Below are 55,055 nucleotides of genomic sequence, written 5' to 3'. Positions count from 1 at the left end.
TTGAGGGGCAGGCCCTTGCCCGCGGGCACCGACCCGGCGGCGATCGCCGCGAGGTAGCCGCCGGGGATCAGGAAACCCCAGGGGGTCAGGGCCGCCCCCACCACGATCCCCGCCGCGATCGCGCACACCGCCGCCGGCGGGGCGAGGTAGCGCAGGTTGATGGAGCCCTCGTGGTAGCGGGCGACGACGTGCCGCCAACGGCCGTAGTCCTTGTACTGCTTGGCCAGCGCCCGCACGCTCGGCCGCGGCCGGTACGACACCTTCAGCTCCGGCGAGAACCAGATCAGCCCGCCCGCCTCACGGATACGGAAGTTCAGCTCCCAGTCCTGGGCCCGGATGAACTCCTCGTTGTAGCCGCCCTGCCGCTCCAGCGCCTCCCGCCGGAAGACGCCGAGGTAGACGGTCTCGGCCGGGGCCGCCTCGCCGCCGGTGTGGAAGGCCGCGTTGCCGACGCCGATCTTCGAGGTCATCGCGGCGGCGACCGCGTGCTCCCAGTCGTTCTCACCCTCGGCGTGCATGATGCCGCCGACGTTCTGCGCGCCGGTCTGAGCCAGCAGCCGTACGGCCGTGTCGATGTAGTTCGGCGAGAGCATGCCGTGTCCGTCGACGCGGACCACGATCGGATGGCGGGAGGCCTTGATCGCGGCGTTGAGCGCGGCGGGGGTGCGGCCGGTCGGGTTCGGCACGGTGTGCACGCGGGGGTCTTCGGCGACCAGCTCGGCGGCGATCTCGTCCGTACGGTCCGCGGACGGGCCGAGGGCGATCACCACCTCCATCTCGCCTGCGTACTCCTGCGCGAGGATCGCTGTGACGGCCCCGCGCAGATGCCGCTCCTCGTTGAGGACGGGCATGATCACAGAAACGGCGGGGAGCGGCACGTCGGGGTTGGCGTTCATAGGGGCCTCACGTTACCGCGAACGGGGGAACACCCGTGCGCGCCGCCGGGTCGCTGCCGCGGGCTGGAGATCGTATGGGCCTACGGTGCTCACGTTCCCCCGTACGGCCCCGGGTCGCGGCGGTCTGTCCTGGCAGGCCCTGGGACCCGGGGGGCCCGAAGCCCCAGCGGAGGTGTCCCCATGCCCGTCACGCCGCCGAGCTCTCCGGCACGGCCCCAGCAGCGCCCGCGACCGCCCCGGCAGCCGCAGCGGGTGCCGCGGGCCCCCGCCGGACGGAAACGGCCGCGCTGGGCCATGCGGGCGGTGACCACCCTGTCGGTGGTGGTGCTCGCCTCCGCCGGGATCGGGCACGCGGTGGTCAGCAGCCTGGACGCGGGCATCGCCCGGGTCGACGCCTTCAAGGACATGAAGAACCGCCCGCGGGCCGGCCACGGCATGAACATCCTGCTGGTCGGCACCGACGGCCGGGACAAGATCGGCGAGCAGGAGCGGCGGAAGTACCGGCTGGGCGGTGCGCCCTGCCACTGCACCGACACGATCATGATCGTGCACATCTCGGACGACCGGGAGCGGGCGAGCGTGGTGAGCCTGCCGCGCGACTCCTACGCCGAGGCGCCCGCGCACGTCGACGTGGCCACCGGGCAGCGGCACGGCCCGCATCCCCTCAAGCTCAACGCGGCCTACGCGGAGGGCGGGCCGCAGCTGACCGTCCGCACGGTCGAGAACATGACCCACGTCAAGATCGACCACTACCTCGAGGTCGACTTCACCAGCTTCATGAAGACCGTGGACGTGCTGGGCGGAGTCCAGGTCTGCACCCCGCTGCCCCTGAAGGACGGCTACACCGGCCTCGACCTCCCGGCCGGCACGCACACCCTGGCCGGCGGGCAGGCCCTGCAGTACGTCCGCGCCCGGCACGTCGACGGGGCCAGCGACCTGGGCCGGATGCGGCGCCAGCAGCGCTTCCTGGCGTCGCTGGTCGAGCGGGCGACCTCGTCGGGGGTACTGCTGAACCCGATGCGCTTCCGGGACGTGACCCGGGCGGTACTGGGCTCGGTACGGGCGGACGAGGGCTTCGGCACGGACGAGCTGCTGGAGCTGGGCCGGGCGATGCGGAACTTCTCCCCCTCCTCGTCCGAGTTCACGACGGTCCCCATCGGTCAGCTGTCCTACCCGGTGAAGGGCATCGGCTCGACGCTGAAGTGGGACGGGCCCAGGGCGGAGCAGCTGTTCCAGGCCCTGCGCGACGACAAGCCGCTGGCCCCCGTGCGCCGGCCGCAGCAGGGCGAGACGGTGGCCCCGGTGGAGGTGGCCCCGCAGCAGATCCGCGTCCAGGTGCTGAACGGCACCGGCACGGTGGGCCTCGGCCGGCGGGTGGACACGGCCCTGGCCGCGACCGGCTTCGCCACCACCCACCTCCCCCTCGACGCGCCCGACCACCACGTGACCCGCACGCTGATCCTCTACGACCCCCGCTGGGACCGCTCCGCCAAGTCCCTGGCCACCGCCCTCCCCGGCAGCGAACTACGCCCGGCGAACGGCCAGGGCCCGATGCTGAAGGTGATCGCCGGAACCGACTTCAAGGCCGTACGCAAGGTGAGAGGCGAGGCAGCGAACGGCCAGGCGGAGGCAACGGTGGTACGCGGCGACGAGGCCCGGTGCTGACACCGGCACGCGCCTGACCATTCAGTCCTCGTAGCCCTCCGCCGCGCGCCTCTCGCGGAGTTCCCGGATTTCGCGGCGGCGGGCGAGGCGGTGGGTGCGGCGGATCTCGGCTTCCTGGTAGCGGCGCTTGTCGCGTTCGGTCTCGGGGAGGACCGGCGGGACGCGGCGGGGCTTGCCGTCGGCGTCGACCGCGGCGAAGACGAGGTAGGCGGAGCCGACCTGGGTGGCGGGGGCGGACTCGTTCCAGCGCTCGGCGAGGACCCGGACGCCTATCTCCATCGAGGACCGGCCGGTCCAGTTGACCTGGGCCTTCACATGAACCAGGTCACCCACGCGGACCGGCTCCAGGAAGACCATCTCGTCCATGGACGCGGTGACGGCGGGACCCCCGCTGTGCCGGCCGGCCACCGCACCCGCGGCGTCGTCGACAAGCTTCATGATCACACCGCCGTGCACCGTGCCCAGCAGGTTCGTGTCGTTGTGGGTCATGATGTGGCTGAGCGTGGTCCGGGACGCGGACGTGGGCTTGCCGGGGATGTCCGGCGTGCCCGACTCCGCTGCGGTGGCCTGGTCTGTCATGGCCCCCACCTTATGCCGGGGTGACATTCGCGGAATTTGTGTCGGGTTCGCAACAGCGGCGCCCTGATTTTCCGACAGGCCTTGTAAGACACCTGGTCGAGCCCGGCACACTGGGGCCCATGAATGATTGGCCCGAGGGATGGTCCGACGAGAACCGCGGCCCGCGCTACGGACGCGGGAGTGCCGGCGCGCAGCCTGAGGGCGCCCGTGTGATGCGACAGGTCCGGCGCGGCCCGGCGGGCCCCCCCGGCCAGGGCGGGTACGGCGCGCCCGGCCAGGCGGCCCCGCCGTACAGCTCCGGGGTCCCGCAGCAGCCGTCGTACGTCGACGGCCAGGGACACGGCGACGGTTACGGCGAGTACGACAGCGGCTACAACACGGGCCAGGTCTACGGCTCGCCCGGCGGCGGCCCCGGCGGCCCTTTGGGCACGCCCGACCGCGGCCCGCGTCCCGCGCCGAACTGGCGGCGCCGCATCAAGTGGACCGCGATCACACTGGCCACCGTGCTGATCGTCACCTCGGTGGCGACCTACTTCTGGGCCGACTCCAAGCTCCACCGCGACGTCGACCTGTCGAAGGTCATCGACCGGCCGGAGGCGGGCAAGGGGACCAACTACCTGATCGTCGGCTCCGACAGCCGCAAGGGCATGACGTCCGAGGACAAGAAGAAGCTGCACACCGGCTCCGCCCAGGGCCAGCGCACCGACTCGATGATGATCCTGCACGTCGGCGACAACGGCGACACGCTGGTATCGCTGCCGCGTGACTCGGACGTGGAGATCCCGACGTACGTCGGCTCCGGCTCCGGCAAGACGTACAAGGGCACCGGCCGCCACACGAAGCTGAACGCGGCCTACGCCGAGGACGGCCCGACGCTGCTCGTCCGCACCGTCGAGTACAACACCGGTCTGCACATCGACCACTACGTGGAGATCGGCTTCGCCGGCTTCGCGAAGATCGTGGACGCGGTCGGCGGTGTCGAGATCGACATCGACAAGGGCTTCAAGGACAAGTACTCGGGCGCCGACTTCAAGTCCGGCAAGCAGACGCTGAACGGCGAGCAGGCCCTGGCCTTCGTCCGTACCCGGCACGCCTTCGCCGCCTCCGACCTGCAGCGCACCAAGAACCAGCAGAAGTTCCTGTCGGCGCTCGCCCACCAGGTGGCCACCCCGTCGACGGTGCTGAACCCGTTCAAGTTCTACCCGACCATGGGTGCCGGCCTGGACTCGCTCACCGTCGACAAGGACATGAGCCTGTGGGACCTGGCCTCGATGTTCTGGGCCATGAAGGGCGTCAGCGGCGGTGACGGCACCTCGATGAACATGCCGGTCTCCGGCTCCACCGGCGGCAACCTCGTCTGGGACAAGGCGAAGGTCAAGACGCTGGTGAGCGAGCTGAAGGACGACCAGAAGGTCACGGTCGCCGGCAACTAGCGCCGCGCACCGCCGAGGGCACCCACACTCAGTGGGTGCCCTCGGTCGTCGGCTCAGGACCTGTGCTCAGGACCTGTGCTCAGGACCGGTTCACATCCTGACGCCCGCCATCGTCCGGCACATCTCCGCGCAGCGGCGACACGCCTCCGCGCAGCGCATCATCTGCTGGTCGTCCGGCATGGACATACACGCCTCGGCGCACATGTCGCAGGCCTTGGCGCACATCGCGCACATCTCCTGGGACATGGGCGAGCGCCGCATCATCATGTCGGCGCACATGCGGGTCATCTCGGAGCAGTCCATGAGCGCGCGCATGATCTGCATCTGGGCCTGGCCGCCCATGTGCATGCAGGAGCTCATGGCCTGCTCGCACATGGTGTGCGCGGCCATGCAGGCCTCGACGCAGTCCTGCATCTCCTTGCTCATCGCTCCCATGGCGGGCTGGGTTCCGGGTGCGGTCATGGCTCCTCCTCAGAGGCAGGGGTGCCCAGGGAGTGGGCTCCGTGTGCTTCCGTCCTACGCCCGACCCGCGGGTACTGCCATTCCTGCTACGGCTTTCTGCCGACTCCGCCGAAGTGGGTGACCGCGGCGGGCTCCGGTCCTTCCTCGGGGCGCCAGCGGGAGCAGGAGACGATGCCCGGTTCGAGGACCTCCACCCGGTCGAAGAGGCGGACCAGGTCGGCGCGGCCGCGCAGGGTCATGAGGGCCGAGCCCTGGCTGTTCCAGTACTCCACCGCCTGGGTCATCGCCTCGCCGTCCACCTCCGTGGTGGGGTGGGAGATCACCAGGTGGCTGCCGGAGGGTACGGCGTCCAGGAGCCGATGGACGATGGAGACCGCCTCGTCCGTGTCCATGACGAAGTTCAGGATGCCCAGCATGGTGATCGCGACCGGCCGGTCGAAGTCCAGCGTCCGCGCCGCCTCCCGAAGGATCTTCTCCGGGTCGTGCACGTCCGCCTCGATGTAGTCGGTGGCCCCCTGGGGCGTGCTGGTCAGCAGCGCGTGGGCGTGGGTCAGGACGAGGGGGTCGTTGTCGACGTACACGATCCGGGCGGCCGGGTCGACCCGCTGGGCGACCTCGTGGGTGTTGTCGGCGGTGGGCAGGCCCGTGCCGATGTCCAGGAACTGCCGTATCCCCGCCTGACCGGCCAGGTGCCGCACCGCCCGCGCGAGGAAGGCCCGGTCGGCCACGGCCGAACGGGGCAGCGCCGGCACGAAGCCGAGGATCTGCTTGCCGACCTCCTCGTCCACCGGGTAGTGGTCCTTGCCGCCCAGCCAGTAGTTCCAGATGCGGGCCGAGTGCGACACGTCGGTCCGCAGGCGGCTCATGCGTGCGACGCCTTCGTCACCGGCGGCTTGGATTTCGGGCATTTCGGGCATGACGGTCTGGTCTCCTTCGGGCGATCACCGACACGATGCGCACCAAAATAGACAGAAGGCGCCCGGCAGGGCGCCTTCTTGGGAAACCCGACAGCTCAATTGGGGCAGCTCCTCACTATGCGGACGCCACCGCAACAATCCTTGACATGCCGCTTGCGGCGGCCTCCTGCCGGTTGCACCCCAGGGCACCGTCGATGGCAAGCCGCGCTCGATCGGGAGCGTCAGGCAGCAGGTCCGCGTAGTACCGCTCCGTGAAGCTCACCGACGTATGCCCCAGCCATGCCGAGACCTCTGAGACCGGAACCCCCTGACTCAGAAGTGATGCGGCGTAGAAGTGCCGCAGGCTGTGGGACTTGAAGTGGTCGACGTCGGCCGCGACAAGTGCGGGACGCCAGATCCTCCCGTACCAGTAATACGGATAGAGCAGGCCGGTACCTGTCGCGTTGGGGAACAGCAGCCCCTCCTTGCCCCAAGTGACATGCTCCTTGAGGTGGCGGCGCAGTGCCAGAGCCACCAAGTCCGGGAGCGGCACTCGGCGCCCCTCCCCGTCCTCACGCCACTTGACGTGGCGCAGCTGCATGCTGCCGTATCGTCCCGATCCTGTATCCCGGTCACAGGTGACCTGCCGGTCGACCGTGATCAAACGGTCTGCGAAGGAGATACGGTCCCGGCCGAGCCCCATCGCCTCTCCGAGCCGCAATCCGCATCCGGCCATAAGCCACAGCATGCCCCGATACCGCGCCGGAGCAGCCGAGATGACGGAGAGCACTGTGTCGGTGCTGGGGATGTGGATCTCCGCCCGTTGGTCCCGGTGCGTCCGGGACCGGCTTACGGGCAACTTCACCGGCCTGCACGGGTTGGCATCAGCCAGCCCTTGTTCCATCGCCCAACTGAACACGGACATGAGAAGGCTGAACCGGAATCGGACGGTGGAGGGCTTGTAACAGCGGTGGTGGATCATCCACTCCACCCACTTCTCGATCTGCGCCGAGGTGATGCCCTTGATACTGGCGGTGCCGAAGAACGGCTCGACAGTCCTGGCCAACATCGTCCGGTACTGCTTGATGCTGCTGTTTTCCACCCCTCTCGTGGTGGCCCATCGTTCGAAGACCACCACAAGCGGCTCACCGCCCGGAGATCCGGCCCCGTTTCGCGACACGCGTGTCGCCCTCCTCGAGATGCCGCCTGGCTTTGTCGGTCAGGCGGTCCGCTGGTCTGCCCGGCGGTCCGTCGAGGAAGCCCATGGCACGCGCTCGCCGGATACGGCCGCTGATGGTGTTCCGGCTGAGCCCCCACGCGGTCGCCAGCCGTGTGACGGGGCTTCGGTAGCCCTGGTGCACCAAACGCACGTACTCACGGGCCATCAAGGCGTAGTCACGCTCCGTCTCGACCCGAATGAGCGCTGCCGCAGCGGTGGCTTCGTCAGCCGACCGGCCAAGGCGCGTCCTCACTGCCTTCGCCGTCCGGCGGATCTCCGCCAGGGAGATCGATCGCATGAGCTCCGCCGTGATGCCATCCGTCGCGACCGTGGCGCTCGGGTTGTCGGGTGGATCAATACGGAGACTCGTCGGGCCGTCACATGGGCCGCTGAGCATGGTCACGACGGTCAGCTTCCAGCCATGGAACTCGGCTTCGTGAACGAGCTGATCGCCGTCCAGGCGCCAGCCGTCGGGCAGGTCCTCATTTGAAGATGCTGCGATCACGGGTCGAAAGTAGCGCGGCCATGACGGTCGCCGTGCGCCGGGAAGTCCCCGGCCACACGAGAAAGATAGAACGCGGTACACGGCATCTGCCATGTACCGTGTGCTCATTAGCTGAAAAGAGTGAAGGGTGCCCGGTCGCCGGGCACCCTTCGGCCGTTAGCCCACCACCGTTACGGCAGGTTGCGCGCCATCACGACCCGCTGGATCTGGTTGGTTCCCTCGTACAGCTGCGTGATCTTGGCGTCGCGCATCATCCGCTCCACCGGGTAGTCACGGGTGTAGCCGTAACCGCCCAGCAGCTGGACCGCGTCCGTGGTGACCTCCATCGCGACGTCGGAGGCGTAGCACTTCGCCGCCGCGCCCTGGAAGGTGAGGTCGCTGTCGCCGCGCTCGGAGGCGGCCGCGGCCTGGTAGGTCAGGGCGCGGGCGGCGGCGATCTTCATGGCCATGTCGGCGAGCATGAACTGGATGCCCTGGAACTCGGCGATCGCCTTGCCGAACTGCTTGCGCTCCTGGACGTAGCCCTTGGCGTAGTCGAGGGCGCCCTGGGCGACACCGAGGGCCTGGGCGGCGATGGTGACGCGGGTGTGGTCCAGGGTCTTCATGGCGGTGGCGAAGCCGGTGCCCTCCTCGCCGATCATGCGGTCGGCGGGGATGCGTACGTTGTCGAAGTAGACCTCGCGGGTCGGGGAGCCCTTGATGCCGAGCTTCTTCTCCGGGGCGCCGAAGGAGACGCCCTCGTCGGACTTCTCGACGACGAAGGCCGAGATGCCCTTCGAGCGCTTCGAGGGGTCGGTCACGGCCATCACCGTGTAGTACTCCGACACGCCCGCGTTGGTGATCCAGCGCTTCACGCCGTTGAGGATCCAGTGGTCGCCGTCGCGGACCGCCTTGGTCTTCATGCCGGCCGCGTCGGAGCCGGCCTCCGGCTCGGAGAGGCAGTACGAGAACATCCCGTCGCCCTTGGCCAGCGGCGAGAGGTACCTCTTCTTCAGGTCCTCGGAGCCCGAGAGGATCACGGGGAGGGAGCCCAGCTTGTTCACGGCCGGTATCAGGGAGGAGGACACGCAGGCCCGCGCCACCTCCTCGATCACGATCACCGTGGCGAGCGCGTCGGCACCCGAGCCGCCGTACTCCTCGGGGACGTGCACGGCGTGCAGGTCGTTCGCCACGAGGGCGTCGAGCGCCTCCTGCGGGAAGCGGGCCTCCTCGTCCACCGCCGCGGCGTACGGCGCGATCTTCGCCTCGACCAGCGAGCGGACGGCGTCACGGAGCATGTCGTGCTCCTCGGACGGGCGGTACAGGTCGAAGTCAGCCGATCCGGCCAAGGTCTCTCACGCTCCAACGCTAATTACCGTTAAGTAACACAAAGTTTAGGGGTCCACCAGCTGCCCGCATACGTGAGCTTGGCGACAGCAGGGAAGTTGCCCACTCAAACGCCCGCCGAAGCCCCGGGGCAAGCCTTGGCTATGCTCGGGCCCGCACCCCCCGCGTACCCCTGGAGCACCCATGAGCCTCAAGATCACCGTGATCGGCACCGGCTATCTCGGCGCCACGCACGCCGCGGCCATGGCCGAGCTCGGTTTCGAGGTGCTGGGCCTGGACGTCGTACCGGAGAAGATCGCCAAGCTGGAGCGCGGCGAGACCCCGATGTTCGAGCCGGGGCTCGAGGAGTTGCTGAGGAAGCATGTCGCGGGAATCGAGGGTTCCTCGGGCCGGCTGCGGTTCACCCGGGACTGGGCGGAGGTCGGCGCGTTCGGCGACGTCCACTTCCTGTGCGTGAACACTCCGCAGCGGCACGGGGACTACGCGGCCGACATGTCGTACGTGAACGCGGCTCTCGCCTCCCTCGCCCCGCACCTGACCGGTCCCGCGCTCGTCGTCGGCAAGTCCACCGTGCCCGTCGGCTCCGCCGACCGCCTCGCCGCCTATCTGGCCGAGCACGCGCCGGCCGGCGCGGACGCGGAGCTGGCCTGGAACCCGGAGTTCCTGCGGGAGGGCTTCGCCGTCGAGGACACGCTGCGCCCCGACCGGATCGTGGTCGGGGTGCGCGGCGAGCGGGCGGAGAAGCTGCTGCGCGAGGTGTACGCCGCTCCCGTCGCCGCGGGCACGCCGTTCGTGGTCACCGACTTCCCGACGGCGGAGCTGGTGAAGACCGCCGCGAACTCCTTCCTGGCGACCAAGATCTCCTTCATCAACGCCATGGCGGAGGTGTGCGAGGCCGCCGGCGGTGACGTCGCCAGGCTGGCGGAGGCCATCGGGTACGACGACCGGATCGGGAAGAAGTTCCTGCGCGCCGGCATCGGCTTCGGCGGGGGCTGCCTCCCGAAGGACATCCGGGCCTTCATGGCGCGCGCCGGTGAGCTGGGCGTCGACCAGGCGCTGACCTTCCTGCGCGAGATCGACTCCATCAACATGCGCCGCCGCGGCCAGATGGTCGAGCTGACCCGCGAGGTCCTCGGCGGCGGCTCCTTCCTGGGCCGGCGGGTCGCGGTGCTCGGCGCCACCTTCAAGCCCGACTCGGACGACGTCCGGGACTCCCCCGCGCTGAACGTGGCGGGCCAGATCCACCTCCAGGGCGGCCAGGTCACCGTGTACGACCCGAAGGGCATGGACAACGCCCGCCGGGTCTTCCCGACGCTCGGCTACGCCGACTCCGCGCTGGAGGCGGTCCGGGGTGCCGACGTCGTCCTGCACCTCACCGAGTGGCGAGAGTTCAGGGAGCTGGACCCGGCCGCGCTGGGCGAGGTCGCCACGGCCCGGGTGATCCTCGACGGCCGCAACACCCTCGACCCGGAGCTGTGGCGGCGGGCCGGCTGGACCTACCGCGCGATGGGGCGCCCGACCGCCTGACCGAACACAGGTGACGCCGGTTCGGCCGAGGCTCAGTCGGCCGAACCGGCGTCTTCACGCATTCTGCACCACCGGGCCCCCGGTCGGCCGATGAACTACCTGTGGATCACCGCGGTTTACGCCTCCTTGGCGTCCTTGGCCCGGTAGCGGCGCATCTTCGCGCGCGCCCCGCACACCTGCATCGAGCACCAGCGGCCACGTCCGGCCGGGCTGCGGTCGTAGTACGCCCAGAGGCAGGTGTCGGCCTCGCAGGCCTTGAGCCTGGTCCAGGTTCCGGCCACCAGCGCCTCGGCGACGGCGGCGGCGACGCGGGAGAGGAGCGGGGCCGCGTCGGCCGGGGCGAGGGCCGCGGAACCGTCCCGCTCGTCGACCGCCACCAGCAGCGGCGCCCGGGCCAGCAGCTCGCCGAGGGGGGTCACCGCGCGGTGCGGCGGGTGGCCGGCGTGGGCGAGCAGTGCGGCGCGCAAGGACTCGCGCAGCTCGCGGGCCGCCGGCAGTTCGTCCTGGCCGATCCCGAAACGCGCCCGGCCCTCCCCGCTGTCGAGCGCGTCGCCGCCCGACTCGATGTCCAGGGTGTTCACCAGGGACTCGACCAGCGCCAGGCCTCCAGGGGCGGCCGATCTCTCGCTCATGCTTGCGACGTTACCGCCAATGCGGGAGCATGCAGTAACCGTTACCGGGTACCCGCCTCTACAGGTAACTCCGCTTCGAGGAGGAAGTCATGGCTCTCGCCGAACTGGGCGCCGTCGTCCTGGACTGTCCCGACCCCCGTGCGCTGGCCGGTTTCTACGCCGAGGTGCTGGGCGGCACCGTTGAAGGAGAGGGGAGGTGGGTGGACCTGAAGGTGCCCGGCGGGCAGTCGCTGGCCTTCCAGGCCGCACCCGGGTTCGTACCGCCCGCGTGGCCCGCGCCCGACAACTCGCAGCAGTTCCACCTGGACCTGACCGTCGACGACCTGGACGCGGCCGAGGACGCCGTGCTGGCGCTCGGCGCGAAGCCGCTGGACGCCGGTGACCGCTCACGCACCTTCCGGGTTTACGCGGACCCGGCCGGGCACCCGTTCTGCCTCTGCGCCTGCTGACACAGGGAGGGCTCATGCCTGGCGTCGCACGTTTCCGTTCCGTCGTGATCGACTGTCCCGATCCGCAGGCACTCGCCGCCTTCTACGCGAAGCTCGTGGGCGGCACCGTGCACACCGACGAGGGAGACGACGAGGCCGACTGGCTCGTCCTCGACGTCCCGGGCGGGCTCCGGCTCGCCTTCCAGCGGGCGGACGACCACACGCCGCCGGAGTGGCCGCGGGGCGACCGCAACGCGCAGCAGTTCCACATCGACCTCGACGCCGGATCCACCTGGGCGGAGATCGACGCGGCCCACGAGAAGGTGCTGGCGCTGGGCGCGCGTCCGCTGGACCTGGAGGACCGGGAGAAGAAGGACTTCCAGGTCTATGCCGATCCGGCCGGGCATCCGTTCTGCCTGTGCCGGATCGAGCACACCTGACGCCTGCCTACCCGTCGAGCTCCGCGATGGTCGCGTTGGACGGTCCCCGCGTCGCCTGGACGCCGCGGGCCACGTCCTCCGCCGCGTCCAGCACCCGTACCGCGTTCTTCCAGGTCAGCTTGGCCAGGTCGGACTTCGACCAGCCGCGGTCCAGGAGTTCGGCGATGAGGTTCGGGTAGCCGGAGACGTCGTTCAGGCCGTCCGGGGTGAAGGCGGTGCCGTCGTAGTCGCCGCCGATGCCGAGGTGGTCGACGCCGGCGACCTCGCGCATGTGGTCGAGGTGGTCGGCCACCGTGGCAGCCGTGGCGACCGGGCGCGGGTTGCGCTCCTCGAAGGCGCGGTGCACCTTCATCGCCTCGGCGGTGGTGTCGAGGTGGTGGAAGCCGTGGGCGCGCATGTTGTCGTCGGCCGCGGCCGTCCAGTCCACGGCCGCCTGGAGCACGAACTTCGGCACGAACGTCACCATCGCCATGCCGCCGTTCGCGGGCAGCCGCTCCAGGACGTCGTCCGGGATGTTGCGCGGGTGGTCGCACACGGCCCGGGCGGAGGAGTGCGAGAAGATCACCGGCGCGGACGAGGTGTCCAGCGCGTCCCGCATCGTCGTCGCCGCCACGTGGGAGAGGTCGACCAGCATGCCGAGCCGGTTCATCTCCCGCACGACCTCGCGGCCGAAGGCCGACAGGCCGCCGACGTTCGGCTCGTCCGTCGCGGAGTCGGCCCAGGCCACGTTGTCGTTGTGGGTGAGGGTCATGTACCGGACGCCGAGCGCGTGGAGGCCGCGCAGGGTGCCGAGGGAGCCGCCGATCGAGTGGCCGCCCTCCGCGCCCATGAGGGAGGCGATACGGCCGTCCCGGCGCGCCGTCTCCATGTCGGCGGCGGTCAGCGCGGGGGCCAGGTCGGCCGGGTAGCGGGCCAGCAGCTGCCGTACGCAGTCGATCTGCTCCAGCGTCGCCGGGACCGGGTCGGGCAGGTCGGACCGGACGAACACCGACCAGTACTGCGCGCCGACGCCGCCCTCGCGCAGTCGCGGGATGTCGGTGTGCAGGTGGGCGTTCTGGTGCCGGGCGATGTCACGGGCGCCGAGGTCGTAGCGGACCTGCTCGCGCAGCGCCCAGGGCAGGTCGTTGTGCCCGTCGACGACCGGGAACTCGCTCAGCAGTTCCCGGGCCGCCGCCACGGACACAGAGTTCACCGCGGTCACTTCCCGAAACCGAAGCCGCCGCCGGGCCCCTCGACCTTCGAGCGCAGGCGCTTGCCCTTCTCGGTGGCCTGGTCGTTCAGGTCCTGCTGGAAGTCACGCATCCGCGCCAGCAGGTCCTCGTCGTGCGCGGCGAGGATGCGGGCGGCGAGCAGACCGGCGTTGCGGGCGCCGGCGACGGAGACGGTCGCGACCGGGACACCGGCCGGCATCTGCACGATGGACAGCAGGGAGTCCATGCCGTCGAGGTACTTCAGCGGCACGGGCACGCCGATGACCGGCAGCGGGGTGACCGAGGCCAGCATGCCGGGCAGGTGGGCGGCGCCGCCCGCGCCCGCGATGATCACCTTCAGCCCGCGGTCGGCGGCCTGCTCGCCGTACGTGATCATCTCGCGGGGCATGCGGTGCGCGGAGACGACGTCGACCTCGTACGCGATCTCGAACTCGTCGAGCGCCTTGGCGGCGGCCTCCATGACGGGCCAGTCGGAGTCCGACCCCATGACGATGCCTACAACGGGGCTCATTCGGTGATCGTGCCTCTCAGGTAACCGGCAGCGTGACGTGCGCGCTCGAGAACGTCGTCCAGGTCGTCGCCGTAGGTGTTGACGTGACCCACCTTGCGGCCGGGCTTCACGTCCTTGCCGTACATGTGGATCTTCAGCTTGGGGTCGCGGGCCATGCAGTGCAGGTACGCGGAGTACATGTCCGGGTAGTCCCCGCCGAGGACGTTGACCATGACCGTCCACGTCGCGCGCGGGCGCGGATCGCCGAGGGGGAGGTCCAGTACGGCCCGTACGTGGTTGGCGAACTGGCTGGTGATCGCGCCGTCCTGGGTCCAGTGACCCGAGTTGTGCGGGCGCATCGCCAGCTCGTTGACGAGTATGCGGCCGTCGCGGGTCTGGAACAGCTCGACGGCGAGGTGGCCGACGACGCCGAGTTCCTTGGCGATGGTCAGGGCCATCCGCTCGGCGTTCAGCGCGAGGTCCTCGTCGAGGCCGGGCGCGGGTGCGATCACGGTGTCGCAGACGCCCTTCACCTGCTGCGACTCCACCACCGGGTAGGCGACGGCCTGGCCGTGCGGGGAGCGTACGACGTTGGCGGCCAGCTCGCGGACGTAGTCGACCTTCTCCTCCGCGAGGACCGGGACGCCGGCGCGGAAGGGCTCGGCGGCCTCCTCGGCGGATTCGACCACCCACACGCCCTTGCCGTCGTAGCCGCCGCGGACGGTCTTGAGGACGACCGGGAAGCCGTCGCCCTCCGCGGCGAAGGCGACCACGTCGTGCGGGTCGGCCACGATGCGGTGCCGCGGGCACGGGACGCCGATCTCGGTGAGCTTCGCGCGCATCACGCCCTTGTCCTGGGCGTGCACGAGCGCGTCGGGGCCCGGGCGGACGGGGATGCCGTCCGCCTCCAGGGCCCTGAGGTGCTCGGTGGGTACGTGTTCGTGATCGAAGGTGATCACGTCGCAGCCCCGTGCGAAGGCGCGCAGCGTCTCCAGGTCGCGATAGTCGCCTACGACGACATCGTTCACGACCTGTGCCGCGGAATCCTGAGGGGTGTCACTGAGGAGCTTGAACCTGATGCCCAACGGGATGCCCGCTTCGTGTGTCATACGCGCGAGCTGGCCCCCGCCGACCATGCCGACTACCGGGAACGTCACGCCCCTAGGGTATCGGGCGCGCCAGGGCGGCCGGATTCCGCGCCTCCTCCGCGCCGATTCCGCGCCTCTTACCCGGTACTTTCCGGGTTCTTTCCGACCTCCGAGCCCGTCCACAGGAAACCTCGCGGAGGGCCGGATAGCATGGCGGGGTTGGTCAAACCTACGGACGGGAGCCTGCACGACCATGGAACGTGGTTCCTCGGGGCTGCACCGGCTCGTACGCGAGGTCGCCAAATTCGGCGCCGTCGGCGGCGCGGGCATCCTTGTCAATCTCGGCGTGTTCAACCTTGTGCGGCACGTCACCGACCTCCAGGTCGTCCGGGCGAGCGTGATCGCCACCGTCGTGGCGATCGCCTTCAACTACGTCGGCTTCCGCTACTTCGCCTACCGCGACCGCGACAAGGGCGGCCGGACCAGGGAGCTCACCCTGTTCCTGCTGTTCAGCGCGGTGGGCCTGGTGATCGAGAACGGCGTCCTGTACCTGGCCACGTACGGCTTCGGCTGGGACAGCCCGCTGCAGAGCAACGTCTTCAAGTTCGTCGGCATCGGGGTCGCGACCCTCTTCCGCTTCTGGTCCTACCGCACCTGGGTCTTCAAGGCCCTCCCGGCCCGCGAGGCCGTGACCGGCGCGGAAACGATCCTCGTAGCGGAATCGAAGAAGCCCCGCCCCACGCAGCGGGTCCCGTAACTCTGGGCTTCCCCTGGCGGACCGTCGAGCTGTCCGCCACCGGCGGCTCGTCCTGCATTCAGCTCATACGGCCACAGCCCCACGGGGCCGGCGGGGAACAGGGGTACAGCCCCGCCGGGCTCCAGGGGCGGAGCCCCTGCGGGTCGAAAGGGGCGGAGCCCCCGGCGGGGTCGAAGGGGCGCAGCCCCTGGCGGGGTCGAAGGGGCGGAGCCCCTGGAGGACGGGAAGGGTAGGGGCGGCGGGGGCGAAACCCCCAGGGGCGGCCGACCGTCCGTCTCCGCCAGCTCGCGGGCCACGGCCAGGCCGATCCCGTCGAGTTCCGCCCGCCGATCGTGCGGATTCCCTAAGGGGTCCTTGCACTATGAGCGCCCGATCAGGTCGCGTGGTCTGGTGCCGTGCATCGCAAGGCGCCGGAAAGCCCTCGTAGCGGAGCTACTAGGGCTTTTCGGCAACGCGGCGAGGTGCGGTGCCAGGCCGCGTGACCCGGGCGGGCATAGTGCAAGGACCCCTAAGCCACGAACCCGGCCCCGGAGCCCCGCCCAGCCCCGCCCTACCGGACCGTCGGGCTGTCCTCCGCCGGCTTCCGGGACGGCGGCGTCCGGGACAGGAACAGGCCGAAGACCGGCGGCTGGGCCTGCAGCAGCTCCAGACGGCCGCCGTCGGCCTCCGCCAGGTCGCGGGCCACGGCGAGGCCGATTCCCGTCGAGTTCCGCCCGCTGATCGTGCGCTCGAAGATGCGGGCGCCCAGGTCGGCCGGGACGCCGGGGCCCTCGTCGGTGACCTCCACCACGGCCTGGTTGCCGGTGACACGGGTGCGCAGGGCGACCGTGCCGCCGCCGTGCATCAGGGAGTTCTCGATCAGCGCCGCCAGCATCTGGGCCACCGCCCCCGGGGTGCCGACCGCCTGGAGGTGCCGCTTGCCCGAGCTGACGATCGCCCGGCCCACACTGCGGTAGGCGGGCCGCCACTCGGCGAGCTGCTGCTGGATGACCTCGTCGAGGTCGAACGTGACGGCGGATCCGGTGCGCGGGTCGCGGGAGTTCGTCAGCAGCCGCTGCACCACGTCCGTCAGGCGTTCCACCTGGGTCAGCGCGACGTTCGCCTCTTCCTTCACCGTGTCCGGGTCATCGGTGAGGGTGATCTCCTCCAGCCGCATCGACAGCGCGGTCAGCGGCGTGCGCAGCTGGTGGGAGGCGTCGGCGGCGAGCCTGCGTTCGGCGGTGAGCATCCGGGCGATGCGCTCGGCGGAGGAGTCCAGCACATCGGCGACCCGGTCCAGCTCGGGGACCCCGTACCGCTTGTGCCGGGGGCGCGGGTCGCCGGAGCCGAGGCGTTCGGCGGTCTCCGCCAGGTCGGTCAGCGGGGACGCGAGCCGGTTGGCCTGGCGCACGGCGAGCAGCACGGCGGCGACCACCGCGAGCAGCGCGACCAGCCCGATGATCAGCAGCGTCCGGCCGACCTCCCGGGTCACCGTCGAGCGGGGCTCCTGGACGGTGACCGTCTCGCCCTCCTCGCCGACCTCGGTGGAGTGGATCACGTCGCCCTGCGGCCTGGTACCGACCTCGATCGGCGGGTGTCCGGGCATGCGGATGACCGCGTACTGGTCCTTGGTGACCTGTTTGCGCAGGACCTCGGTGGTGACGTCCTGCGCACCGAGGATCCGGCTGTCCACGATGCTGGCCAGCCGGACCGCCTCCGAGTCCACCCGTTCCTGGGCGCTGTTGCTGATCGTCCGGGTCTCGACGATGACGAGCGACACACCGAAGACGGCGATCACGACCAGAACCACGGCAAGGGTGGACTGAATCAGACGACGACGCACAAGGACCTCCGGGCGGTGGCTCTACAACAGCCCCGCTCAGCTCTTCTCGAACCGGAAGCCGACCCCGCGCACCGTGGCGATGTACCGGGGGTTCGCCGCGTCATCGCCGAGTTTCTTCCGCAGCCACGAGATGTGCATGTCCAGCGTCTTGGTGGACGACCACCACGTCGTGTCCCACACCTCGCGCATCAGCTGGTCCCGGGTGACCACCCGCCCCGCGTCCCGCACGAGCACCCGCAGCAGGTCGAACTCCTTCGCGGTGAGCTGGAGCTCCTCGTCGCCCATCCACGCCCGGTGCGACTCGACGTCGATGCGTACCCCGTGCGTCGCGGGCGGCTGCTGCGGCTCGGCGGCGCCGCGCCGGAGCAGGGCCCGGACCCGGGCGAGCAGTTCGGCGAGCCGGAAGGGCTTGGTGACGTAGTCGTCGGCGCCCGCGTCCAGGCCGACGACGGTGTCCACCTCGTCGGCACGCGCGGTCAGGATGAGGACCGGCACGGTGTGCCCCTCGGCACGCAGCCGGCGGGCGACCTCCAGGCCGTCCATGCCGGGCAGGCCCAGGTCGAGCACGAGCAGGTCGATGCCGCCCTGCAGTCCTGCGTCGAGCGCGGTGGGTCCGTCCTCGCGCACCTCGACCTCGTAACCTTCCCGGCGCAGGGCGCGGGCCAGCGGTTCCGAGATGGACGCGTCGTCCTCGGCGAGCAGTACACGGGTCATGAGCTGATGGTAGTCCGGTTGCGCGTTCTGCTGGGGTGTGATCGCGGGCAGGGATTCTTACCTTGGGACACTGTGGTGCGAACCTATGGCCGAAAGGTGCGATCGTAGGAGGGACCTTCGAAATCGCTGCCGTGGTTCCGCCGACACCTGTGATCCGTGTCTCAAGTCCTTCCATATCAGGCGGTGTCGTGACGTACAGTGATCCGGAACGCCTGTAGCACACAGGGGACCTTCGCGAGCACTTGACGCTGAAGGTCTCTTTTGCGTGCGGGCCGGCGCCTGACGCCGGCCTTGAAAGGAATGACCTCTGGCCGGGCTCCGGACGCGTCGCCGCGTCGGGGGCGTGGATCCCGGTGGTCGCCGTCCACCGCTCCGTGATCCGGGGCGGACACCCCTCGGGCGTGGGGGCGGACGACCGACCCCGCCGGTGCCGGCCGACTCCCCCCACCGGGCGCGCGACGCTCCTGCGAGCGCGTCCCGACCAGCAAGGAACGACCATGGCGTCCAGCCTGACGAAGGACTCGGTCCGCCCGGGCACCCCCGGTTCCGAGAAGACCTTCTTCGGCCACCCCCGCGGCCTGGCCACCCTCTTCATGACCGAGATGTGGGAGCGTTTCTCCTACTACGGCATGAGGGCCCTTCTCCCGCTGTACCTCGTGGCACCGGGCGGCCTGCACCTGAGCGCGGCCACCGCGACCGCGATCTACTCGGTGTACGTGTCCCTGGTGTACCTGCTCGCCCTGCCGGGCGGCTGGTTCGCCGACCGTGTCCTCGGCCCCCGCAAGACGGTCGCCGTGGCCGGCGCGGTCATCATGCTGGGCCACCTCACGCTGGCTCTGCCGAGCGCGGGCACGTTCTTCGCCGGTCTGGGCCTGGTCGCGATCGGCTCCGGTCTGCTGAAGGCCAACATCTCCACGATGGTCGGGCACCTGTACGACGGTCCGGAGGACCCGCGCCGCGACGGTGGCTTCACGCTCTTCTACATCGGCATCAACGTGGGCGCCTTCGCCGCGCCGCTGGTCATCGGCACCGTCGGTGAGAGCTACAACTGGCACCTGGGCTTCGCGCTCGCCGCGCTCGGCATGGCGCTCGGCCTCGGCCAGTTCCTGCTGGGCACCCGCCACCTGAGCTCGCGCTCGGACATCGTGCCGACCCCGCTGTCGGCCGAGGAGAAGAAGGCCACCCTGACCAAGGCCGCCCTGTGGGCGGGCATCGCGGTCGTCTTCTACGCGATCGTCGGCTTCTCCGGCGTCTACACCCTGAACTGGCTGCTGGTCCCGATCACGATCGCCGGTCTGGTCATCCCCGTGCTGGTCATCGCCCGCATCAAGCGGGACAAGGAGCTCGACCGCGCCGATCAGTCGAAGATGACCGCGTACATCTGGTTCTTCGTCGCCGCCGCCGTGTTCTGGATGATCTACGACCAGGGTGGCTCGACGGTGTCCCTGTTCGCCGAGGCCTCGGCGAAGAACACGGTCTTCGGCTGGGAGTTCCCGGTCTCCTGGTACCAGTCGGTCAACCCGGTCATGATCATGGCGTTCGCGCCGGTGTTCGCCTGGGCCTGGCTGGCGCTCGCCCGCCGCGGCAAGGAGCCGAGCACCGCGGTGAAGTTCACGATGGGCCTGGTCCTGGTCGGCGCGTCCTTCTTCCTGTTCCTCGCCCCGCTGGGGATCGCCGACGGCGGTCACAAGGCGGCCGCGATGTGGCTGGTCGGCATCTACTTCGTGCAGACCGTCGGCGAGCTGCTGCTCTCCCCGGTAGGCCTGTCGGTCACCACGAAGATGGCGCCCGCGAAGTACGCCTCCCAGATGATGGGCGTCTGGTTCCTGGCCGTCACCGCCGGTGACGCCACGACCGGTCTGCTCTCCATCGCAGGCGTCGACCTCAACAAGACGGGCATCGTGACCCTGGAGGCCGCCCTCGCCGTGCTCGCCGGTGCGGCGGTGTGGATGTACCGCAAGAAGGTCAAGGAGCTCATGGGCGACGTGCACTGACGCACGCCCGAGGTTTTTCGAGGAGGGCCCCCGCGCCGAGAAGGCGCGGGGGCCCTCCTGCCGTTTCAGCGGGTCAGCGGGTCCGCCGTCCCGGCATGAACGTGAACACCGCCGCGCCCAGCAGGATCGCCGTGCCCGCGACCAGGCCGAGGGCCTTGAGTGCGCCGTGGTCGCTCGCGCCCGTCTCGGCCAGGCCGCCGCTGCCACTGCTGCCGCCGGAGGTGGAGCTGCCGCCCCCGGAGGTCGAGGAGCCGCCCGACGCGCCGTTGGCCTGCTCGCTGGTGTCGAGGGTGAGGGAGACCTCGGTCTTGGTCGGCGTGCAGGTCGTCGTCGTACCGAGGGCCTTGATCGTCAGTACGCCCGGGGACAAGGTCGACTTGCCGCTCGCGCCCGGCTTGTAGGTGCCGGTGAGCGCCGGGATCGTCATCGGGTCGCCGGTCTTGATGTCGGCCGAGTTCGTCGGGCCCTCGACGTGCACCGTGCCCTTGTCCGCGCCGCCGAGCACCACCTCCATCGAGGGCTTCACGGAGCCCTTGGGGATGGGGGCCGGGCTGTCCATCACCGACTTCTTGAACTGCACGGTGAGATCGAAGTTCCCGCCGTCCTTCTTGGCGTTGATCTGCACCGGGGAGGTCGCGTTCTTGTCGCCGATGGGCGTCTTGCACGCGTAGGGGATCTGCACCTCCTTGCCGGTGAAGTCGGTCTGGCCGGTGCCGTCGCTGGCGCTGGCGGTGGCGGTGGGGGTCGAGGACTTGGTGGGGGTGGCCGAGCCCGTCGGTGTGCCGCTGCCGGTGCCCGTGCCCGCCGTCACCTGGATGGTCGCCGACGGCTGCACCGTCACGGTCGGCTTGCACTTGGTGTCCGTCGTCATGGCGTTGACGGTGTACGCGTCCGGCGTCAGCTTCACCTCGCCGGCCGTGGTCAGTTTCAGCGTGCCCTTCATGTCGGACAGCACCATGTCGCCGCCCTTGGGGATCGCGGGGTTCTCGCGCGGCCCCTGCATCGCGATGTCCGCGGTCTGCGCCCCGGACGCCTTGAGGGTGCCGGACGGCTGGACCGAGTTCGCGGGCAGGTCGATGATGTTCGGGTTCTTCGACGCGGCCTGGGTGAACTTCCACACCACGTCCACCGTGTCCCCCACCTTCGCCGTGGCCGGCGCGGTGATCTCGACCTTCGTGGTGCCGTCGACGGGGTCGATGCCCGCGGGCGGTACGCAGTGGGTGGCGTACGAGACCTCGGCGGCCTCGGCGGACCCGGCGCTCACGCCGAGCAGCACGCCCGCCGAACAGAGCGCCAGCGCGGCAGCCGCCGCGCCCGCTCGCCGCGCGCCGGGTCCGCCGGTCGCCGTCACTCTCCTTCGCTTGCTCACGTGGGTCCCTTCTTTGTGGAAGTCGTAGGACTCGTGGGAGTCGCGGGGCTCGTGGGAGTCGTAGGACTCGTCGGGCTGTCGTCGTGCGGTGCGGAGAGCCGGCCGGCCTCGCCCGGATGGGAGTCCGGGGTGAACCACGGCAGGGTCGAGGTGGGAGCGGGCGGCTCCGGAGCGGGTCGGGACCTCGGCAGCCGCAGGACCGGCGCTGCCCGGCGGGCCCTGCGCCGGCGTCCGCCGCCCGCCCGGCGCGGCCTGATCCGGTCGACCACCGCCATGCCGACGCGGAACAGCGCGGCCGGCACGACCACGCAGAGCAGCAGCCAGAACAGCGTCACGCCCCAGGGGCGGTCCACCCCCCAGGGCTGCTCGGCGAGCACCTTGCCGCCGTACTTCAGGGAGACGGTGTAGTCGCCGTGCGCCCCGGCGGCCAGTTCGACCGGCAGCTTGATCTGCGCCTTCTTCCCGGGTCCTAGGGTGCCGCGCCACTGCTGCTCGTCCCACTGGGGGGCGAACACGCCGTGCGCGGTGCCGACCTGGAAGACGGGGTCCTTGATGTCGGAGGTGCCGGCATTGCCGACGGTGAAGACGAGCGTGCGGGACGGCGGCGCCCCGAACCAGGTCAGCAGCCCACTGGACCCTGCCAGCCGGGTGTCGCTGAGGACGGACAGCGTGCCGCCGGAAGAGGCGGCGGGCAGCGGCTTGACCGGGTGCCCGGCGACCTTGAGCGCCGCGTCGGCGTCCGCCTTCGCCCCGGTGACGGTGGCCACGTGCACCACGCACGGGCACGGCACCGGCGGCTCGGCGACCGGCAGCTTCTTGCTGAAGCCGCCCTTCGCGTCCGTGGTGACGGCCCGGCCGTCCGCGTTGGCGCAGGAGTTGGTGCCGCCGATCACACCCCGGGACGGGGTGGCCTGCCCGCAGATCAGCACCATCAGCAGCGCGTGCGGGCGCCAGCCGCTGCCGCTGGCGGTGATCGAACCACCCGTACCCGCCTGGGACTTGGACAGCGCGACACTCGGCCCGGACGCCGCCGACGCGCTGCCCGCCAGGGGCAGCAGGAGCAGCGGGAGCAGCACGAGGGCCGCCGCCAGTGCCGGTATCCGCCCCTTGCCGCTCACCGCACCGCTCCCGTCAACCGAGCTTGTTCGACCGGGGGTTCGACCGAAGGATCGGCCGGGGGTTCGGCCTCTGGTGTACGACGCCCACGCCGCCGTACGACGACGGCGATCGCCCCGGCGGCCACCGCCCCGGCCGTCCCCGTCACCGCACCCCACGGCACGAACCTCGCCGACGTGCCCGCCGTGGCGTGCGCCCCACCCGGCGCCGTCACCGTCAGCCGCACGTCGACCCCGTCCAGCGCGGGCCGCCCGGGCCACGGCTCGGCCAGCCGCAGCCGCTCGCCCGGGGACAGCGGGGCGCGGTCCAGGACCCAGCGGCCCAGGAGGCCGTCGGCGCGCACCGCGAGCGTCGGCACGAGGGCCGTCGTGCCGCGGTTGACCAGCTCGTACGAGATGCGGTCACCGTGGACGGCGACGTGCTCGACGGACAGCGCCGGCCCGACGGCCCGCAGGCGCAGGTCCACGGCCGCCGTACGGCCGTCGCCGTCCCGCGCGATGATCGTGCCGGCGCGGTCGCCGGGGGCGGTGCCGGCCGGGACGGTCACCGTGAAGGGCACGTCGGCGCGGGTGCGGGCGGGGACGCGGACCCGGGTTCGGGCGAAGGCGACCTGGAGGCCGGTGCCGGTGCCGGTCAGCCGTACCGCGACCGGTTTTCGGCCGCGGTTGGTCACGGACACCGTGTCCCGCAGGACCGCGCCGGGTGCACCCTCGGCGTAGACGGACGGGCGGTCGCCGCCCAGGGGTGCGAGGGTCCAGCCGTCGGCGGCCGAGGCGGGCGGGGCGGCGAGCAGGCTCAGCAGGGACACGGCCAGGAGAGACACCGCCGGCCGTGGGAGGCCGAGGCGCAGACGGCGGACGCGGGTGACGGACGGCATGGGCGGCTCCAGCGCTCGTACCCGGTGGTCAGCGGCGTACGGCCTGGTTCCGGCGGGTGAGCCACAACGCGCCCGCCGCGCCCGTGAGGAGGACGGTGCCACCGAGCGTGCCCAGCGCTATCGCGGAGTCCTCGGGTCCGGTCTGGGGGAGTTGGCCACCGGAGTCGGTGCCACTGCCGCTGCCACTGCCACTGCTGCTGCCGCTGCCACTGCCACTGCTGCCGCCGCCGCCGCTCGGCGACGGCGAGGAGCCGCCGCCCGCGGCCGTGACATCAAGAGTCAGGGACGGCTTGGGGCTGTTGGTCGGCGTGCAGGTGGTCGTCGTGCCGAGCGCCTTGATGGTGAGCACGCCCGCCGTGAAGGTGACCTTGCCGGTCTTCTTCGGGGTGTAGGTGCCGCTCAAGTCATTGATTTTGATCGGCGTGTTGGCGGGGATCGCCGCCTGGTTGGCCGGGCCCGTCACGCTGACGGTGCCGCTGTCGGCGCCGCCCAGTGTGATGGTGGCGCTCGGGTTCATCGCGCCTTTGCCGAGCTCGACCGGGCTGGAGGAGACGCCCTTCTGCCAGCTCATGGTGAGCTTGTAGCCGCTGCCGCTCTTGACGCCCTTGATGTCGATGGGCGAGACGGCGCTCTTGTCACCGATCGGCGTCTTGCACTGGTAGTTGACGTCCACGACCTCGGCGTGGGCCACGGGGGCGGCCAGCAGCACGGCGGAGCCGGCCAGGGCCGCGGCCGACGCGAGCGCGGCGGTTCGTTTCGAGTACACGGCCCCACCTCGTTTCCTGACGGCACATCAGATCGGGCCGTCAAGGTACGCCCGGGGTCGTGAGGAAGGAAGACACGGCGCACACCGGAGTTGTGGCGATCCCGCGTGCGCATGGCGAGAGTCGAATGAAGGGGGGTGACCCTGGGTAACCCGATGGTCAGGCGGGGGTGGGGAGAGAGTGGGCGGGGCGAGCCGACGGCGAACGGCGCGAACATCGGCCCGCGGCGAGGACTACGCCGGGGCGCCCAGTTCCGCCCAGACCGTCTTGCCCGACGCGCCCGGGGTACGGACCACGCCCCAGTCCAGGCAGAGGCGCTGGACGATGAACATGCCGTGACCGCCGGGGCGCCCGGCGCGGTGCGGGGTGCGGGGCGCGGGCTGGCCGCTGCCGCGGTCGGTGACCTCCACCCGGATCACCTTGTTGTCGCAGGCGATGACCAGTTCATCGGGGCCCTCGGCGTGCAGGCAGGCGTTCGTGACCAGCTCGGAGACGACCAGCAGCACATCCTCGGCGGCGGCCCGCTGGTCGGCGGACGCGGCGGGCAGCCAGCCCCACGCGTACAGCGCCTGGCGGGCGAAGTCGCGGGCGAGCGGGACGACACCGCTCTCGCCGTCCAGGCGCAGCCGCCGTTCCTGGCGGGGCCTGCGGCCCCCCTCCGACGGCCCGCACGGCACGGCCGCTGCCCCCGCGGACGCGCCGGTCTCCGGCGCACCCCCCTCGGACGCCCCGGAAGCGCCGCTGGGCTCCGGGCCGCGGTCGCCCGGCGAGTAAGGCCGGGTGGTGCTCATCAGCGCTTCACCTCACCGATTCACCATTCACGATTCATAAGTCGTTCAGTCTCGATCTTGCTGCCGATCTCGATCCCTGCCAATCGGTCACCCGTCACCCACGAGTGACCCTTCTCACCCATGGGTCACCCTTTGAGGCCGACCGATACCGATCAGTACCGGAAGACACCAATAGGTTCCGGTCGGTTCCAGTCGGTTCCGTTCGGCTCCCGTCCGCTCCCGTCGGCCGGCCCGGTGGCCCACCGTGTCCGCCGGTGCCCTTGGGTACGTACGTCGCACGCGGGCCGTTCGCCGGTTCCACGGTGTTCCCGCACCCCGGGGCCGACAGGTTCAGGATGTCTCCTGCCCGGGCGAACCGGGGCGACACCCCCCCATGTTCGGCGTTGACCGGTGCGGACGGCGGCGGCTCAGCCGGACTCGTCCGCCAGGGCCCCCTCGACGGAGTCATGGACGGTGAAGACCGCCTCCGCCCCCGTAATTTCGAACACGCGTGCAACAACGGGCAGCATGCCCGCCAGGTGCACGCCGCCACCGGCGGCCTCGGCCCGCAGTCGCGCGCCGAGCAGCACGTTCAGACCCGTCGAGTCGCAGAACTCCAGCCGCGAGCAGTCCACGACGAGTCGCGAGAATCCCTTGTCGAGGAGGTCGTCGAGGGGTTCGCGCAATAGATCGGCGGTGTGGTGATCGAGCTCACCCGCCGGAGTCACTACAGCGCTGGAACCCTCTTCCCGCACCTCCACCAGAAGCCGGCCCGACTGTGCGCTGCCGACCGTCCCGCGGTCCATGCCGTCTCTACTCCCGAGGTCGTGGCTGCTGCCTGTTGCCCTGCTGACGCCCGGCCGGAGCCAGGTTGATGCTCTCGAACACTACGCCTTCTATACGCACTCCGACACCCGAACAACCCCACACAAACGGACATATCACACCAGAACGCACTTGCGGCAGCCCTGTTGAAACGGGTAGGGCTAGTAAGACACGTAACCAACACGGCCGGCTTTGGAGGCGCCGCACACCGCAGTGCACGCATGGCTTCGGCAGCCTTATGCCGAGAACGATGGAGGACACCCATGTCACCCCGGCTCGACGCATCGCATACCCGGACAGCGACGTCGACACCCCCACCGGAAAAACTGGATCCCATCAATCCCATGGATCCCTTCGAGGGACTCCCGGAGATCCCCCCGTACGACGAGATCGCCCCTCTCGACGCACGCGCCCTCTCCAAGACCCTCTTCGAGCGACTGGAGTCGCTGGAGGAGGGGACGCACGAATATTCGTACGTCCGCAACACCCTCGTCGAACTCAACCTCGCGCTGGTCAAGTTCGCCGCCTCGCGCTTCCGCTCCCGCAGCGAGCCGATGGAGGACATCATCCAGGTCGGCACCATCGGCCTGATCAAGGCGATCGACCGCTTCGAACTCTGCCGCGGCGTGGAGTTCCCCACGTTCGCGATGCCAACCATCATCGGCGAGATCAAGCGCTTCTTCCGTGACACCTCGTGGTCCGTGCGCGTTCCGCGCCGGCTTCAGGAGCTCCGGCTCGACCTGGCCAAGGCCGGCGACGAGCTGGCCCAGAAGCTGGACCGCGCGCCGACCCCGGTCGAACTCGCCGAGCGGCTGGGCATCTCCACCGACGAGGTCGTCGAGGGCATGGCCGCCTCGAACGCGTACACCGCCTCCTCGCTCGACGCCCAGCCCGAGGAGGACGATTCCGAGGGCGCCCTCGCGGACCGCATCGGCTACGAGGACCACGAGCTCGAAGGCATCGAGTACGTCGAGTCGTTGAAGCCGCTCATCGCCGAACTCCCGGCCCGGGACCGGAAGATCCTCTCCCTCCGGTTCGTGGCCAACATGACCCAGTCGGAGATCGGCGACGAACTCGGCATCTCGCAGATGCACGTGTCGCGGCTGCTGTCGCGCACGCTGGTGCGGCTGCGCAAGGGGCTGACCGTGGACGAGTAGAGGTCCGCGAGGTTTCTCCGACGCCCCCGGAGAAACCTCGCCGCTCTCTTCCTTGTCTCTTCCGTCTTGTCTCTGCCGTGTCTCTTCCTGATCTCTTCCTGGCCGCCCTGCTTCTCGCAAGCGCTCTCCTCCGTCACTCTGGTCACGCCAAACTGGCCGGTACGTCAGTCCGGCCAGGCCGACCACGGACGGCCGCACGGAGTACGAGGGAGGCGCGAGGATGGCTCAGGACTCGGACTCCGAGGAGGCGGAGGCGGTCCCCTGTTCCGGCGTGCCGGACGCGCGGCTGACCGAACTGCTGCGTGCCGACACCGCCACCGCGTACGCGGCGCTGCACGAGCTGCGCCGCCGTCACCGCCCGTCGGTCCTCGGCTACGCCCGGCTCTGCGCCGCGAGTGAGTCGGCCGCCGGGCAACTGGCCGCGCAGACGTTCACGACGGTGGCCCGGGAGACGGCACGCGGAATCGAACCCGTCGTACCCCTCCGCCACCACCTCCTCCTGCTGACCGCCCGCCTGGCCGCCGTCTGGGCCCGGGACGACCGGTCCGCGGCCCTGGACCCCGCCCTGCTCCTGGTCCTGAACGTCCTGAACACCTCGGGCGCCCCCGAGGAGCCCGTGCCACCCCTCCTCCCGGCCTTCCACACCCTGCCCGCCCGCACCCAGGGCCTGCTCTGGTACGCCGTCGTGGACGGCGAACCCCCCGACCGCACGGCCGCGCTCCTGGGCCTCACCCCGCTGGACGTGACGTACGGCACCCCGCAGGCGCTCCAGTCCATGGCCCAGGCCTGCCTCCGCTCCCGCCTGGCCGCCTCCGACGACCCGCGCTGCGCCGACTTCCGCCGCCTGATCGAGGAGTCGACCCGGCCGGACACTCCTCGCCGCAGCGCCGACCTGCTCACCCACATGGCTCAGTGCCCCCACTGCACGGCCGCCCACGAGGACCTGACCGCCCTACGGGACGCACCGCGCGCGGCCCTGACGGAGGGCCTGCTGCCGTGGGCGGGTACGGCGTACCCGCCCCGCCAGGACGGGGAGCGGGTCGGTACCGCCCCTGCTCCGGCAACCCGGCGCCCCTCCCCCCGCCGCTACCTGCTCGCCTCCGCCGCCCTCGGCATCGCCCTGGTCCCGCTCATGCTCCTCCTGCTCCCCTCGAACGCCGACCCGGACGACGAACCGGCAGGCGCGGCGGCCACCCCCACACCCGCGCCGCAGGTCACGGTGACGGCGACGATCTCGCCACCCCCGTCCCCGTCCCCATCCGCGACATCGAGACCCCCCACCCCCACGAGAAGCCCCAGCCCAAGCCCGACCGAGCACTCCCCGACCCCGACCCCCACTCCCACGGCTCACGCCCCGAACGGCACCTACGCCCAGATCGTGAACACCGTCTCGGGCCGCTGCCTGGAGGTCGCCGGCGACTTCGACGACGGCACGGACGTCGTCACCGTCCCCTGTACCTCGTCGCCCAGCCAGCGTTGGCGGGTCGACACCGCCCGCGGCGTCGTACAGTCCTCCGCCGACCCCGACTTCTGCCTCGACAGCCGCGGCTCCGTCGACAGGGGCGTCGGCGTCTGGCACTGCGCCTCGGTCGACGGCGACCACGGCACCAACCTGCGCTTCACGGTGGACACCGACGGGGCGATCCGCCCGGCGATCGCGATCGAGACGGCGCTCACCCCGGACAGCGGCGGAAATCTGTCTTTCGAGCCGCTCACGGGGAGTACGGCGCAACGCTGGAGGGCGGGGGCGAGGTAACCGCGTCAGGACCCGTCCACAACTCGCGCGGCTCGGGGAAGGGAAAGCGACGGCCGCCCCGCTGGACCACCTCATACGCGGCCTGAAGTCGGGCCGGTTCAGCTTGAGTTGAGTAGCCGTACTCATGCGCCCGCCTCCCCCGCGCAGGCAACGTGGCGGATATGAACCTGCCCGTAGCCCCGCCGGCCTTCGACGCCACGACAGGCCCTCATCGCCGCCACCATGCCGACCGCGGCGCCGACATCGGAGCCGGGTGTGGTCTGGTGCTCCTGGAGCTGATCGCCCTGGTGGTGATCTTCGGGCTCTGGTTCCTGTCCGGGTTCAACCTCGACCCCGCCAAGACGGTGCACACCGACTCGTTATGGGGGTACTTGGCCGCCGCCCGGGCCGGAGCCGTCGTGACCGTCGTGTCCCAGGGCATCATGGCGGCCCTGATCGGCGTCATCCTCTTCGGCGGGGCCGCGGCGCAGTCCCACCAGGACACGTTGTGCCGTGACATACCGACGGCGTCGGGGTGCAGTGGCTAGGCGCGCCTACTTGCCGTGAGCCTCAGCGAGAGTGTGTGCGACAAGGGCGTTGGCGTGGCCGTGGCCCAACCCGTGCTCGGACTTGAGCCAGTTCACCAGCTCCATGTGCTTGGTCAGCGGCGAGGTGCGGATGAGGTCCTTCCACTCCGCGATCGGGCGACCGTACTTCTTCTCGATGGAGGGGAAGTAGCTGGCAGGGCCCTTGGCGGCGTCAGTCATGTCGGCGGTGTCCCGTCTGTCCGAGGCGGTGTTGTCGCAGGTATGACCGGTGGACGCGGCTCATGTCGTCGGCCGCCGAAAGTGTGCTGCGTCACACTTACCTATGCGTTGATGTGAGCGGGCAGGCCGAACAGCGGAAACAGGCGCTCGGTGTCGCCGAAGACGCTGATGTCCGTGATCCGGTCTCGGAGAAGTCGCCCGCCGCCGGACTCCCGGGCTTCATGGTTTACCGATGTCCACCACCCAAACGCCCGTACCGTCATAGGCCTCGGGCGTCGCCGTCAGCACCTGCCCCTCCACGGTGTCCGACGCGGCGGCGTACACGGCGTGCCCGAAGGGCCAGTCCAGCCCCGCGGACACGACCTGCTCGACCGCGGCCGCACCGGCGAAGTCGAGCGGGAGGAACTCCAGGCCGGGCAAGGCTCCGACATGAGCTGCCACGCCTTGGCGCTCAAGACTGGCGGCGACCGGGCACAGAGCGGGCACCTGGGCGCGGAGGGCCGGATCGTCGACCTCCACGACCGCGAGCCCCGAGAGCAGCCGGTGACTACGGCAGAGTGCGAGAACCGCCGTGTGGTCCAGAATGATCACCTGCGACTCCCCGCTTGCCTGGCAACGATCGCCGCCCGCCACTCCTGCGCGTCCCGTACGTCGTCCTCGGTGAAGTCCTCTCGCAGGTGAGTACGCACGTAGGCCACGGCCCGCGCCGTCCGCTCGGCCCGCTCCCCCTCGGTGGGCATCGCGGCGACAACGCGCTCCACGTATGCACGCGTGCTCATGCCACGCTCTTCAGCCAGCGCGCGAAGGCGGTCTCTTATCGATTCGCTGATCTTGATCGTGGTGTCACCCATATCTCGAGAATGCAGCCGAATACCGCTCCTGTCGGACGATCTTGGTGCTGGATCACACGATCGGGTAAGTCGGGCCGGTCCGGCACCGGCTGACCGATCCCCCGAGGGCTCGGCAGCCCCATCAGTCACCACCACTGGCGTGATGGGCAGGTATGGGCCACGAGCACCCGACAAACACCCAGGTCACCAAGCGCGGGCGTGGCCCATATCCGCCAATCGTGCCCGCTTCCCCGGCGCGGGTCAGACCACCCGCACGCCCCTCCGCCACACCCCGCTGACCAGCGGCACCCCCGGCCGGTACGCCAGGTGTACATGGCTCGGGGCGTCCAGCAGGGTCAGGTCGGCGTGCGCGCCGGGGGTGAGGCGGCCGATGTCGGAGCGGCGCAGGGCCGCCGCGCCACCCGCTGTCGCCGACCACACGGCCTCGTCCGGGGTCATGCCCATGTCCCGTACCGCCAGCGCGATGCAGAAGGGGACCGAGGAGGTGAAGGACGAACCCGGGTTGCAGTCGGTCGACAGGGCCACCGTCACGCCCGCGTCCAGGAGGCGGCGGGCGTTCGGCCACTCCGCTCGGGTGGAGAACTCGGCGCCGGGGAGCAGAGTGGCGACCGTGCGGCCGCTCGCCAGGGCGTCGACGTCCGCGTCGGTGAGGTGGGTGCAGTGGTCGGCGCTGGCCGCGTCGAGTTCGACGGCGAGTTGGACGCCGGGGCCGTACGAGAGCTGGTTCGCGTGGATGCGGGGGTGCAGCCCCTTCGCCTTGCCGGCCGTGAGGATCGCGCGGGCCTGGTCGCCGTCGAAGGCGCCCTTCTCGCAGAAGACGTCGATCCAGCGGGCGTGCGGGGCGCAGGCGTCGAGCATCTCGCCGGTGACGAGGGCCACGTAGGCGGCCGGGTCGTCGGCATAGTCGGGGGAGACGATGTGCGCGCCGAGGTAGGTGACCTCGTCGGTGTGCGCGGACGCGATGCGCAGGGCGCGGGACTCGTCCTCGACCGTCAGGCCGTAGCCCGACTTCGTCTCGAACGTGGTCGTGCCCTGACGCAGGGCCTCGGCGAGGTAGCGGGTGAGGTTGGCCTCCAGCTCCTCGTCCGTCGCCGCCCGCGTCGCCGCGACGGTCGTGCGGATGCCGCCCGCGCTGTAGGCGCGGCCGGACATACGGGCGTTGAACTCCGCCGTGCGGTCGCCCGCGAAGACCAGGTGGGAGTGGGAGTCCACGAAGCCCGGGAGGACCGCCCGGCCGCCGGCGTCGACCCGATTGTCAGTGGCGGGTGCTTTCCTTGATTCACCGGTCCACGCGACGCGGTCGCCGTCGATGACGACGGCCGCGTCCTGGATCAGACCGAGGGGAGAACAGTCACCGAGGGAGGGGTCGTTGGTGACCAGCGTGGCGATGTTGGTGATGACGGTGCTGCTGCTCATGACGTCCTCATGGGTGGTGGGGGTGCGGCGTCCGCTCGGCCGCGGCCTCAGCCGCGCAGGGCTTCGATCGCGTCCGCCAGTGCCGACGGCACGTCCGGTACGAGGGCGTGGGCGCCGTCCCGTACGACATGGCGCCCCGCGACGATCGTGTGCCGTACGTCCGCTGCTGTCGCGGCGAATACGGCCGTCTCGGCGCCCAGTCTGGGCAGCGGCCCGGCTGTCCTGACCGAGTCGAGGGAGATCGTGGTGAGGTCGGCGAGCGCCCCGGCCTCGATGGTGCCCGCGCCGTCCCAGCCGAGGGCGGCGTGACCGTCCGCCGAAGCCGCGCGCAGCAGCGCCGCGGCCGTCCAGTGGCCCCGTACGCGGGTGCGCAGCCGCTCGTTCAGCTCCATCGCGCGCGCCTCCTCGAGCAGGTCGATGACGGCGTGGCTGTCGGAGCCGAGGGAGAGCGGGGAGCCGGCGCGCTGGAGGGCCGTGGCGGGGCCGATGCCGTCCGCGAGGTCGCGTTCCGTCGTCGGGCACATGCAGGTGCCGGTGCGTGAGCCGCCGATCAGGGCGATGTCCTCGTCGGTGAGGTGGGTGTTGTGCACGCCGGTGGTGCGCGGGCCGAGGACGCCGTGGTCGGCGAGCAGCCGGGTGGGCGTGCACCCGTGCGCGGCCAGGCAGGCGTCGTTCTCGGCGGTCTGCTCGGACAGGTGCACATGGAGCGGGGCCCGCCGCTCCTCGGCCCACCGCACCACCGTCGCCAACTGGCGTGCGGGCACGGCCCGTACGGAGTGGATCGCCGCCCCGATCCGCGCGTGATCCCGCTCCTTGAGAACTGAACAGCGTTCGGCCCAGGCCTCGGCGGTCCCGTCGGAGAAGCGGGCCTGATGGGTGTTGGGGGGCTCTCCGAAGCCGGAGGAAAGGTAGGCGGTGTCCAGGAGGGTGATGCGGATACCGGCTTCGGCGGCGGCCTCGATCAGGGCCTCGCCCATCGCGTTCGGGTCGGCGTACGGGGTGCCGCCGGGGGCGTGGTGCACGTAGTGGAACTCGCCGACCGCCGTGACACCCGCCAGCGCCATCTCGGCGTACACGGCTCGGGCCAGGGCGTGGTACGTCTCCGGCGTCAGCCGGTCCGCGAAGGAGTACATCACCTCGCGCCAGGTCCAGAAGGTGCCCGAGCCGACCTGGACGGTGCCGCGCAGGGCGCGGTGGAAGGCGTGGCTGTGGGCGTTGGCCAGGCCCGGCAGGGTCAGGCCCCGGAGGGTCTCGGCGCCCGGCGGCGGGGCGGGGGTCTCCGTGCGGACGGCCGTGATCCGGCCGTCGGCCACCTCCAGCAGCACGCCTGGCTCGACATGGGTGTCGAGCCAGGCGTGCTCCAGCCAGTACGTCCGCGTCGGCTCAGTCGTCGTCACGTGCGGGCCAGCCCTTCCAGTACGTCGGCGAGCGCGGTCACCCCGGCCACGCAGTCGTCCTCGGCGGCGAACTCGGCCGGGGAGTGCGAGACGCCGGTGGGGTTGCGTACGAACAGCATGGCGGTCGGAATGCTCCCGGAGAGGATTCCGGCGTCGTGTCCGGCGCCGGTGCCCAGCACGGGTACCCGCAGGTGGGTGTCGCGGCCCAGGATGCGGGCGAGTTCGTCCCGCAGGGCGTGGTCGAACTCGACGACCGGCGTGAAGGACTCACGGACGACGTCGAGGTCGACGCCGTGCGCGACGGCGTACTCGCGCGCGGCCTTCTCCACGCCGGTGACCACCGTGTCGAGGGTCTCCTGGTCGGCGGCGCGGGAGTCGAGCCAGCCGCGCACCAGGGAGGGGATGGCGTTGACCCCGTTCGGCTCCACCGCGATCTTGCCGAAGGTGGCGACCGCACCGGCGAGTTCGGCCTCCCGGCGGGCGGCGAGCACGGTCTCGGCGTACGACAGCATGGGGTCGCGGCGGTCCACGAGCCGGGTGGTGCCGGCGTGGTTGGCCTCGCCCCGGAAGTCGAAGCGCCAGCGGCCGTGCGGCCAGATGGCGCTGGCGATGCCGACCCGGTCGCCGGACAGGTCCAGCGCGCGGCCCTGTTCGACGTGCAGTTCGACGAAGGCGCCGATCCGGGCGAGCCGCTCCGGGTCCGGTCCGATGGCGTCGGGGTCGTATCCGGCGGTCTCCATGGCCCGCGGCAGCGTGACGCCGTCGCCGTCGGTCAGCCGGTGCGCCTGCTCGACGGTGAGCTGCCCGGCGGTGAGCCGTGACCCGACACAGGCAAGCCCGAACCGGGCGCCCTCCTCGTCGCCGAAGTTGACGATGGCCAGGGGTTTCTCGAGCCGCGCTGCCCTCCCGCGCAGCTCGTCGAGGGCGGCGAAGGAGGACACGACCCCGAGGGGCCCGTCGAAGGCCCCGCCGTCCGGCACGGAGTCCAGATGCGACCCGGTGACCACCGCGTCCCCGGCGGCCGGGTCCCCCAGCCACGCCCACTGGTTGCCGTTCCGGTCGACCTCGTACGCCAGCCCGCGCGCCTCGGCCTGCTCCTTGAACCAGGCCCGGCAGTCGACGTCGGCCCCGGACCAGGCGTAGCGGCGGTATCCGCCGGAGGCGGAGCTACGGCCGATCGGCAGCAGCTCCGCCCACATGCTGTGAAAGGTCACGCCTGGTCACCCTCGCGCATCGGCACCCGCACCCCGCGCTCCTCGGCGACGGACTCCGCGATGTCGTACCCCGCGTCCACGTGCCGGATGACACCCATGCCCGGGTCGTTCGTCAGCACCCGGCGGATCTTCTCCCCGCCGAGCTTCGTACCGTCGGCGACGGTCACCTGCCCGGCATGGATGGACCGCCCCATGCCGACCCCGCCACCGTGGTGGATGGACACCCAGGACGCCCCGGAGGCCACGTTGACCATGGCGTTCAGCAGCGGCCAGTCGGCGATCGCGTCGGAGCCGTCGAGCATGGCCTCGGTCTCGCGGTACGGGGAGGCGACGGACCCGCAGTCGAGGTGGTCGCGGCCGATGGCCAGGGGGGCCGCCAGCTCGCCGGAGGCCACCATGTCGTTGAAGCGCTCGCCGGCCTTGTCACGCTCGCCGTAGCCGAGCCAGCAGATGCGGGCGGGCAGGCCCTGGAAGTGGACGCGCTCGCCGGCCATCTTGATCCAGCGGGCCAGGGATTCGTTCTCGGGGAAGAGGTCGAGGATCGCCTTGTCGGTCTTGGCGATGTCGGCGGGGTCGCCGGACAGGGCGGCCCAGCGGAAGGGGCCCTTGCCCTCGCAGAAAAGGGGGCGGATGTAGGCGGGGACGAATCCGGGGAAGGCGAAGGCGCGGTCGTATCCGGCGAGTTGGGCCTCGCCGCGGATGGAGTTGCCGTAGTCGAAGACCTCGGCGCCGGCGTCCTGGAAGCCGACCATGGCCTCGACGTGCTTGGCCATCGACTCGCGCGCGCGGGTGGTGAAGCCGGCCGGGTCCTTGTCGGCGGCGTCACCCATGTCCTCGAAGGCGACGCCGAGCGGCAGGTAGGCCAGCGGGTCGTGGGCCGAGGTCTGGTCGGTGACGATGTCGATCGGGGCGTTCATCGCCAGCAGCTGCGGGACCAGTTCCGCCGCGTTGCCGAGCACGCCGATGGAGAGCGGGCGGCGGGCGTCGCGGGCCTCGGTGGCCAGCTGGAGGGCGTGGTCGAGGGAGTCGGCCTTGACGTCGAGGTAGCGGTGCTCGATGCGGCGTTCGATGGCGCGGGGGTCGCAGTCGATGCAGATGGCGACGCCGTCGTTCATGGTGACGGCGAGGGGCTGGGCGCCGCCCATGCCGCCGAGGCCGGCCGTCAACGTGATCGTCCCGGCGAGGGTGCCGTTGAACTTCTTCGCGGCGACGGCTGCGAAGGTCTCGTAGGTGCCCTGGAGGATGCCCTGGGTGCCGATGTAGATCCAGGAGCCGGCGGTCATCTGGCCGTACATGGTCAGGCCGAGGGCCTCCAGGCGGCGGAACTCCTCCCAGTTGGCCCAGTCGCCGACGAGGTTGGAGTTGGCGATGAGGACGCGCGGCGCCCACTCGTGGGTCTGCATCACGCCGACCGGCCGACCGGACTGGACGAGCATGGTCTCGTCCTGCTTCAGCCCCTTCAGCGTCCGCACCATCGCGTCGAAGGAGCGCCAGTCACGGGCCGCCTTGCCGGTGCCGCCGTAGACGACGAGCTTGTCGGGGTGCTCGGCGACCTCGGGGTCGAGGTTGTTCTGGAGCATGCGCAGGGCGGCTTCCTGCTGCCAGCCCAGGGCGCTCAGTTCCGTACCGCGCGGGGCTCGTACGGGGCGGGGTCCCGACATCGTCTGCCTCCTCCTGTTACTACGTCTATTCAAATCATGGACGTCTGAATAGAGCTAGTCAATACATCGGTGCGCCAAGTCGGTGTCGCAAAGGTGTATGGCTGGAAGTACCGGAGGAACAGGTACGCACACCGACGAAAGCGGGGGAAACCATGCGGCAGGGCGCCGACAGCACGGAGGAAGGCCGCGCGGCCCGGCGTGACGAGGCGGTGCGGGCCGCCGTGGAGCAGGGCCTGCTCGGCCCCGGGACGCCCGTGGTGGGGCTGCTGGACGTCATCGGCATCCGGGAGTCGGCGGCCGCGCTGCGCGCGGCGTTCGAGGAGGTGCTGGCGCCGGGTGCGCCCGTACTGCACGCCTTCGCGGTGAAGGCGACCCCGCTGGTGCCGGTGCTGCGGCTGCTGGACGAGGCGGGGATCGGGGCGGAGGTGGCGAGCCCGGGCGAGCTGGCCCTGGCGCGGGCGGCCGGGGTGCCGCCGGAGCGGATCGTGCTGGACTCGCCCGCCAAGACGCCCGAGGAACTGCGGGAGGCGCTGGGGCTCGGGATCGCGGTCAACGCGGACAACCCGCAGGAGCTGGCGCGCATCGACGCCCTGGTGGGGGCCGCGCCCAGCCGCTCCCCGCTGGGGATCCGGGTCAATCCGCAGATCGGCGGGGGCTCGATCGAGGCGACCTCGACGGCGACCGAGACCTCGAAGTTCGGGGTGGCGCTGCGCGACGAGGGGGCCCGGGAGTGGGTCGTGCGGGCGTATCTGGACCGGCCGTGGCTGACCCGGCTGCACGCGCACACCGGCTCGCAGGGCATCCCGCTGTCGCTGATGGCACAGGGGGTGGCCGAGGCGTACGGGCTCGCCGAGGAGATCAACGCGCGCGCGGGGCGGCGGCAGGTGGACACGCTCGACATCGGCGGCGGGCTGCCGGTGAACTTCGGCTCCGACGCGACGACACCGACGTACGCGCAGTACGCCCGGCTGCTGAGCGAGGACGTGCCGGGGCTGTTCGACGGGCGGTACGGGCTGGTGACGGAGTTCGGGCGGTCCCTGCTGGCCAAGCACGGGACGGTGCTGGCCCGGGTGGAGTACGCCAAGAGCGCGGGCGGGCGGCGGGTGGCGGTGACGCACGCGGGCGTGCAGGTGGCGGCGCGGACGGTGTACGTGCCGGGGGCGTGGCCGCTCAGGATCGCCGCGTACGACGCGAAGGGGCGGCCGAAGACGGGGCCCGAGGTGGTGCAGGACGTGGCGGGGCCGGCCTGTTTCTCGGGCGACCTGCTCGCCCAGGGGCGCGCCCTGCCGCTGCTGGAGCAGGGCGACCACGCGGCGGCGCTGGACACCGGCGCCTACTACTTCGCGCACCACTACACCTACAACTCCCTTCCACGGCCCGGCATTTACGGCTTCGCTCCGGACGGGTCGGGAGGCGTTGCGTTCGCGACGGTGCGCGAACCGCAGACGCCCGACGAGATCGTGGCCGAGTCCGGAGGGGCGCACGTCACAGCCCTCACCACCTTCGGCGCATCCGGGCGCCGTTGACGCACGCGTCGTTCACTAGATCAAGTGGGCTGACATCAGGGCAAGTTGACCCACATTAGTCGCCCGGACGCATGTTCCACTGGAAAATGCCAGAAGGCTCACCTGCCACGCACACGTTGCGTAGTGTCTGCGTCACTCAGCCGGAGTCCCAGGCGGGAGGGGAGCCCAACGGTGCCCGGAATCGACGAGTGCCTACTGGAAGCGATGCGTCTGCCCGGTGCCCGGGGCGCGGCGCTGGTGGACTGGACGAGCGGGCTGGCCCTGGGCACGGTCGGGGACTCCCCCGGCGGTGACCACGAGACGACCGCGGCCGAGGCGGCCGAACTGGCCCGGCTGGCCGCCGAGCACGGGGCGTTCGCCGCCATCGGGGACACCGAGGACGAGCATCCGCCGGTCGAGGACCTGATCATCAGCAACCGGGACAGCTACCACCTGCTGCGGTTCGTGGACACGTCGTTCGACAGCACCGTGCTGCTGCACCTGTGGCTGGCCCGCGCGGACGGCAATCTGGCCCTCGCGCGGATCCGGCTCGGTGAGATGGCCGCCGGGCTGGTGCTGGGATGACCATGGTCAGAACACCTCCGCCGCCCCTGCCCGTGCGGGACAGAAGAGCCGAAGGGGAGGGGGGCCGCGCCGCTCTCTCGCCGATGCTGACCCGGCTCGCCGAGGAACGGGCCACCGGTGTCCTCGTCCGCGAGCACGGCTCGCTGCACCTCGCCGAGGGCCGGGTGGTGCACGCCGAGAGTCCCCTTGCCCCGGGTCTCGGCCTGCTCCTCACGGCCCACGGCACGCTGGAGCCTGCCGCCTGGCGGCAGGCCGCGGAACAAGCCGGCGACGCGCCCGGCGCCGCCCGTCTGCTGCTCGTCGCCGGACGGCTGGCGGCGGGCGCGCTGGAACTGTGCCACCTGGGCGCGGTGTTCGACGCCGGGTACTTCGCCCTGGCACCGAGCAGCACCCCGGGACACTTCCGGTACGGGCCGGTGACCGCCCCGGTCACCCTGCACCCCATACCGGTCACCGTGCTGGAGCGGGAGACCCTGCGCCGCCGCCTGCTGCTGCACCGCGTATGGCCGGACCCGGCGACCGACAGCGCCCCGCTGATCCGCGCCGACCCGCTCTCGGCCCCGCAGGTCACACCCCGCCAGCGGGCGGTGCTGACCCGGGTGAACGGTCACCGTACGGCGGCGGGCATAGCGCTGGAGCTGGGCCGGCCGGCCTTCCACACCCTGATGGACGTACGGCGGCTGGCGGCGGCGGGCCTGATCGCGCCGGACCCGGCCGTGTCGGCCCCACCGCCTCATCCACCACCCCCACCCCCGGTCACCGACCCCGACATCGCGCTGCTGAAGAGGCTCAGGGATGCGCTGGAGGCCCTTTGAACGGCACCGACCCGCCGAGAGGAGACATCTGATGGCGGCCGAGCCAGAGATCCACGCGATCCTGGACGAACTACGGCGACTCCGCAGCCGCGTCCCCCAGCTCACCGGCGCCCTGGCGGCCGGCGTCGACGGTCTCGTCGTCGCCGAGGACACCCCCGGCGTCGACCCGGAGGGCCTGGCGGCGCTCACCGCGGCGGCGCTCGGCGTCGCCGTACGGGTCGCCGACGCCACCGGACAGGGCGACTTCCGGGAACTGCTGGTCCGCGGCGAGCGCGGCTACATCGCCACCTACGCGGCCGGCCGCACCGCGGTCCTGACCCTGCTCGCCCAGGACCGCGTCAACGTCGGCCGGCTGCACCTGGAGGGCCGCCGCGCGGGCGCCCGGATCGGGGAGCTGGTCGACGCGGCGGAGGCGGCGGCCAAGGCCGCCGAGGCCGCCCAGCCCGCCCGGCCGCCCAGCCGGACCACCACCGCACGAACTCTCAGACCTACCCGTACACCACGTGCCGCGGCCACCGACGCGCGCACCGCAACCGACAGTTGAAAGGACACCACACACCATGGCCAACACCGAGACCGCACTGAAGGAATGCCTCGCCTCCATCGAGGGTGCCACCGGCGTCGCGCTCGTCGACTACACCAGCGGAATGGCGCTGGGCACGATGGGCGGCAGCAAGGGCTTCGACCTCAACGTCGCCGCCGCCGGGAACACCGATGTGATCCGGGCCAAGATGCGCACCATGGAGCACCTCGGCCTGAAGGGCGAGATCGAGGACATCCTGATCACCCTGACCAACGCGTACCACCTGATCCGGCTGCTCAAGGGGCGCGGAGGCAACGGCCTGTTCCTCTACCTGGTGCTCGACGCGAACCGGGCCAACCTGGCCATGGCCCGGCACCAGCTGAAGAAGATCGAGGAGGAACTGGAGGTCTGAGCGAGGCCCGAGCGCGGCCCGAGCGGCGGTCAGACGAGCGCCGCGGTGCGGCGGCGGGCCCCGCCCGGGGCCGCGTCGCCGGCCGCGATGCCCGTACCGCGGTAGGCCTTGACGGCCTTGCCCGCGGGACGGCCGCCGCGCTTGCCGAGCCAGTCGACACGCACCCACAACAGCTCGTCCAGGGCCCGCTCGCGCCGCCCGAGCCAGGCCGCCTTGAGCCTGAGCCCGGTGCCGGCCCCGGCCAGCAGCAGCCCGCCCGCCGAGGGCACCACGAAGGCGCTGCCCAGCGCGACGAGGAAGGCCAGCAGCAGCCCCCAGCGGTGACCCCGGCGCCAGGCGCGCACGGTCACCGCGCGGTCCTGCAGCACATCGTGCTTGCCCGCGCGGGCCACCCCGCGGGCGAGACCGGCGTACCGCCCACGGCCTGCCAGGGCCACCGCGGCGGTGGCGACGAGGAACAGCGCGGCCCCCGCGAGAACCCCGATCCGGCGCCCGGTCACCCCCGGCGGCAGCACCCCGATGCCCGCCGCGAACACCCCGAGCCACCACAGCGGCGCGGCCCCCGCCCGTACGACGACGGCCACCCGGGCCAGTCCCTGTCCTCCACGCGCCATGTCCGCAGCCTCCTCGCCGCTCCCGGCCCAGTCCGTCCGTATGCCGGGACGCTAGCGAGCGAAGGTGAGACCAGTCTGAGAACAGAGCCGGGAACACCGGGTCATTCCACGAACAGCCCCCGTGCCGACGCCCGCGCGTCGAACTCCTCCAGCCGCGCCTGGGCGTCCGGCAGGTCGTCGCACATGGCCTCCAGCAGCACCCGCCCCAGCAGCATCGGCGCGCACGCGGTGTCGAAGGCGAGCCCGGTGCCGACGGCGGCCGGCAGCAGCAGGTCGGACACCTTGGCGACCGGCGCGAACGCCGAGTCGGCGACGGTGACCACGGTCAGGCCCGCCTCCTTGGCGTAGGCGAGGGTGTCGACGACCTCGCGGGGATGCCGCGGCAGCGCGAAGCACAGCAGGGTGGTGGCCCCGGCCCGGACGGCCGCGTCGACGCGGTCGTGGATCATCGTGCCGCCCTCGCCCAGCAGCCGGACGTCCGGATGGACCTTGGCGGCGAAGTACGCGAAGCCGTAGGCCTGGGAGGCGGCGGCCCGCAGTCCGAGCACCGGCAGCGGACGGGAGGCGGCGAGGAGCCGGCCGGCCCGCTGCACCGGACGCGGGTCGGCCAGCACCTCCGCGAGGTGCCGGAGGTTCTCGATCTCGCTCTCCACGGCCTGCTGGTACTCGTTGTACGGCGCCGAGCCCACCGCGGGTTCGGCGGGCACGACCTCGCGCAGGTGCTTGCGCAGGGCCGGGTAGCCGTCGAAGCCGAGCGCGACCGCGAAACGGGTCACCGAGGGCTGGCTGACCCCGGCCAGCTCGGCCAGCTCCACGCTGGACAGGAAGGGCACGTCGCCGGCCCGCCGCACCATGCTGTGCGCGATGCGCCGCTGGGTCGGCGTGAGCCGGTGCCCTTCGAAGAGCGCCTGCAAGCGGGCGGCAGGACTGTCGGTCACGCTCATGACGTGCTCCCCCTCCAGATGTCCGTGAACCGGTCGAGCAGTGCGGCCGCCGCCGACACGTCGTCCGTGAGCGGCCGGTCGGCCTGGTCGTCGTCGAGCACCGACTCCGCCAGTGCCAGCGCGCGTCCGACCGGCAGTTCCGGGTCCGGCCTGAGGTCGCGCTGACGCAGCGCGCGCACGGCGGCGACGAGTTCGCAGCCGACCACCAGACGGTACGCACCACAGGCACGCAGCGTCTGCCGGGCGGCGAGCGAGGCGAAGCTGGCCTGTTCCTCGACGCCCCGGGAGAGTACAGCGTGACCGAGCGACGCGGGAGCCGAGAACGCGCGCAGCTCGCCGAGGGCGGCTTCGGCGGCGTACTCCAGGATCATCACTCCGGAGGAGGCGGCCTCGTGGTCGGCGAGGAAGGGGCGCAGCCGGGTGTAGGCGGGCTCGTTGAGGGTGGACAGCCGGGACGTGGACAGCCGGGCCACCTGGGTGATCGCCAGCCTGAAGTGGTCCAGTGTGAGGGACAGTTGGGCCTGGTAGAAGCCGCCGTGGTGGTAGGCGGCCATGTCCTCGGGGCAGATGAGGGGGTTCTCGGCGGCCGCGTTGATCTCTGTCGTGAGCACCTCCTCCAGCAGGTCCGCCGCGTCGTGCGCGGGGCCGTGGACCTGGGGCAGGCAGCGGAAGCCGTAGGGGTCCTGGATACGGCCGAGCGGCGGCGTGGGCCGGTCGGCGGCGCCGATCAGCTGCCGCATGCGGCGCGCCACTTCCGCGCTGCCCCGGTGCGGGCGGGCCTCGTGCACGGGAGCGGCGTAGGCCTCGTGCGAGCCGTCCACGGCCAGCAGGGAGAGGGCCGCGACGACCTGGGTGGCGGCGACGAGTCCGCGCAGCTCGTGCAGGGCCAGGGCGGACTGGCCGAGGGTGAGCGCGTTGCTGCTGATCAGGGCGAGGGCGTCGTTGTTGTCGAGGGGCTGCGGCTCGGGCGCGCGGACGGCGGGCGGTGAGGTGGGCCCGTCCGGCCCCCGCCACGGCTGCTCGCCCGCCAGTGCCAGCCCGACCTGTGCCAGGGCCGCGATGTCCCCGGTACCGACGGAGCCGAACTCGTTGACGACCGGGTACGCGCCCGTCTCCAGGGCCTCGCACAGGGCGGTGACGATGCTGGGGCGCAGACCGGCACCCCCGGCCAGGAGCTGGTTGGCGCGGACGGCGAGCGTCGCCCGTACCTGACGGGCCGGCAGTTCCGCGCCGATGGCGCCGGCGTGGCTGCGCAGCAGACGCAGGCCGTGTCCGGCGGCGGCCTCGGTGGGCACGTCCTCGTTCCGGTTGGCGCCCACGCCGGTGGAGCGGCCGTAGACCCGCCCGGTCGCGGCGATCTGCCGGGCCGCGTCCCAGGACTCCGCCACCCGCTTCATCGCGTCGGTGCCCGGCACCGGCCGGGCCGCGCCGTCGGCGAGCCGCACGACGTCCGCCACGCCGAGGCCGACTCCGTCGAGGACGACGAGTCCGCGGTGCTCGGGGGTCGCGGTTCCCGGTCTGTCCACCACCCGAGACGGCATGAAGTCCAAAGCCCCCTCCATCCGAACATTCACCTATTCAGACACCAAGAACTCTGCATGACCTCATACAGCCAAGCAAGTGGCATCTCATGATCCGGTGCGGCACGGCACCAAGTAGGGGGGCTAACCCCAGTGCGGCGGGCGTCCCCGCTCCCTACCGTGTCCTCATGACCGCTATGGAGGCGCGGGACGCCGATCTGAAGAAGGAACTCGACGCCACCCTGCAAGCGCGCAGGGAGCTGGGTGAGGAGTACGAGTCCGCGCTGGTGGACTCGTTCCTGGAGAAGGTCGAGCAGCGTATCGACGGCGCGGTGGAGCGCCGGGTGCGCCGGCAGCTGGCCGAGCAGCAGCTCCAGGTCGCCCGGGGCAGCCGGGAGCCGAGGAACGGGGACTCCTGGGGTGAGCGCTTCGGCTTCGGCATCGTCTCGCTGGTGCTGGCGATCCCGCTGTCGGCGATCGGCGGCGGCATCGCACACCTGCCCGGCATGCTCACCGCCTGGGCGGGCATCGTGGGCGTCAACGCCGTCCAGGCGGTCCGCGCCAACCCGGGCCTGTTCGACGGGCGGCGCCGCGCCTCCTCCCAGGACTCCGACTGGGAGGAATGACCGGAGTGCCCCTCACGCCTGCCGGGTCGGCAGCACCATGATCTGCCGCAGGTTCACGTGCCGGGGGCGGCTCGTCGCGTAGGCGACGACGTCCGCGACCTCGTCCGAGGCCAGCCCGCCGATCCCCTCGAACATGCGGTCGAGCTCACCGGCCAGCGCCGCACTGCCCACGTGCGTCCCGAGCTCGGACTGCGTCAGCCCCGGCTCGATGTTGGTGACCCGCACGTCGCGCGGCCCGAACTCGGTGCGCAGCGACTGGGACAGATACGTGACGGCGGCCTTGGTCGCCCCGTACACCGCGTAGTTGGGGAACGTGATGTGGGCGCCGATCGAGGAGATGTTCACCAGGTCCGCGGTACGGCCCTCGGCGGCGGCCCCCACCAGGTCGGCGGTGAAGGCGCGGATCACCCGCAGCACTCCGCTCACGTTGGTGTCGAGCATCCGCTGCCACTCGTCGAGCCGGCCGTCGTCGATCGGGTGGGGCAGCATGACGCCGGCGTTGTTGACGACCAGGTCCACGGACCCGTACGCCTCCTCGATCCGCTCCTTGGCGGCCCGCACGGACGCGTCGTCGGTGACGTCGGCGACGACCGCCAGCGCCTGCCCGCCGTCGGAGCGGATCTTCGCGGCGATCTCCTCCAGCCGCTCCCCGCGCCGGGCGAGCAGCACGACCCGCGCGCCGTTCGCGGCCAGCAGCACGGCGACTGCCTGGCCGATTCCGCTGGCAGCCCCGGTGACGACGGCGGTACGGCCGGAAAGGTTCTCGTACGACATGGGTGGCTCCCTCGGTTCGCTGCCGGGGCGTCTCCCCGGCGGCACTCACCACCCTGCGCCGCCGTCCCGGCCGTACCCAGGGATGCGCTTTTCCTGGGTCTGCCAGTACCAGGTTCGCGGCCGGCCTCTCCCCTACCATCGAACCCATGGACGGGGATCTCGGAGACTTTCTGCGCTCGCGCCGCGCCCGCATCCAGCCCGAGGAGGTGGGGCTGGCCTCGCACGGACGGCGCCGGGTGCCCGGGCTGCGCCGCGAGGAGGTGGCGCAGCTGGCCGGGGTGAGCGTCGACTACTACATCCGGCTGGAGCAGGGGCGGGGCCCTGGGGGCACCTCCCGGACGAAGTCTGGGGGAGTCTCGGATGCCGTGCTGGACGCGATCGCCCGGGTGCTGCGGATGGACGAGACCGAGCACGAGTACCTGCGGACGGTGGCGCGGCCCCGGCAGAAGCAGGGCAAGCGCCCGCCCGCGCCCCGCGTACGCCCCGGCGTGCAGCTGCTGCTGGACGGCATGGAACACAGCCCGGCCTTCGTCCTCGGCCGCCGTATGGACGTACTGGCCTGGAACGCTCTCGGGGACGCGGTGAACGGCTTCAGCCGCATGGCCCCCGAGGAGCGGAACATCCCCCGCTACTTCTTCCTCGACCCCGCGAGCCGGGACTTCTACCCGGAGTGGTCCGCGGTGGCCGTCCAGACGGTGGCCTACCTGCGCCTGGCCGCGGGCGTGTACGCCGACGACCCCGGGCTGTGCGCCCTGGTCGGCGAACTGTCCGTCAAGAGCGAGGAGTTCCGCCGTCTGTGGGCCGACCACCAGGTCGCGGAGTGCGCGTACGGCGTGAAGAAGATCCGGCACCCGGTGGCGGGCCTGCTGACCCTCCCGTACGAGTCCCTGACCACCCCGGCGGACCCGGAGCAGACGATCGTGGTCTACACCCCGGAGCCGGGCTCGGAGACGGCCGAACGGCTGGCGCTGCTGGCCAGTTGGGAATCCGCGCACGCCCGCTGAGAAAGAATTGCGCGGGGACCGCCGCACCCCCGTTGCCGGGGGGCGGGACGACGGCGGTCCCCGCGGGGGACGCGGGCCGGGTCAGGGCCGGGCTTGCGCGTCCGTGGCGTCCTTGGAGGTCCGGGAGCCGCTCCGGAGGTCCTTGGCGCCGCTGGGCGCCGGCCGGGACGGGGAGCCGCTCCCGCCCTGCCGACACCCACTAATGTGCCGGACCCGTGTTAAGCGGGTGCTGCGCGCACGTGACGCGCTCGTACCACTTCCGCGAAGTCCACCACTTCGGTAGGACACCGCAAGTTCCGCCGCGACACCGGCGGTTCACCGGACGTTCGCTACTGCTTCCCGCCCTTGGCGAGGAAGGACAGCAGGTCCTGCCGGCTGACCACACCGGTCGGCTTGCCCTCGACGAGGACGATCGCGGCGTCCGCCGAACCGAGCACCGACATCAGGTCCCCGACCGGCTCGCCGGAGCCGACCTGGGGCAGCGGGGCGCCCATGTGCTTCTCCAGCGGATCCTCCAGCGAGGCCCGCTTGTTGAACAGCGCGTCGAGCAACTCCCGCTCCACGACCGACCCGACGACCTCGGCGGCCATCACGTCCGGGTGACCGGCGCCCGGCTTGACCACCGGCATCTGCGAGACGCCGTACTCGCGCAGCACCTCGATGGCCTCGCCGACGGTCTCGTCGGGGTGCATGTGGACCAGGGACGGGATGGAGCCGGCCACCTTGTCCTGGAGGACGTCCGCGACCCGGGCGCTGGGGCCCTCGTCCTCGAGGAAGCCGTAGTCGGCCATCCACTCGTCGTTGAAGATCTTGCTGAGGTAGCCGCGGCCGCTGTCCGGGAGCAGGACCACGACGACGTCGTCCGGGCCGAGCCGCTCGGCGACCTTGAGGGCCGCCACGACGGCCATACCGCAGGAGCCGCCGACCAGCAGCCCCTCCTCCTTCGCCAGCCGCCGGGTCATCTGGAAGGAGTCCTTGTCGGACACGGCGACGATCTCGTCCGCCACCGTCCGGTCGTAGGCGGTCGGCCAGAAGTCCTCACCGACGCCCTCGACGAGGTACGGCCGTCCGGAGCCGCCGGAGTAGACCGAGCCCTCCGGGTCGGCGCCGACGACCTGGACCTTGCCGTCGCTGACGTCCTTCAGGTAGCGGCCGGTGCCGGAGATGGTGCCGCCGGTGCCGACGCCCGCCACGAAGTGGGTGATCTTCCCCTCGGTCTGCTCCCACAGCTCGGGGCCGGTCGAGTGATAGTGCGAGAGCGGGTTGTTGGGGTTGGAGTACTGGTCGGGCTTCCAGGCGCCGGGCGTCTCACGCACCAGCCGGTCGGAGACGTTGTAGTACGAGTCCGGGTGCTCCGGATCCACGGCGGTCGGGCACACGACCACCTCGGCGCCGTACGCCCGCAGCACGTTGATCTTGTCGGTGCTCACCTTGTCGGGGCACACGAAGATGCACTTGTACCCCTTCTGCTGGGCCACGATGGCCAGGCCCACGCCGGTGTTGCCGCTGGTCGGCTCGACGATGGTGCCGCCCGGCTTGAGCTCCCCGCTCTGCTCGGCGGCCTCGATCATGCGCAGGGCGATGCGGTCCTTCACGGAACCGCCCGGGTTGAAGTACTCCACCTTGGCCAGGACGGTCGCCCGGATCCCCTTGGTCACACTGTTGAGCCTCAGCAGCGGGGTGTTGCCGACGAGGCTGATCATCGAGTCGTGGAATCGCACCGTTGTCTCCGGTTGCCGCAAAAAGATGTGGTCGTGATTGGTCCCGCCAGCCTACGGCCCCCGACGACGCCACGACGGCCTTCACTCCGCGTTGAGATTGGCGCACGGGCTGTACGGGGCAAGGAGTGGGTGTACGGCTTGAAGGAGGTGGCCACGAGGCATGACGAGCATGTCGAGGGCGAGAGTGGCCCGGCGGATCGCGGCCGGTGCGGCGTACGGCGGTGGCGGGGTCGGGCTGGTCGGCGCGGCCACCGTCGGTGTGGTGCTGGCGGAGCTGCGGCTGGCCAAGCGGCACGTGGGCAACGGCACGCGCGGCCGGGTGCCGGTGGCGGACGGCCGGTACGGCGCCGAGTACGACATCCCCGGCGAACCGCCGCTGCGCCTGACCGTCCTGGGCGACTCCACGGCCGCCGGCCAGGGGGTGCACCGGGCCGGGCAGACACCGGGCGCGCTGCTGGCCGCGGGACTGTCGGCGGTGGCGGAGCGGTCGGTGGAGCTGCGCAATGTCGCCCAGCCGGGGGCCCAGTCGGACGACCTGGACCGCCAGGTGGCGCTGGTCCTCGCGGATCCGTCCGCCGCCGACATCTGCGTGATCATGATCGGTGCGAACGATGTCACGCACCGGATGCCCCCGACCCGCTCGGTCCGTCATCTGGCGGCGGCGGTACGGCGGCTGCGCACGGCCGGTGCCGAGGTGGTGGTCGGCACGTGCCCCGATCTGGGCACCATCGAGCCGGTGCAGCAGCCGTTGCGCTGGCTGGCCCGGCGCGCCTCCCGGCAGCTGGCGGCGGCCCAGACGATCGGGGTGGTCGAGCAGGGCGGCCGCACGGTGTCGCTGGGCGACCTGCTGGGCCCCGAGTTCGCCGCGAATCCGCGTGAGCTGTTCGGCCCCGACAACTACCACCCCTCCGCCGAGGGCTACGCCACGGCGGCGATGGCGGTCCTCCCGACCGTATGCGCCGCCCTCGGCCTCTGGCCGGCGGAGGAGGACCGCCCGGACGTCTCGCGCCGCGAGGGCTTCCTCCCGGTGGCCCGCGCGGCAGCCGAAGCCGCGGACGAGGCCGGCACGGAGGTCACGGCAGCGATGCCGACCGGCCCCCGCGGCCCCTGGGCCCTCCTCAAACGCCGGCGCCGAAGGAGGCTCCCAGAACCCCAGCCCACCTCCGAGCCGACACCCTCGCCGTAGCGGGGGCGCAGGCCCGCCGGGGTACAGGCCCGCCGGGGTCCAGGCCCGCCGGGGCGCAGGCCCGCCGGGGCGCAGGGGCACAACCCCGCCGGGGGGGAAGGACGCGGGGGCGCAGGGGCACAGCCCGCCGGGGGGCAGGGGGCGGAGCCCCCGTGGGGTCGAAGGGGCGGAGCCCCTGGGGGCGGGAATGGGCAGGGGCGGCGGGGGCGAGAAAGCAAGCGCTTAGAAACTGCGGTCAGGGTCACACCCCGTTACTCGTGACCTGGGCCATACGTACGGGTAACTTCGCAGGAAGCCCCCAGCCCAACTCCCCGTACGCCAATGGAGCCGTGATGCCCGAAGCCGTCATCGTCTCGACCGCCCGTTCCCCGATCGGCCGCGCCTTCAAGGGCTCTCTCAAGGACCTGCGCCCGGACGACCTGACCGCCACGATCATCCAGGCCGCCCTGGCGAAGGTCCCCGAGCTGGACCCCAGGGACATCGACGACCTGATGCTCGGCTGTGGCCTCCCGGGCGGCGAGCAGGGCAACAACCTCGGCCGGATCGTCGCCGTGCAGATGGGCATGGACCACCTGCCGGGCTGCACGATCACCCGTTACTGTTCCTCCTCGCTGCAGACCAGCCGCATGGCCCTGCACGCCATCAAGGCCGGCGAGGGCGACGTCTTCATCTCGGCCGGCGTCGAGACGGTCTCCCGGTTCGTCAAGGGCAACTCCGACAGCGTGCCGGACACCCACAACCCCTTCTTCGCCGAGGCCGAGGCCCGTACCGCCGCCGTCGCGGAGCAGGAGGGCACCACCTGGCACGACCCGCGCGAGGACGGCCTCGCCCCGGACGCCTACATCGCGATGGGCCAGACCGCGGAGAACCTCGCCCGCCTGAAGGGCGTCACCCGCCAGGACATGGACGAGTTCGGCGTCCGCTCCCAGAACCTCGCCGAGGAAGCCATCAAGAACGGCTTCTGGGAGCGCGAGATCACCCCGGTCACCCTCCCCGACGGCACGGTCGTCAGCAAGGACGACGGCCCGCGCGCCGGCGTCACGCTGGAGGGCGTCCAGGGCCTCAAGCCGGTCTTCCGCCCGGACGGCATGGTCACCGCCGCCAACTGCTGCCCGCTCAACGACGGCGCCGCCGCGCTCGTCATCATGTCCGACACCAAGGCCCGCGAGCTGGGCCTGACCCCGCTCGCCCGCATCGTGTCGACCGGCGTCTCCGGCCTGTCCCCCGAGATCATGGGCCTCGGCCCGGTCGAGGCCAGCAAGCAGGCCCTCCGGCGCGCCGGCCTGACGATCGACGACATCGACCTGGTCGAGATCAACGAGGCCTTCGCCGCCCAGGTGATCCCCTCCTACCGCGACCTCGGCATCGACCTCGACAAGCTGAACGTCAACGGTGGCGCCATCGCCGTCGGCCACCCGTTCGGCATGACCGGCGCCCGCATCACCGGCACGCTCATCAACTCGCTCCAGTTCCACGACAAGCAGTTCGGCCTGGAGACGATGTGCGTCGGCGGCGGCCAGGGCATGGCGATGGTCATCGAGCGCCTCAGCTGAGCGCCGTTCACGCGGCCTTGACGCAGCCGTAAAGTAGCGGTCACCGGACCCAAAGTGACCCTCCGGCCCGGCCTTCGAGAAAACCTCGAACGCCGGGCCGGTTTGTGATCCAATCTCCCCCAGGATGTGACCTATCTCCCCCGGGAGATGTCAAGGCAGGTCAGAGCGGCTGCACACAGAAGCCCACGACAGGGATCTGTCCGTTTCGTGACGTTACGCACTGACAGCTGGTTAGTCCGCCCTTCAAGCTGATGTAGGAAGTCGGGGGTCGACTTTTAACCGGGAGTACGTCAGTGAGCGCCATGCCGATCGCCCTGCTGGTCACCACGGCCGCCACCGGCGCCGTGGGCGTCGCCGTCCTGCGCACCCTTCTGGGCCTGCGGCGGCAGCTCGCGGCCCTGCGCACGCAGCTCGCCGAGACCACCCAGAACGACGCCGCCGCGACGCGCGCCCTGGTGCCCGCCGCCCGGACCGCCGAGGCCGAGGAGATACGGGCGGCCGTCGCCGAGGCACTCGCCGAGGAGCGGGAGCGCGAGCTGGCCGAGGCCCGGGCGTTCTGGGCCGCCCAGGAGGCCCGTGAGGCCTCCGACATGCCCACCCTGCTCGGTCTCCCCGACAGCGAGCTGTTCCTGCCCCGTACGGCCGACTTCGCGGGCCTGGAGCCGGTGACGGAGCCCGGCCCGGACAACGACGAGTTCGCCGGAGAGTCCCCGGAGCTGGCCGCGGCCCGCCGCCGCCACCCCTCCCACCCCGACTTCGTCCCGGTCCAGTCGCCGGTCGTGGGCGACCACGAACGCACGGTCACCGTCCTGGAAGGGCTCGCCGAGTCCCGCACGGAACTGACCGACGTACGCCCCGGCCCCCTCGGCACCCTCGACGTCTACGTCTTCGCCGACGGTACGACCCTGTGCATGACCCCCGGCCACCGCGAGACCGCCGAACGCCTGGCGGCGGCCCTGCGCGCCGGCGAGAAGCCGCACCTGCTGGGCGGCTCCGGCATCTCGGGCGCGTACACGCTGACGTTCGCGTGCGGCGAGGAGAGCGTCTACATCCTGGCGGACAGGGTCATCGCCTCGCTCTGAGGCACCGAGCCGGTCAGACCCCCGCCCTCTTCTGCGCCTCCGCCACCAGCCTCACCGCTTCGTCGACCTCGACGTCACTCGACAGCACGACCGCCAAGTCATGCCCGGCCACGGTGATTTGGTCGGCCGCCGCGAACATCCCCGCGTCCGGCATCTCCCGCGGCTCCCCCGAAGGGTCCTCGAGCCGCTGGGCCCACACGGCCAGCTCCCGGCCCAGTCGCAGAGCCTCAGCGGCAGCGCTCCGTTGCAGTCGGGACTGCGGCGCCGCCCGCAAACGGTCGGCGAAGTGATCCACGGCACGGGTCAGGGGCGTCGTATCAACCACGCCGTGAGCGTAACGCGTCCGAGCGGGACTGTTGCCAACACGGCAACGCTAGGGCACGGTGACGTGAAGGACCGGCTTACATCCCCTTTGCGTTCGGAGGTGCCGATGTCCCAACTCTTCTCCGAGGAGACCCACCGCAACCTGCTCGCCCGCATCCCCCAGTGCACCGGTCGTGAAGTCTCCGACTGGTTGCGCACCGTCGAAGACGGACCCTCTCTCTTCCGCTTCGAGGAAAAAGTCAGCTGGCTCCGGCACGAGCACAACCTCGCGTACGGCCACGCCAAGGCGATCGTCCACGAGTACGACCTGAGGAGGGCCGCGCGCAAGCTGCGCTAGGGCGACACGGGCCAGGCCCTGGCAGCGCATCCGCAGACAGCACCCACACACGGCGAAGGGCCCCGGGGCGAACCCGGGGCCCTTCTCACTGCCGCTGGGCGGTGACCGGTCGCTGTGACCAGTCGCTGCTGCTGTACTAGTCGCTGCTGGTGAAGATGGCCGCGAGCCGCAGCATCTCCACGTAGATCCACACCAGGGTCAGGGTGAGGCCGAACGCGGCCAGCCAGGCCTCCTGGCGCGGGGCGCCGTAGGCGATGCCGTCCTCGATCTGCTTGAAGTCGAGGGTCAGGAAGAACGCGCCGATGAGCACCGCCAGGATGCCCACGGCCGCGCCCAGCGGGCCGAAGCTGCGCAGACCGCCGTCCTCGGCGACGCCGAACACCACCAGCAGCAGGTTGACCGCCATGACCAGGATGAACGCCATGGCGATGGCCAGACCGATCCGGGCGTACCGGGCGGTGACGCGGATCCAGCCCGCCTTGTAGATCAGGAGGGTGGCCCCCGAGACCGCCATCGTGCCGAGCACCGCCTGGAACGGGGCGCCGCTCCACCGGCTGTTGTACATCTCGCTGATCACGCCGAGGAAGACGCCCTCGAAGGCGGCGTATCCCAGGATCAGCGCGGGCGAGGGGGTGCGCTTGAAGCTCTGGACGAGCGCCAGGACCATCGCGACCAGCGCGGATCCGACCGCCAGGCCGTAGCTGCCGGCCGAGACGGGAAGCAGGGCCCAGGCGAGGACCGCGCCGACGGCGACGGTGCCGAGCGTCATGGCCGAGCGCATGACGACGTCGTCCATCGTCATCCGGCCGGTGGCGGCCGGGGCCTGCGGCGGAGCGCCGTACTGCTGGTCCGTCTGGGCGTACTGGTTGGTCGCGTAGGGGTTCTGCGCGTAGGGGTTGCCCTGCTGCGCATACGGGTTGCCCTGCGCGTGCCCGGCCTGCGGCGCGGTGTTGAAGCCCGCGTAGCCGTTGTCGCGGCTGAACCCCCGTCGCGAGAAGACCGGGTTGCTGCTCCTCATTTCACTCCTCCATGGCCACCCTTCGTGGCCTTGGCTCAAGAGTAATAGATTGGCAAAGGAATGATCCTAATACTTGAGGAGGATCTTTCCCTGTCCGTGCTGGCCAACACGCTACGCGGATGCGTGATTCCCAGCCACGGAGGGATCCATTCCTCACCGAACTGGTACACAGCCGGAACCGGACAGGGATGACGGCCGCGTGACGGCCGCGCGGCGGCCACGCCCTCAGTCGAACGGGAAGCCCGTGTACGCCTCGGCCAGGTCGTTGTCGGCCGCCCGCGAGGAGGCGATCCGGGCCAGCCGGGCGAGCTGGAGGCGGTCCTCGAACGGGGTGGCGTCCGGGGCTCGGTGGAGCAGTGTCGTCATGTCGTAGGAGAACCGTTCGGCCTGCCAGACGCGGCGCAGACAGGTAGCGGAGTAGGCGTCGAGCAGTTCCGCCGAACCGGTGTCCCGCCGGTGGGTCAGCGCCCGCGCGAAGGTGACGACGTCCCCGACGGCGAGATTCAGCCCCTTGGCGCCGGTCGGCGGCACGATGTGGGCGGCGTCGCCGGCGAGGAAGAGGCGGCCGTGCCGCATGGGCTCGTGGACGAAGGAACGCATCGGGGTCACCGACTTCTGGGTGACGGGCCCGCGTTCCAGCCGCCAGCCGTCGGCGGTCTCGAACCGGCGCTCCAGCTCGTCCCAGATCTCACCGTCGGCCCAGCTCTCCGCGTCCGTGCCGGCGGGCACCTGGAGATACAGGCGGGAGACGAAGGAGTCAATGGGGAGCGAAGCGACTTCCTTGGAAGGGTGGCGGCGGGTGACGGGCGGGCGCATGGACAGCAGGGCGAAGCCTCGGTCGTGGCGGGCGTAGACCAGCTCGTCGTGCGAGGGGGCCACGTCGGCGAGGATGCCGAGCCAGCCGAAGGGGTACGTCCGTTCGAAGACTTGGGAGAGCGCGGCGGGGACGGCGTTCCTCGACACCCCCCAGAAGCCGTCGCAGCCGACGACGTACTCGCACTCCAGCACGTCCTCGCCACCCGCGTGCCGGAAGGGGACGCGGGGGCGGTCGGTGTCGGCGTCCTCGACGGCGAGGGCCTCCGCCTCGAACAGCAGCGGGCCGCCCTCCTTCAGCTGAAGGGCGATGAGGTCCTTGCAGACCTCGGTCTGGGCGTACACCATGACGGACCGGCCGCCGGTGAGGGCGGGGAAGTCCACGCGATGGCGCCGCTTGGCGAACCGCAGCTCGATCCCGTCGTGGCGCAGACCCTCGCGGTCCATGCGCTCCCCGGCGCCGACCGCCCGGAGCACGTCCGCCGTGCCCTGCTCCAGGATCCCGGCGCGCTGCCGGTGCTCGACGTAGTCACGGTCGCGGCTCTCGAGAACGACCGAGTCGATACCCGCGGTGTGCAGCAGCCGCGCGAGGAGGAGTCCGGCGGGGCCGGCCCCGATGATGCCGACGGTGGTGCGCATCGGTCGTTCCCTTCGGTTCGCCTGTCACGTCTGTTCGCCTGGTGAAATTTCCTTCACTTTTCTCGCGGTCGAGTCTCCGCGCGCCCACGGGTGATGTCAATGGTGATGTCACGGCCCCTACGCACGGCCGTCCGCCGGGCCCGCGGTCGGAATCGCGGGCCCGGCGGAGGGTGGGGGGTGACGGCGGAGCTCGGTCAGTGGCCCGGCCAGCCGTCGAGGTGGCGGTGCAGGGTCACGTCGGGCTGCGTGTCGCCCTTGGGAGCCTGCGCCACCGCGTCGTGGAGGACACCGGTGACCTCCGCGGCGAGTCCGTCGACCTTCGACTTCAGCTCGGCCGCCGGAATCGTGGACCGGGTCAGCTGGTCCAGCCGGCGGTGGATGTCGGCGAGCCGCGCTCGGGCGCTGTCGTCGAGGGTGAGCCGGGTCGGCGTGGAGACGACGAACTGGTACGCGCCGGCCAGCGTCTGACAGCCGGTGCACTTCTTGTTCGCCGCGTCACTGAGGTTCACGGCGTTCAGCCGGGTCTCGTCCCCCGTGACCGTGACGATCTGGAAGGACAGCGCCACCGACCGGCAGTGAGCGTCGGCCGAGCAGCCCGCCGAGACCGCGTTGGCCTGGTTGCGGACGGCGGTGGCGTTCACGTCGCCGAACTGGCGGATGGTGAAGGAGTCCTGCGTCTGCGTGTGGTGCGCGCGGTCGGCGTGACTGAACACGGCGTCCGACGCGACCGCCACGTGCGTCTGCGTGACGGCCTGGGCCTGGGCCGGCACCGCGGTCGCCACACCGGCGATACCGGCGGCGAAGAGGCCTATGCGGACCGCCCGTTGGGTGAGGGGGCTGCTGGTGGAGCGTGGTTTCCGGTGGCTGTTCATGGGATCTCCAGCGATGGATCGGACACGTACGGTTGGCAGCTGCCGCAGGTGGACGACTGACTGCCGCCGCGGACGCGCGGATGGTGGCCGCACGGCTCACGGCTGCCGCGGACGGGCGGTCGGCTCCCGCCCCAGGCGCGGTTGGTACTGCCACCGACCCGCGGATGGTGGCTGCCGCAGGCGCG

Annotated in this window: 56 protein-coding genes (1 of these 56 cut by a window edge); 21 read left to right on the top strand and 35 right to left on the bottom strand. The window is 71.3% G+C overall.

The window, feature by feature from the left end:
* On the bottom strand, nt 1-896 hold the 5' portion of the coding sequence (locus tag ACH45E_RS20935) for a glycosyltransferase family 2 protein (RefSeq protein ID WP_361443748.1). The gene continues 133 nt to the left of window position 1, outside the view; the window shows 896 of its 1,029 coding nt (coding positions 1-896); the start codon lies at nt 894-896; its stop codon lies off the left edge, out of view.
* 180 nt (nt 897-1,076) lie between these two features.
* On the opposite strand from ACH45E_RS20935, the gene ACH45E_RS20930 reads away from it, so the two are divergent.
* The gene (locus tag ACH45E_RS20930) at nt 1,077-2,561 is read left to right on the top strand and encodes an LCP family protein (RefSeq protein WP_361443745.1); all 1,485 of its coding nucleotides are present in this window, start codon (nt 1,077-1,079) and stop codon (nt 2,559-2,561) included.
* Between the two features lie 21 nt (nt 2,562-2,582).
* Here ACH45E_RS20930 and ACH45E_RS20925 read toward each other — a convergent pair whose 3' ends face one another.
* On the bottom strand, nt 2,583-3,140 hold the full coding sequence (locus ACH45E_RS20925) for an acyl-CoA thioesterase (protein ID WP_361443742.1): 558 nt from the start codon (nt 3,138-3,140) through the stop codon (nt 2,583-2,585).
* 119 nt (nt 3,141-3,259) lie between these two features.
* Between ACH45E_RS20925 and ACH45E_RS20920 the strand changes: the two genes are divergently transcribed.
* Nucleotides 3,260-4,573: an LCP family protein gene (locus ACH45E_RS20920; protein WP_361443739.1), complete on the top strand. Its 1,314-nt coding sequence runs from the start codon at nt 3,260-3,262 to the stop codon at nt 4,571-4,573.
* Between the two features lie 90 nt (nt 4,574-4,663).
* Here ACH45E_RS20920 and ACH45E_RS20915 read toward each other — a convergent pair whose 3' ends face one another.
* From ACH45E_RS20915 to ACH45E_RS20895, 5 genes are all read right to left on the bottom strand, one after another.
* Nucleotides 4,664-5,035, bottom strand: a complete 372-nt coding sequence (locus tag ACH45E_RS20915) for a four-helix bundle copper-binding protein (RefSeq protein ID WP_361443736.1) — start codon at nt 5,033-5,035, stop codon at nt 4,664-4,666.
* Nucleotides 5,036-5,121: 86 nt separating this feature from the next.
* Complete coding sequence (locus ACH45E_RS20910; protein WP_399041192.1) at nt 5,122-5,901, bottom strand: SAM-dependent methyltransferase; 780 nt, start codon at nt 5,899-5,901, stop codon at nt 5,122-5,124.
* Between the two features lie 166 nt (nt 5,902-6,067).
* Nucleotides 6,068-7,111 carry a tyrosine-type recombinase/integrase gene (locus ACH45E_RS20905; protein WP_399041167.1) on the bottom strand — a complete coding sequence of 348 codons (1,044 nt, stop codon included), beginning with the start codon at nt 7,109-7,111 and terminating at the stop codon, nt 6,068-6,070.
* On the bottom strand, nt 7,077-7,655 hold the full coding sequence (locus tag ACH45E_RS20900) for a hypothetical protein (RefSeq protein ID WP_361443730.1): 579 nt from the start codon (nt 7,653-7,655) through the stop codon (nt 7,077-7,079). Before ACH45E_RS20900 ends, ACH45E_RS20905 begins: the two co-directional genes overlap by 35 nt.
* 170 nt (nt 7,656-7,825) lie before the next feature.
* Entirely contained in the window at nt 7,826-8,983 is a 1,158-nt protein-coding gene (locus tag ACH45E_RS20895; protein WP_361443727.1) for an acyl-CoA dehydrogenase, read from the bottom strand.
* A 181-nt stretch (nt 8,984-9,164) separates the two neighbouring features.
* Between ACH45E_RS20895 and ACH45E_RS20890 the strand changes: the two genes are divergently transcribed.
* Nucleotides 9,165-10,508, top strand: coding sequence for a UDP-glucose/GDP-mannose dehydrogenase family protein (locus ACH45E_RS20890; protein ID WP_361443724.1), 1,344 nt, complete (start codon nt 9,165-9,167; stop codon nt 10,506-10,508).
* Nucleotides 10,509-10,624: 116 nt separating this feature from the next.
* Here the strand turns inward: ACH45E_RS20890 and ACH45E_RS20885 are convergent, their stop codons facing one another.
* A complete protein-coding gene (locus ACH45E_RS20885) occupies nt 10,625-11,140 on the bottom strand; it encodes a CGNR zinc finger domain-containing protein (RefSeq protein ID WP_361443721.1) in 516 nt (171 codons plus the stop codon).
* Between the two features lie 89 nt (nt 11,141-11,229).
* Here ACH45E_RS20885 and ACH45E_RS20880 point away from each other — a divergent pair, with 89 nt between their 5' ends.
* Nucleotides 11,230-11,589: a VOC family protein gene (locus ACH45E_RS20880; protein ID WP_361443718.1), complete on the top strand. Its 360-nt coding sequence runs from the start codon at nt 11,230-11,232 to the stop codon at nt 11,587-11,589.
* Nucleotides 11,590-11,603: 14 nt separating this feature from the next.
* Entirely contained in the window at nt 11,604-12,008 is a 405-nt protein-coding gene (locus tag ACH45E_RS20875) for a VOC family protein (protein ID WP_361443715.1), read from the top strand.
* 7 nt (nt 12,009-12,015) lie between these two features.
* Here the strand turns inward: ACH45E_RS20875 and ACH45E_RS20870 are convergent, their stop codons facing one another.
* From ACH45E_RS20870 to ACH45E_RS20860, 3 genes are read right to left on the bottom strand one after another with little or no spacing between them, the layout of a single operon-like run.
* Nucleotides 12,016-13,200, bottom strand: coding sequence for a dipeptidase (locus ACH45E_RS20870; RefSeq protein WP_399041163.1), 1,185 nt, complete (start codon nt 13,198-13,200; stop codon nt 12,016-12,018).
* Nucleotides 13,201-13,205: 5 nt separating this feature from the next.
* Nucleotides 13,206-13,730, bottom strand: a complete 525-nt coding sequence (purE, locus tag ACH45E_RS20865) for a 5-(carboxyamino)imidazole ribonucleotide mutase (protein WP_361443709.1) — start codon at nt 13,728-13,730, stop codon at nt 13,206-13,208.
* Nucleotides 13,727-14,866 carry a 5-(carboxyamino)imidazole ribonucleotide synthase gene (locus tag ACH45E_RS20860; protein ID WP_361443706.1) on the bottom strand — a complete coding sequence of 380 codons (1,140 nt, stop codon included), beginning with the start codon at nt 14,864-14,866 and terminating at the stop codon, nt 13,727-13,729. Before ACH45E_RS20860 ends, purE begins: the two co-directional genes overlap by 4 nt.
* A gap of 184 nt (nt 14,867-15,050) precedes the next feature.
* Between ACH45E_RS20860 and ACH45E_RS20855 the strand changes: the two genes are divergently transcribed.
* Nucleotides 15,051-15,554, top strand: a complete 504-nt coding sequence (locus ACH45E_RS20855) for a GtrA family protein (protein WP_361443703.1) — start codon at nt 15,051-15,053, stop codon at nt 15,552-15,554.
* Nucleotides 15,555-16,104: 550 nt separating this feature from the next.
* Here ACH45E_RS20855 and ACH45E_RS20850 read toward each other — a convergent pair.
* Together ACH45E_RS20850 and ACH45E_RS20845 are read right to left on the bottom strand one after the other, a co-directional pair.
* A complete protein-coding gene (locus tag ACH45E_RS20850) occupies nt 16,105-17,376 on the bottom strand; it encodes an ATP-binding protein (RefSeq protein ID WP_361443700.1) in 1,272 nt (423 codons plus the stop codon).
* Between the two features lie 36 nt (nt 17,377-17,412).
* Nucleotides 17,413-18,090: a response regulator transcription factor gene (locus ACH45E_RS20845; RefSeq protein ID WP_361443697.1), complete on the bottom strand. Its 678-nt coding sequence runs from the start codon at nt 18,088-18,090 to the stop codon at nt 17,413-17,415.
* A 497-nt stretch (nt 18,091-18,587) separates the two neighbouring features.
* Between ACH45E_RS20845 and ACH45E_RS20840 the strand changes: the two genes are divergently transcribed.
* Nucleotides 18,588-20,084, top strand: a complete 1,497-nt coding sequence (locus tag ACH45E_RS20840; protein WP_361443694.1) for an oligopeptide:H+ symporter — start codon at nt 18,588-18,590, stop codon at nt 20,082-20,084.
* Between the two features lie 73 nt (nt 20,085-20,157).
* On the opposite strand, the gene ACH45E_RS20835 is transcribed toward ACH45E_RS20840, so the two are convergent.
* From ACH45E_RS20835 to ACH45E_RS20810, 6 genes are all read right to left on the bottom strand, one after another.
* Nucleotides 20,158-21,435, bottom strand: coding sequence for a hypothetical protein (locus ACH45E_RS20835; RefSeq protein ID WP_399041190.1), 1,278 nt, complete (start codon nt 21,433-21,435; stop codon nt 20,158-20,160).
* Nucleotides 21,436-21,449: 14 nt separating this feature from the next.
* Nucleotides 21,450-22,571 carry a hypothetical protein gene (locus ACH45E_RS20830; RefSeq protein ID WP_361443688.1) on the bottom strand — a complete coding sequence of 374 codons (1,122 nt, stop codon included), beginning with the start codon at nt 22,569-22,571 and terminating at the stop codon, nt 21,450-21,452.
* Entirely contained in the window at nt 22,568-23,446 is an 879-nt protein-coding gene (locus ACH45E_RS20825; protein WP_361443685.1) for a hypothetical protein, read from the bottom strand. Before ACH45E_RS20825 ends, ACH45E_RS20830 begins: the two co-directional genes overlap by 4 nt.
* A gap of 28 nt (nt 23,447-23,474) precedes the next feature.
* Entirely contained in the window at nt 23,475-24,212 is a 738-nt protein-coding gene (locus tag ACH45E_RS20820; RefSeq protein ID WP_361443682.1) for an LPXTG cell wall anchor domain-containing protein, read from the bottom strand.
* Nucleotides 24,213-24,443: 231 nt separating this feature from the next.
* The gene (locus ACH45E_RS20815; RefSeq protein ID WP_361443679.1) at nt 24,444-25,001 is read right to left on the bottom strand and encodes an ATP-binding protein; all 558 of its coding nucleotides are present in this window, start codon (nt 24,999-25,001) and stop codon (nt 24,444-24,446) included.
* Between the two features lie 407 nt (nt 25,002-25,408).
* Complete coding sequence (locus ACH45E_RS20810; protein WP_361443676.1) at nt 25,409-25,786, bottom strand: STAS domain-containing protein; 378 nt, start codon at nt 25,784-25,786, stop codon at nt 25,409-25,411.
* A 282-nt stretch (nt 25,787-26,068) separates the two neighbouring features.
* Between ACH45E_RS20810 and ACH45E_RS20805 the strand changes: the two genes are divergently transcribed.
* From ACH45E_RS20805 to ACH45E_RS20795, 3 genes are all read left to right on the top strand, one after another.
* Entirely contained in the window at nt 26,069-26,962 is an 894-nt protein-coding gene (locus ACH45E_RS20805; RefSeq protein WP_361443673.1) for an RNA polymerase sigma factor SigF, read from the top strand.
* Nucleotides 26,963-27,182: 220 nt separating this feature from the next.
* Nucleotides 27,183-28,718 (top strand): RICIN domain-containing protein, encoded by a 1,536-nt coding sequence (locus ACH45E_RS20800; RefSeq protein WP_361443670.1) that lies wholly within the window; start codon nt 27,183-27,185, stop codon nt 28,716-28,718.
* Nucleotides 28,719-28,879: 161 nt separating this feature from the next.
* Nucleotides 28,880-29,245: a DUF6234 family protein gene (locus tag ACH45E_RS20795; RefSeq protein WP_361443667.1), complete on the top strand. Its 366-nt coding sequence runs from the start codon at nt 28,880-28,882 to the stop codon at nt 29,243-29,245.
* A gap of 6 nt (nt 29,246-29,251) precedes the next feature.
* On the opposite strand, the gene ACH45E_RS20790 is transcribed toward ACH45E_RS20795, so the two are convergent.
* From ACH45E_RS20790 to hutU, 7 genes are all read right to left on the bottom strand, one after another.
* Complete coding sequence (locus tag ACH45E_RS20790; protein WP_361443664.1) at nt 29,252-29,464, bottom strand: DUF4287 domain-containing protein; 213 nt, start codon at nt 29,462-29,464, stop codon at nt 29,252-29,254.
* A 219-nt stretch (nt 29,465-29,683) separates the two neighbouring features.
* Entirely contained in the window at nt 29,684-30,055 is a 372-nt protein-coding gene (locus ACH45E_RS20785; protein ID WP_361443661.1) for a hypothetical protein, read from the bottom strand.
* Nucleotides 30,052-30,243, bottom strand: coding sequence for a hypothetical protein (locus tag ACH45E_RS20780; protein ID WP_361443658.1), 192 nt, complete (start codon nt 30,241-30,243; stop codon nt 30,052-30,054). Before ACH45E_RS20780 ends, ACH45E_RS20785 begins: the two co-directional genes overlap by 4 nt.
* A gap of 312 nt (nt 30,244-30,555) precedes the next feature.
* Complete coding sequence (gene hutI / locus ACH45E_RS20775) at nt 30,556-31,731, bottom strand: imidazolonepropionase (RefSeq protein WP_361443655.1); 1,176 nt, start codon at nt 31,729-31,731, stop codon at nt 30,556-30,558.
* 47 nt (nt 31,732-31,778) lie between these two features.
* Nucleotides 31,779-33,128, bottom strand: a complete 1,350-nt coding sequence (locus ACH45E_RS20770) for a formimidoylglutamate deiminase (RefSeq protein WP_361443652.1) — start codon at nt 33,126-33,128, stop codon at nt 31,779-31,781.
* Entirely contained in the window at nt 33,125-34,342 is a 1,218-nt protein-coding gene (locus ACH45E_RS20765) for an allantoate amidohydrolase (protein ID WP_361443649.1), read from the bottom strand. The genes ACH45E_RS20770 and ACH45E_RS20765 overlap by 4 nt, the downstream gene beginning before the upstream one ends.
* The gene (hutU, locus tag ACH45E_RS20760) at nt 34,339-36,003 is read right to left on the bottom strand and encodes a urocanate hydratase (protein WP_361443646.1); all 1,665 of its coding nucleotides are present in this window, start codon (nt 36,001-36,003) and stop codon (nt 34,339-34,341) included. The genes ACH45E_RS20765 and hutU overlap by 4 nt, the downstream gene beginning before the upstream one ends.
* Before the next feature lie 152 nt (nt 36,004-36,155).
* On the opposite strand from hutU, the gene ACH45E_RS20755 reads away from it, so the two are divergent.
* The 5 genes from ACH45E_RS20755 (at nt 36,156) to ACH45E_RS20735 (ending at nt 39,843) form a co-directional block, all read left to right on the top strand.
* The gene (locus ACH45E_RS20755; protein WP_361443643.1) at nt 36,156-37,529 is read left to right on the top strand and encodes a diaminopimelate decarboxylase; all 1,374 of its coding nucleotides are present in this window, start codon (nt 36,156-36,158) and stop codon (nt 37,527-37,529) included.
* Between the two features lie 171 nt (nt 37,530-37,700).
* Nucleotides 37,701-38,093, top strand: coding sequence for a hypothetical protein (locus ACH45E_RS20750; RefSeq protein WP_361443640.1), 393 nt, complete (start codon nt 37,701-37,703; stop codon nt 38,091-38,093).
* On the top strand, nt 38,090-38,908 hold the full coding sequence (locus tag ACH45E_RS20745) for a transcriptional regulator (RefSeq protein ID WP_361443638.1): 819 nt from the start codon (nt 38,090-38,092) through the stop codon (nt 38,906-38,908). The genes ACH45E_RS20750 and ACH45E_RS20745 overlap by 4 nt, the downstream gene beginning before the upstream one ends.
* A gap of 31 nt (nt 38,909-38,939) precedes the next feature.
* A complete protein-coding gene (locus ACH45E_RS20740; RefSeq protein ID WP_361443635.1) occupies nt 38,940-39,452 on the top strand; it encodes a roadblock/LC7 domain-containing protein in 513 nt (170 codons plus the stop codon).
* Nucleotides 39,453-39,468: 16 nt separating this feature from the next.
* On the top strand, nt 39,469-39,843 hold the full coding sequence (locus tag ACH45E_RS20735) for a hypothetical protein (RefSeq protein ID WP_361443632.1): 375 nt from the start codon (nt 39,469-39,471) through the stop codon (nt 39,841-39,843).
* Nucleotides 39,844-39,872: 29 nt separating this feature from the next.
* Here the strand turns inward: ACH45E_RS20735 and ACH45E_RS20730 are convergent, their stop codons facing one another.
* The 3 genes from ACH45E_RS20730 to ACH45E_RS20720 all read right to left on the bottom strand — a co-directional run bounded on the left by ACH45E_RS20730 (nt 39,873) and on the right by ACH45E_RS20720 (nt 42,942).
* Nucleotides 39,873-40,457 (bottom strand): hypothetical protein, encoded by a 585-nt coding sequence (locus ACH45E_RS20730; RefSeq protein WP_361443629.1) that lies wholly within the window; start codon nt 40,455-40,457, stop codon nt 39,873-39,875.
* Nucleotides 40,458-40,558: 101 nt separating this feature from the next.
* Entirely contained in the window at nt 40,559-41,401 is an 843-nt protein-coding gene (locus ACH45E_RS20725) for a MurR/RpiR family transcriptional regulator (RefSeq protein ID WP_361443626.1), read from the bottom strand.
* Complete coding sequence (locus ACH45E_RS20720) at nt 41,398-42,942, bottom strand: aromatic amino acid ammonia-lyase (protein ID WP_361443623.1); 1,545 nt, start codon at nt 42,940-42,942, stop codon at nt 41,398-41,400. Before ACH45E_RS20720 ends, ACH45E_RS20725 begins: the two co-directional genes overlap by 4 nt.
* A gap of 176 nt (nt 42,943-43,118) precedes the next feature.
* On the opposite strand from ACH45E_RS20720, the gene ACH45E_RS20715 reads away from it, so the two are divergent.
* Nucleotides 43,119-43,547 (top strand): hypothetical protein, encoded by a 429-nt coding sequence (locus tag ACH45E_RS20715; protein ID WP_361443845.1) that lies wholly within the window; start codon nt 43,119-43,121, stop codon nt 43,545-43,547.
* 12 nt (nt 43,548-43,559) lie between these two features.
* Here ACH45E_RS20715 and ACH45E_RS20710 read toward each other — a convergent pair whose 3' ends face one another.
* Nucleotides 43,560-44,321, bottom strand: a complete 762-nt coding sequence (locus ACH45E_RS20710) for an SDR family oxidoreductase (protein ID WP_361443620.1) — start codon at nt 44,319-44,321, stop codon at nt 43,560-43,562.
* A 146-nt stretch (nt 44,322-44,467) separates the two neighbouring features.
* On the opposite strand from ACH45E_RS20710, the gene ACH45E_RS20705 reads away from it, so the two are divergent.
* Nucleotides 44,468-45,325, top strand: a complete 858-nt coding sequence (locus tag ACH45E_RS20705; RefSeq protein WP_361443617.1) for a helix-turn-helix transcriptional regulator — start codon at nt 44,468-44,470, stop codon at nt 45,323-45,325.
* 329 nt (nt 45,326-45,654) lie between these two features.
* Here ACH45E_RS20705 and ACH45E_RS20700 read toward each other — a convergent pair whose 3' ends face one another.
* Nucleotides 45,655-47,046 carry a cystathionine beta-synthase gene (locus ACH45E_RS20700; protein WP_361443614.1) on the bottom strand — a complete coding sequence of 464 codons (1,392 nt, stop codon included), beginning with the start codon at nt 47,044-47,046 and terminating at the stop codon, nt 45,655-45,657.
* Between the two features lie 160 nt (nt 47,047-47,206).
* On the opposite strand from ACH45E_RS20700, the gene ACH45E_RS20695 reads away from it, so the two are divergent.
* The 3 genes from ACH45E_RS20695 (at nt 47,207) to ACH45E_RS20685 (ending at nt 50,867) form a co-directional block, all read left to right on the top strand.
* Nucleotides 47,207-48,232, top strand: a complete 1,026-nt coding sequence (locus tag ACH45E_RS20695) for an SGNH/GDSL hydrolase family protein (RefSeq protein ID WP_361443611.1) — start codon at nt 47,207-47,209, stop codon at nt 48,230-48,232.
* Nucleotides 48,233-48,564: 332 nt separating this feature from the next.
* A complete protein-coding gene (locus ACH45E_RS20690; RefSeq protein WP_361443608.1) occupies nt 48,565-49,785 on the top strand; it encodes an acetyl-CoA C-acetyltransferase in 1,221 nt (406 codons plus the stop codon).
* Between the two features lie 293 nt (nt 49,786-50,078).
* The gene (locus ACH45E_RS20685) at nt 50,079-50,867 is read left to right on the top strand and encodes a hypothetical protein (protein ID WP_361443605.1); all 789 of its coding nucleotides are present in this window, start codon (nt 50,079-50,081) and stop codon (nt 50,865-50,867) included.
* Between the two features lie 13 nt (nt 50,868-50,880).
* On the opposite strand, the gene ACH45E_RS20680 is transcribed toward ACH45E_RS20685, so the two are convergent.
* A complete protein-coding gene (locus ACH45E_RS20680) occupies nt 50,881-51,192 on the bottom strand; it encodes a hypothetical protein (protein WP_361443602.1) in 312 nt (103 codons plus the stop codon).
* 105 nt (nt 51,193-51,297) lie between these two features.
* On the opposite strand from ACH45E_RS20680, the gene ACH45E_RS20675 reads away from it, so the two are divergent.
* Nucleotides 51,298-51,528 carry a DUF4287 domain-containing protein gene (locus ACH45E_RS20675; RefSeq protein ID WP_361443599.1) on the top strand — a complete coding sequence of 77 codons (231 nt, stop codon included), beginning with the start codon at nt 51,298-51,300 and terminating at the stop codon, nt 51,526-51,528.
* A 136-nt stretch (nt 51,529-51,664) separates the two neighbouring features.
* Here the strand turns inward: ACH45E_RS20675 and ACH45E_RS20670 are convergent, their stop codons facing one another.
* From ACH45E_RS20670 to ACH45E_RS20660, 3 genes are all read right to left on the bottom strand, one after another.
* Complete coding sequence (locus tag ACH45E_RS20670; RefSeq protein WP_361443596.1) at nt 51,665-52,546, bottom strand: Bax inhibitor-1/YccA family protein; 882 nt, start codon at nt 52,544-52,546, stop codon at nt 51,665-51,667.
* 225 nt (nt 52,547-52,771) lie between these two features.
* Nucleotides 52,772-53,998, bottom strand: coding sequence for a 4-hydroxybenzoate 3-monooxygenase (locus ACH45E_RS20665; protein ID WP_361443594.1), 1,227 nt, complete (start codon nt 53,996-53,998; stop codon nt 52,772-52,774).
* Nucleotides 53,999-54,192: 194 nt separating this feature from the next.
* A complete protein-coding gene (locus ACH45E_RS20660; protein ID WP_361443591.1) occupies nt 54,193-54,870 on the bottom strand; it encodes a hypothetical protein in 678 nt (225 codons plus the stop codon).
* Between the last annotated feature and the right edge of the window lie 185 nt (nt 54,871-55,055).

Origin of the sequence: Streptomyces sp. NPDC020299 (assembly GCF_044387825.1) — a bacterium.
GTDB lineage: Bacteria > Actinomycetota > Actinomycetes > Streptomycetales > Streptomycetaceae > Streptomyces.
The sequence above is the reverse complement of the archived record's forward strand: the minus strand, read 5'-3'. Positions and strand labels throughout refer to the sequence as shown.

What these genes read in the sequence shown, in the direction of transcription:
- ACH45E_RS20730 (WP_361443629.1), bottom strand. Translation starts at nt 40,457, where the DNA reads ATGGCGCGTGGAGGACAGGGACTGGCCCGGGTGGCCGTCGTCGTACGG.
- ACH45E_RS20780 (WP_361443658.1), bottom strand. Translation starts at nt 30,243, where the DNA reads ATGAGCACGCGTGCATACGTGGAGCGCGTTGTCGCCGCGATGCCCACC.
- ACH45E_RS20670 (WP_361443596.1), bottom strand. Translation starts at nt 52,546, where the DNA reads ATGAGGAGCAGCAACCCGGTCTTCTCGCGACGGGGGTTCAGCCGCGAC.
- ACH45E_RS20725 (WP_361443626.1), bottom strand. Translation starts at nt 41,401, where the DNA reads ATGAGCGTGACCGACAGTCCTGCCGCCCGCTTGCAGGCGCTCTTCGAA.
- ACH45E_RS20805 (WP_361443673.1), top strand. Translation starts at nt 26,069, where the DNA reads ATGTCACCCCGGCTCGACGCATCGCATACCCGGACAGCGACGTCGACA.
- ACH45E_RS20880 (WP_361443718.1), top strand. Translation starts at nt 11,230, where the DNA reads ATGGCTCTCGCCGAACTGGGCGCCGTCGTCCTGGACTGTCCCGACCCC.
- ACH45E_RS20875 (WP_361443715.1), top strand. Translation starts at nt 11,604, where the DNA reads ATGCCTGGCGTCGCACGTTTCCGTTCCGTCGTGATCGACTGTCCCGAT.
- ACH45E_RS20710 (WP_361443620.1), bottom strand. Translation starts at nt 44,321, where the DNA reads ATGTCGTACGAGAACCTTTCCGGCCGTACCGCCGTCGTCACCGGGGCT.
- ACH45E_RS20800 (WP_361443670.1), top strand. Translation starts at nt 27,183, where the DNA reads ATGGCTCAGGACTCGGACTCCGAGGAGGCGGAGGCGGTCCCCTGTTCC.
- ACH45E_RS20790 (WP_361443664.1), bottom strand. Translation starts at nt 29,464, where the DNA reads ATGACTGACGCCGCCAAGGGCCCTGCCAGCTACTTCCCCTCCATCGAG.
- hutU (WP_361443646.1), bottom strand. Translation starts at nt 36,003, where the DNA reads ATGTCGGGACCCCGCCCCGTACGAGCCCCGCGCGGTACGGAACTGAGC.
- ACH45E_RS20910 (WP_399041192.1), bottom strand. Translation starts at nt 5,901, where the DNA reads ATGAGCCGCCTGCGGACCGACGTGTCGCACTCGGCCCGCATCTGGAAC.
- ACH45E_RS20930 (WP_361443745.1), top strand. Translation starts at nt 1,077, where the DNA reads ATGCCCGTCACGCCGCCGAGCTCTCCGGCACGGCCCCAGCAGCGCCCG.
- ACH45E_RS20715 (WP_361443845.1), top strand. Translation starts at nt 43,119, where the DNA reads ATGGAGGCGCGGGACGCCGATCTGAAGAAGGAACTCGACGCCACCCTG.
- hutI (WP_361443655.1), bottom strand. Translation starts at nt 31,731, where the DNA reads ATGAGCAGCAGCACCGTCATCACCAACATCGCCACGCTGGTCACCAAC.
- ACH45E_RS20745 (WP_361443638.1), top strand. Translation starts at nt 38,090, where the DNA reads ATGACCATGGTCAGAACACCTCCGCCGCCCCTGCCCGTGCGGGACAGA.
- ACH45E_RS20855 (WP_361443703.1), top strand. Translation starts at nt 15,051, where the DNA reads ATGGAACGTGGTTCCTCGGGGCTGCACCGGCTCGTACGCGAGGTCGCC.
- ACH45E_RS20755 (WP_361443643.1), top strand. Translation starts at nt 36,156, where the DNA reads ATGCGGCAGGGCGCCGACAGCACGGAGGAAGGCCGCGCGGCCCGGCGT.
- ACH45E_RS20825 (WP_361443685.1), bottom strand. Translation starts at nt 23,446, where the DNA reads ATGCCGTCCGTCACCCGCGTCCGCCGTCTGCGCCTCGGCCTCCCACGG.
- ACH45E_RS20705 (WP_361443617.1), top strand. Translation starts at nt 44,468, where the DNA reads ATGGACGGGGATCTCGGAGACTTTCTGCGCTCGCGCCGCGCCCGCATC.
- ACH45E_RS20890 (WP_361443724.1), top strand. Translation starts at nt 9,165, where the DNA reads ATGAGCCTCAAGATCACCGTGATCGGCACCGGCTATCTCGGCGCCACG.
- ACH45E_RS20690 (WP_361443608.1), top strand. Translation starts at nt 48,565, where the DNA reads ATGCCCGAAGCCGTCATCGTCTCGACCGCCCGTTCCCCGATCGGCCGC.
- ACH45E_RS20810 (WP_361443676.1), bottom strand. Translation starts at nt 25,786, where the DNA reads ATGGACCGCGGGACGGTCGGCAGCGCACAGTCGGGCCGGCTTCTGGTG.
- ACH45E_RS20675 (WP_361443599.1), top strand. Translation starts at nt 51,298, where the DNA reads ATGTCCCAACTCTTCTCCGAGGAGACCCACCGCAACCTGCTCGCCCGC.
- ACH45E_RS20735 (WP_361443632.1), top strand. Translation starts at nt 39,469, where the DNA reads ATGGCCAACACCGAGACCGCACTGAAGGAATGCCTCGCCTCCATCGAG.
- ACH45E_RS20920 (WP_361443739.1), top strand. Translation starts at nt 3,260, where the DNA reads ATGAATGATTGGCCCGAGGGATGGTCCGACGAGAACCGCGGCCCGCGC.
- ACH45E_RS20915 (WP_361443736.1), bottom strand. Translation starts at nt 5,035, where the DNA reads ATGACCGCACCCGGAACCCAGCCCGCCATGGGAGCGATGAGCAAGGAG.
- ACH45E_RS20840 (WP_361443694.1), top strand. Translation starts at nt 18,588, where the DNA reads ATGGCGTCCAGCCTGACGAAGGACTCGGTCCGCCCGGGCACCCCCGGT.
- ACH45E_RS20845 (WP_361443697.1), bottom strand. Translation starts at nt 18,090, where the DNA reads ATGACCCGTGTACTGCTCGCCGAGGACGACGCGTCCATCTCGGAACCG.
- ACH45E_RS20795 (WP_361443667.1), top strand. Translation starts at nt 28,880, where the DNA reads ATGAACCTGCCCGTAGCCCCGCCGGCCTTCGACGCCACGACAGGCCCT.
- purE (WP_361443709.1), bottom strand. Translation starts at nt 13,730, where the DNA reads ATGAGCCCCGTTGTAGGCATCGTCATGGGGTCGGACTCCGACTGGCCC.
- ACH45E_RS20720 (WP_361443623.1), bottom strand. Translation starts at nt 42,942, where the DNA reads ATGCCGTCTCGGGTGGTGGACAGACCGGGAACCGCGACCCCCGAGCAC.
- ACH45E_RS20885 (WP_361443721.1), bottom strand. Translation starts at nt 11,140, where the DNA reads ATGAGCGAGAGATCGGCCGCCCCTGGAGGCCTGGCGCTGGTCGAGTCC.
- ACH45E_RS20740 (WP_361443635.1), top strand. Translation starts at nt 38,940, where the DNA reads ATGGCGGCCGAGCCAGAGATCCACGCGATCCTGGACGAACTACGGCGA.
- ACH45E_RS20665 (WP_361443594.1), bottom strand. Translation starts at nt 53,998, where the DNA reads ATGCGCACCACCGTCGGCATCATCGGGGCCGGCCCCGCCGGACTCCTC.
- ACH45E_RS20695 (WP_361443611.1), top strand. Translation starts at nt 47,207, where the DNA reads ATGACGAGCATGTCGAGGGCGAGAGTGGCCCGGCGGATCGCGGCCGGT.
- ACH45E_RS20815 (WP_361443679.1), bottom strand. Translation starts at nt 25,001, where the DNA reads ATGAGCACCACCCGGCCTTACTCGCCGGGCGACCGCGGCCCGGAGCCC.
- ACH45E_RS20660 (WP_361443591.1), bottom strand. Translation starts at nt 54,870, where the DNA reads ATGAACAGCCACCGGAAACCACGCTCCACCAGCAGCCCCCTCACCCAA.
- ACH45E_RS20925 (WP_361443742.1), bottom strand. Translation starts at nt 3,140, where the DNA reads ATGACAGACCAGGCCACCGCAGCGGAGTCGGGCACGCCGGACATCCCC.